Source organism: Pleomorphomonas carboxyditropha (assembly GCF_002770725.1).
Lineage (GTDB): Bacteria > Pseudomonadota > Alphaproteobacteria > Rhizobiales > Pleomorphomonadaceae > Pleomorphomonas > Pleomorphomonas carboxyditropha.
Map to the genome: position 1 here is coordinate 1 of NZ_NQVN01000026.1, position 57,671 is coordinate 57,671.

General features: G+C 66.9%; 43 protein-coding genes, 1 tRNA gene and 2 riboswitches (1 of these 46 running past the window's edge). Of the genes, 27 read left to right on the forward strand and 17 right to left on the reverse strand.

Going from position 1 to position 57,671, the window contains the following annotated elements:
• The 4 genes from CJ014_RS23670 to CJ014_RS23685 all read left to right on the forward strand — a co-directional run.
• A partial coding sequence (locus CJ014_RS23670; protein ID WP_100082977.1) for a transketolase family protein occupies positions 1–916 on the forward strand: 916 nt, incomplete at its 5' end.
• Positions 917–1,042: 126 nt separating this feature from the next.
• Positions 1,043–2,008 (forward strand): substrate-binding domain-containing protein, encoded by a 966-nt coding sequence (locus tag CJ014_RS23675; RefSeq protein WP_100082978.1) that lies wholly within the window; start codon positions 1,043–1,045, stop codon positions 2,006–2,008.
• A gap of 94 nt (positions 2,009–2,102) precedes the next feature.
• Complete coding sequence (locus CJ014_RS23680; RefSeq protein ID WP_100082979.1) at positions 2,103–3,626, forward strand: sugar ABC transporter ATP-binding protein; 1,524 nt, start codon at positions 2,103–2,105, stop codon at positions 3,624–3,626.
• A gap of 26 nt (positions 3,627–3,652) precedes the next feature.
• Complete coding sequence (locus CJ014_RS23685) at positions 3,653–4,672, forward strand: ABC transporter permease (RefSeq protein WP_100082980.1); 1,020 nt, start codon at positions 3,653–3,655, stop codon at positions 4,670–4,672.
• A gap of 78 nt (positions 4,673–4,750) precedes the next feature.
• On the opposite strand, the gene pyk is transcribed toward CJ014_RS23685, so the two are convergent.
• The 3 genes from pyk to CJ014_RS23700 form a co-directional block, all read right to left on the reverse strand.
• Positions 4,751–6,187, reverse strand: coding sequence for a pyruvate kinase (pyk, locus tag CJ014_RS23690; protein WP_100082981.1), 1,437 nt, complete (start codon positions 6,185–6,187; stop codon positions 4,751–4,753).
• Positions 6,184–6,645 (reverse strand): DUF1036 domain-containing protein, encoded by a 462-nt coding sequence (locus tag CJ014_RS23695; protein WP_100082982.1) that lies wholly within the window; start codon positions 6,643–6,645, stop codon positions 6,184–6,186. The genes pyk and CJ014_RS23695 overlap by 4 nt, the downstream gene beginning before the upstream one ends.
• 184 nt (positions 6,646–6,829) lie before the next feature.
• On the reverse strand, positions 6,830–7,723 hold the full coding sequence (locus tag CJ014_RS23700; protein ID WP_100082983.1) for a DMT family transporter: 894 nt from the start codon (positions 7,721–7,723) through the stop codon (positions 6,830–6,832).
• A 126-nt stretch (positions 7,724–7,849) separates the two neighbouring features.
• Between CJ014_RS23700 and CJ014_RS23705 the strand changes: the two genes are divergently transcribed.
• The 11 genes from CJ014_RS23705 to CJ014_RS23755 all read left to right on the forward strand — a co-directional run bounded on the left by CJ014_RS23705 (position 7,850) and on the right by CJ014_RS23755 (position 22,899).
• The gene (locus tag CJ014_RS23705; RefSeq protein ID WP_100082984.1) at positions 7,850–8,650 is read left to right on the forward strand and encodes an N-formylglutamate amidohydrolase; all 801 of its coding nucleotides are present in this window, start codon (positions 7,850–7,852) and stop codon (positions 8,648–8,650) included.
• Positions 8,651–8,766: 116 nt separating this feature from the next.
• On the forward strand, positions 8,767–9,021 hold the full coding sequence (locus CJ014_RS23710) for a DUF2312 domain-containing protein (RefSeq protein ID WP_051228978.1): 255 nt from the start codon (positions 8,767–8,769) through the stop codon (positions 9,019–9,021).
• A gap of 847 nt (positions 9,022–9,868) precedes the next feature.
• A riboswitch (cobalamin riboswitch) is annotated at positions 9,869–10,084 on the forward strand.
• Between the two features lie 102 nt (positions 10,085–10,186).
• Entirely contained in the window at positions 10,187–12,508 is a 2,322-nt protein-coding gene (gene metE, locus CJ014_RS23715) for a 5-methyltetrahydropteroyltriglutamate--homocysteine S-methyltransferase (RefSeq protein WP_100082985.1), read from the forward strand.
• Positions 12,509–12,821: 313 nt separating this feature from the next.
• The gene (locus CJ014_RS23720) at positions 12,822–13,700 is read left to right on the forward strand and encodes a metal ABC transporter substrate-binding protein (protein WP_100083020.1); all 879 of its coding nucleotides are present in this window, start codon (positions 12,822–12,824) and stop codon (positions 13,698–13,700) included.
• A gap of 75 nt (positions 13,701–13,775) precedes the next feature.
• Entirely contained in the window at positions 13,776–14,675 is a 900-nt protein-coding gene (locus CJ014_RS23725; protein WP_100082986.1) for a manganese/iron ABC transporter ATP-binding protein, read from the forward strand.
• Positions 14,675–15,532: a metal ABC transporter permease gene (locus CJ014_RS23730; protein WP_133121926.1), complete on the forward strand. Its 858-nt coding sequence runs from the start codon at positions 14,675–14,677 to the stop codon at positions 15,530–15,532. Before CJ014_RS23725 ends, CJ014_RS23730 begins: the two co-directional genes overlap by 1 nt.
• The gene (locus CJ014_RS23735) at positions 15,529–16,359 is read left to right on the forward strand and encodes a metal ABC transporter permease (protein ID WP_100082987.1); all 831 of its coding nucleotides are present in this window, start codon (positions 15,529–15,531) and stop codon (positions 16,357–16,359) included. The genes CJ014_RS23730 and CJ014_RS23735 overlap by 4 nt, the downstream gene beginning before the upstream one ends.
• 47 nt (positions 16,360–16,406) lie before the next feature.
• Positions 16,407–16,847 (forward strand): hypothetical protein, encoded by a 441-nt coding sequence (locus tag CJ014_RS23740; protein ID WP_133121927.1) that lies wholly within the window; start codon positions 16,407–16,409, stop codon positions 16,845–16,847.
• Positions 16,848–16,899: 52 nt separating this feature from the next.
• Positions 16,900–17,119, forward strand: a riboswitch (cobalamin riboswitch).
• Positions 17,120–17,230: 111 nt separating this feature from the next.
• Positions 17,231–20,041, forward strand: coding sequence for a ribonucleoside-diphosphate reductase subunit alpha (locus CJ014_RS23745; RefSeq protein ID WP_100082989.1), 2,811 nt, complete (start codon positions 17,231–17,233; stop codon positions 20,039–20,041).
• A gap of 17 nt (positions 20,042–20,058) precedes the next feature.
• Positions 20,059–21,162, forward strand: coding sequence for a ribonucleotide-diphosphate reductase subunit beta (locus tag CJ014_RS23750; RefSeq protein WP_100082990.1), 1,104 nt, complete (start codon positions 20,059–20,061; stop codon positions 21,160–21,162).
• A gap of 549 nt (positions 21,163–21,711) precedes the next feature.
• The gene (locus CJ014_RS23755) at positions 21,712–22,899 is read left to right on the forward strand and encodes an MFS transporter (protein ID WP_133121928.1); all 1,188 of its coding nucleotides are present in this window, start codon (positions 21,712–21,714) and stop codon (positions 22,897–22,899) included.
• A gap of 1 nt (position 22,900) precedes the next feature.
• Here CJ014_RS23755 and CJ014_RS23760 read toward each other — a convergent pair whose 3' ends face one another.
• Positions 22,901–24,166 carry a cellulase family glycosylhydrolase gene (locus CJ014_RS23760; RefSeq protein ID WP_165790968.1) on the reverse strand — a complete coding sequence of 422 codons (1,266 nt, stop codon included), beginning with the start codon at positions 24,164–24,166 and terminating at the stop codon, positions 22,901–22,903.
• A 184-nt stretch (positions 24,167–24,350) separates the two neighbouring features.
• Here CJ014_RS23760 and CJ014_RS23765 point away from each other — a divergent pair, with 184 nt between their 5' ends.
• Positions 24,351–24,959, forward strand: a complete 609-nt coding sequence (locus CJ014_RS23765; RefSeq protein ID WP_100082993.1) for a trimeric intracellular cation channel family protein — start codon at positions 24,351–24,353, stop codon at positions 24,957–24,959.
• Positions 24,960–24,990: 31 nt separating this feature from the next.
• On the opposite strand, the gene CJ014_RS23770 is transcribed toward CJ014_RS23765, so the two are convergent.
• The 3 genes from CJ014_RS23770 to cpdR all read right to left on the reverse strand — a co-directional run bounded on the left by CJ014_RS23770 (position 24,991) and on the right by cpdR (position 28,221).
• Entirely contained in the window at positions 24,991–27,015 is a 2,025-nt protein-coding gene (locus CJ014_RS23770; protein WP_165790969.1) for a HAMP domain-containing methyl-accepting chemotaxis protein, read from the reverse strand.
• 615 nt (positions 27,016–27,630) lie between these two features.
• Positions 27,631–27,705 (reverse strand) — tRNA-Val (locus CJ014_RS23775).
• A gap of 153 nt (positions 27,706–27,858) precedes the next feature.
• Positions 27,859–28,221 (reverse strand): cell cycle two-component system response regulator CpdR, encoded by a 363-nt coding sequence (gene cpdR / locus CJ014_RS23780; protein WP_026783912.1) that lies wholly within the window; start codon positions 28,219–28,221, stop codon positions 27,859–27,861.
• A gap of 365 nt (positions 28,222–28,586) precedes the next feature.
• Between cpdR and CJ014_RS23785 the strand changes: the two genes are divergently transcribed.
• Together CJ014_RS23785 and hisN are read left to right on the forward strand one after the other, a co-directional pair.
• Positions 28,587–29,483: an N-formylglutamate amidohydrolase gene (locus tag CJ014_RS23785; RefSeq protein WP_100082995.1), complete on the forward strand. Its 897-nt coding sequence runs from the start codon at positions 28,587–28,589 to the stop codon at positions 29,481–29,483.
• Positions 29,484–29,890: 407 nt separating this feature from the next.
• Positions 29,891–30,715: a histidinol-phosphatase gene (hisN, locus tag CJ014_RS23790; RefSeq protein WP_100082996.1), complete on the forward strand. Its 825-nt coding sequence runs from the start codon at positions 29,891–29,893 to the stop codon at positions 30,713–30,715.
• Here the strand turns inward: hisN and CJ014_RS23795 are convergent.
• On the reverse strand, positions 30,693–31,640 hold the full coding sequence (locus CJ014_RS23795; protein WP_100082997.1) for an alpha/beta fold hydrolase: 948 nt from the start codon (positions 31,638–31,640) through the stop codon (positions 30,693–30,695). The genes hisN and CJ014_RS23795 overlap by 23 nt on opposite strands.
• 482 nt (positions 31,641–32,122) lie before the next feature.
• Here CJ014_RS23795 and CJ014_RS23800 point away from each other — a divergent pair, with 482 nt between their 5' ends.
• Positions 32,123–32,587, forward strand: a complete 465-nt coding sequence (locus CJ014_RS23800; RefSeq protein WP_100082998.1) for an Hsp20 family protein — start codon at positions 32,123–32,125, stop codon at positions 32,585–32,587.
• A 104-nt stretch (positions 32,588–32,691) separates the two neighbouring features.
• Here the strand turns inward: CJ014_RS23800 and CJ014_RS23805 are convergent, their stop codons facing one another.
• On the reverse strand, positions 32,692–33,744 hold the full coding sequence (locus tag CJ014_RS23805) for a threonine aldolase family protein (protein ID WP_100082999.1): 1,053 nt from the start codon (positions 33,742–33,744) through the stop codon (positions 32,692–32,694).
• 583 nt (positions 33,745–34,327) lie between these two features.
• Between CJ014_RS23805 and gltB the strand changes: the two genes are divergently transcribed.
• Both gltB and CJ014_RS23815 read left to right on the forward strand, forming a co-directional pair.
• Positions 34,328–39,049 (forward strand): glutamate synthase large subunit, encoded by a 4,722-nt coding sequence (gene gltB, locus CJ014_RS23810; protein WP_245427601.1) that lies wholly within the window; start codon positions 34,328–34,330, stop codon positions 39,047–39,049.
• 133 nt (positions 39,050–39,182) lie between these two features.
• On the forward strand, positions 39,183–40,601 hold the full coding sequence (locus tag CJ014_RS23815) for a glutamate synthase subunit beta (protein WP_100083000.1): 1,419 nt from the start codon (positions 39,183–39,185) through the stop codon (positions 40,599–40,601).
• Between the two features lie 188 nt (positions 40,602–40,789).
• Here CJ014_RS23815 and fucU read toward each other — a convergent pair whose 3' ends face one another.
• Positions 40,790–41,227, reverse strand: coding sequence for an L-fucose mutarotase (gene fucU, locus CJ014_RS23820; RefSeq protein WP_100083001.1), 438 nt, complete (start codon positions 41,225–41,227; stop codon positions 40,790–40,792).
• Between the two features lie 313 nt (positions 41,228–41,540).
• Here fucU and CJ014_RS23825 point away from each other — a divergent pair, with 313 nt between their 5' ends.
• The 5 genes from CJ014_RS23825 to CJ014_RS23845 all read left to right on the forward strand — a co-directional run bounded on the left by CJ014_RS23825 (position 41,541) and on the right by CJ014_RS23845 (position 47,440).
• Positions 41,541–43,040: a sugar ABC transporter ATP-binding protein gene (locus CJ014_RS23825; RefSeq protein WP_100083002.1), complete on the forward strand. Its 1,500-nt coding sequence runs from the start codon at positions 41,541–41,543 to the stop codon at positions 43,038–43,040.
• Positions 43,041–43,151: 111 nt separating this feature from the next.
• Positions 43,152–44,126, forward strand: coding sequence for an ABC transporter permease (locus CJ014_RS23830; RefSeq protein WP_100083003.1), 975 nt, complete (start codon positions 43,152–43,154; stop codon positions 44,124–44,126).
• Between the two features lie 53 nt (positions 44,127–44,179).
• Positions 44,180–45,091: an ABC transporter substrate binding protein gene (locus CJ014_RS23835; protein ID WP_100083004.1), complete on the forward strand. Its 912-nt coding sequence runs from the start codon at positions 44,180–44,182 to the stop codon at positions 45,089–45,091.
• Positions 45,092–45,172: 81 nt separating this feature from the next.
• The gene (locus CJ014_RS23840; protein WP_100083005.1) at positions 45,173–46,165 is read left to right on the forward strand and encodes a LacI family DNA-binding transcriptional regulator; all 993 of its coding nucleotides are present in this window, start codon (positions 45,173–45,175) and stop codon (positions 46,163–46,165) included.
• 75 nt (positions 46,166–46,240) lie between these two features.
• A complete protein-coding gene (locus CJ014_RS23845) occupies positions 46,241–47,440 on the forward strand; it encodes a cupin domain-containing protein (protein ID WP_207765850.1) in 1,200 nt (399 codons plus the stop codon).
• A gap of 78 nt (positions 47,441–47,518) precedes the next feature.
• Here the strand turns inward: CJ014_RS23845 and CJ014_RS23850 are convergent, their stop codons facing one another.
• Together CJ014_RS23850 and CJ014_RS23855 are read right to left on the reverse strand one after the other, a co-directional pair.
• Entirely contained in the window at positions 47,519–48,637 is a 1,119-nt protein-coding gene (locus tag CJ014_RS23850) for an SGNH/GDSL hydrolase family protein (RefSeq protein WP_100083007.1), read from the reverse strand.
• A 27-nt stretch (positions 48,638–48,664) separates the two neighbouring features.
• Complete coding sequence (locus CJ014_RS23855; RefSeq protein WP_100083008.1) at positions 48,665–49,936, reverse strand: lytic murein transglycosylase; 1,272 nt, start codon at positions 49,934–49,936, stop codon at positions 48,665–48,667.
• A gap of 241 nt (positions 49,937–50,177) precedes the next feature.
• On the opposite strand from CJ014_RS23855, the gene galU reads away from it, so the two are divergent.
• Entirely contained in the window at positions 50,178–51,053 is an 876-nt protein-coding gene (gene galU / locus CJ014_RS23860; protein WP_100083009.1) for a UTP--glucose-1-phosphate uridylyltransferase GalU, read from the forward strand.
• 229 nt (positions 51,054–51,282) lie between these two features.
• Here galU and serA read toward each other — a convergent pair whose 3' ends face one another.
• The 5 genes from serA to CJ014_RS23885 all read right to left on the reverse strand — a co-directional run.
• Complete coding sequence (gene serA, locus CJ014_RS23865; RefSeq protein WP_100083010.1) at positions 51,283–52,869, reverse strand: phosphoglycerate dehydrogenase; 1,587 nt, start codon at positions 52,867–52,869, stop codon at positions 51,283–51,285.
• 175 nt (positions 52,870–53,044) lie between these two features.
• On the reverse strand, positions 53,045–54,220 hold the full coding sequence (locus CJ014_RS23870; RefSeq protein WP_100083011.1) for a phosphoserine transaminase: 1,176 nt from the start codon (positions 54,218–54,220) through the stop codon (positions 53,045–53,047).
• Between the two features lie 182 nt (positions 54,221–54,402).
• The gene (locus CJ014_RS23875; protein ID WP_165790970.1) at positions 54,403–55,206 is read right to left on the reverse strand and encodes an outer membrane protein; all 804 of its coding nucleotides are present in this window, start codon (positions 55,204–55,206) and stop codon (positions 54,403–54,405) included.
• A gap of 218 nt (positions 55,207–55,424) precedes the next feature.
• Positions 55,425–56,771, reverse strand: a complete 1,347-nt coding sequence (gene glmM, locus CJ014_RS23880; protein ID WP_100083013.1) for a phosphoglucosamine mutase — start codon at positions 56,769–56,771, stop codon at positions 55,425–55,427.
• Positions 56,772–56,912: 141 nt separating this feature from the next.
• Positions 56,913–57,671, reverse strand: partial view of a peptidoglycan -binding protein gene (locus tag CJ014_RS23885; protein WP_100083014.1) — the 3' portion only. It continues 270 nt past the right edge of the window; 759 of the gene's 1,029 nt are visible here — the last part of the coding sequence; its start codon lies beyond the right edge, outside the window; the stop codon is at positions 56,913–56,915.

The window sequence follows — 57,671 nt, forward strand, 5'->3', positions numbered from 1 at the left end:
CCGCGACGCCTTCTCCCGGACGCTCGAGGCGCTGGCCGAGGCCGACGAGCGGGTGGTCGCCGTCGTCAACGACAGCGTCGGCTCGTCCAAGCTCGGCGGCTTCAAGACGCGCTGGCCGGAGCGGCTCATCAACGTCGGCATCGCCGAGCAGAACATGGTCGGCGTCGGCGCCGGCCTTGCCAACGGCGGCCGCATCCCCTTCGTCTCCTGCGCCTCCTGCTTCCTGACCGGACGGGCGCTGGAACAGGTGAAGGCCGACGTCGCCTATTCCAACACCAACGTCAAGCTGTGCGGCCAGTCGCCCGGCATCGGCTATGGTGAGCTCGGGCCGACGCACCACTCGATCGAGGACCTGGCCTGGCTGCGGCCGCTCGCCAACCTGATCACCATCGTGCCGTCCGACCCCTGGGAGACCGCCGAGGCCATGCGCTTCGCCGCCGCCCACGAGGGGCCGGTGTTCATCCGCGTCAGCCGCTATCCGGTGCCGGCGCTCGACCACCGGATCGACCGCATCGCACCGGGCAAGGCGGAGGTGATGCGCGAGGGCGACGACGTCGCCCTCCTCGCCAACGGCGTGATGCTGCACCGGGCGATCGCCGCCGCCGACAGGCTGGCCGCCGAGGGCGTGGCGGCGCGGGTCGTCAACATGGCCTGGATGAACCCGCTCGACAGCGAAGCGATCATCGAGGCGGCGGCGACCGGCGCCGTCGTCACCGTCGAGGAGGCGAGCGTGCGCGGCGGCCTCGGCGGCGCCGTCGCCGAGACGCTGGCCCTTAACCGGCCGGTACCGATGGAGATGCTCGGCTTCCCCGGCTTCGCCCCCACCGGCACCGTCGACTTCCTGTTCGAACATTTCAACCTCACGGCAGACGGAATCGCCAACGCCGCACGCAAGGCGATCAGACGCAAATCATAGGCGACCGTCCGCTTTGGCCGGGCAACGATCCCGTCATGCATATGAAAAGGAGGTGACGCTAACCAAGAAGAAAGCTGATCCGGGAGAATTCATCTTTCTATAAAAGTACGTAAAACGGAGGAAACAATGTACGGTAAACTTCTTCTTCAGGCTGCCCTTGGCGCTTCTCTCTGTGTACTTGCATCTGCCGCCTATGCCGAAGGTGACTACGATCAGGGCAATCTGATCAAGCCGATCGACAAGACGCTGGAGATCGTGTTCATCCCCAAGGTCATTCATCCCTGGTACGACGTCGTCGAGCAGGGCGCCAAGGCTTCGGTCGCCGAATTCGAAAAGCTCGGCGTCAAGGTCAACGTTCGCTTCGATGCGCCGCCGACCGCCGACATCAACGAGCACATCAAGAAGATCGAGAACAACAGCGCCGTGCATCCGGACGGTCTCGCCGTCGCCTGTCTCGATCCGGCCACCGACACCCAGGCCATCAACGATGCCATCAATGCCGGCATCAAGGTCGCGACCTTCGATACCGATTGTCCCGACAGCAAGCGCATCATGTACGTCGGCCATAACAGGGACGAGCAGGACGGCTACGACCTCGGCAAGTTCCTGGCCGAGCGCGTCGGCGGCAAGGGCAAGGTCGGCATCCTCTCCGGATCGCTGTCGGCCCCGAACCACAAGGCGCGCGTCGAAGGCTTCAAGAAGGCCATCGCCGAATATCCCGACATGAGCGTCGCCTTCGACCGGCCGGACAACGACAACCTGCAGGCGGCCATCGATCTCACCGAGAATGCCTTGCAGAGCAATCCCGACCTCGTCGGCATGTTCGGCTCCAACGCCTCGGCTCCGGTCGGCGCGGCCCGCGCCGTCGAGACCGCCGGCCTGGTCGGCAAGGTCCACATCGTCGGCATGGACGACCTGCCGGAAGCCATCGACTTCGTGAAGAAGGGCGTCATCGACGGCCAGAAGGCGCAGCGTCAGTGGGAAATCGGCTACTGGACTGTCAAGTACTTCGTGGCGATGGCCGAGGGCCATACCTTCCCAAAAGAGCACGCCACCGGTTCGCAGCTGATCACCGCGGACTCGCTCAAGTAAGGCCCGCCGCCGTCCGGTAGGCATCCGGACGCCGGTATGGACAGCGCGCCGGTCCAGGCGCGCTGTCCGGTTGCCCTGCAGCCGAGGTATTGTCATGTCCGATCCCACATCCCAGACATCCGAAGCGCGGCGCCCCATCCTCGAACTCCGCGGAATCCGCAAGGCGTTCCCAGGCGTTCTGGCGCTGGACGATGTCGATCTCAAGGTTTTTCCCGGGGCGGTTCACAGTCTCGTCGGCGAAAACGGCGCCGGCAAAAGCACGCTGATCAACGTCATGGTCAGCCTGTTCCAGCCGGACATCGGCGAGATCCGGATCGACGGCAAGTCCGTCAGATTCAGCCGGCCGGCCGATGCGCGCGCCCTCGGCATCGGTCTCGTGCCGCAGGAGCTCAACCTCGTCCCCCACCTCACGGTGATGGAGAACATCCTGCTGGGCACGACGCCGCTGCGCTTCGGCAATACCGCCGTCGACTGGCGCGCCATGCGGGCGCGCGCGGCGGAGGTTCTCGACCTGATCGGCGAAAAGATCGATCTCGACGCCGAGGCCTCGATCCTGTCGGTTGCCCACCAGCAGTTGGTACAGATCGCCCGCGCGCTCGCCCAGGACGCCCGCATCCTGATCCTCGACGAGCCGACGGCCAGCCTGTCGATCCCCGAGGCCGACCGGCTGCTGGCCCTCGTCGAGCAACTGCGCGACAAGGGCTGCGCCATCATCTACGTCTCCCACCGCCTGCCGGAAGTGTTGCGCCTGTCGGACCAGATCACCGTCATGCGCAACGGCCGCAAGGTGGCCCTGCTCGACCGGGCGGAGGCCAACGAGGCTATCCTGGTGCGCCACATGATCGGCCGCGACGCCCAGCAGCGAGACCGCAAGCCGACCGCCGTCCTGCCGACCGGCCAGCCCATCCTCGAAGTATCCGGGCTGTCGCGGGTGGGCGAGTTCGAGGACGTCAGCTTTTCGCTGCATCGCGGCGAGATCCTCGGCATCGCCGGACTGATCGGCGCCGGCCGCACCGAGCTTGCCCGCTGCATCTTCGGCGACACCCGCCGCTCGTCCGGTCGCGTCGTGCTGGACGGCCGGCCGATCGAATTCCAGCACCCGAGCGAAGCAATCCGGCAGGGCATCGCCTATGTCCCCGAGGAGCGCAAGCGTCTCGGCATCTTCCCCGCTCTTGGCGTCGCCGAGAACATGACGCTGCCGATCCTGTCGCGCCTGTCGCGGCTTTTCCAGATCCGCTGGGGCCGGCAGCGCGGCGTCACCGACGAGTTCGTGCGCAAGTTCGCGATCAAAATCTCCAGTCAGGACCAGCTGATCCGCAATCTCTCCGGCGGCAACCAGCAGAAGGTCATCCTCGGGCGGTGGCTCGCCACCGGCTGCCGGGTGCTGCTGCTGGACGAGCCGACGCGCGGCATCGACGTCAACGCCAAGTTCGAGATCCATCGGATCCTGCGGGAACTTGCCGAGGCCGGGCTGGCAATCCTGGTCATTTCCTCCGAGTTCGAGGAAGTCATTGGTCTCGCCGACCAGATCATCGTCATGCACGAAGGCAGGCTCAAGGGCCGCATCCCGGCGTCGGAAGCGACTCAGGAGAAGCTGCTCACCATGGCCGTCGCCTAAATCAGTCATTACCGTTCGAGGATACCATGGCAACCAACAACGACAGGCCGCCGGAGAAGTCGGTCTTGGCGCGCATCACCGGGATCAAGGAAAGCGGCATCATTCTGGCGATTATCCTGATGGGCGTGGTCATCACGATCGCCAATCCCAACTTCCTGACGCCCTACAATTTTCAGATCGTCGCGCGGCAGGTGTCGTTCATCGCCATCGTGGCGGCCGGACAGACGCTGGTGCTGCTGCTTGGCGGCATCGATCTGTCGGTCGGGGCCATCGCCGGCCTGTCGGCCATTCTCGGCGCCATGATGATGACCAGCGGCGGCGTCGATCCGTTCCTGTCGACGGGGCTCGCCGTGCTGTTCGGCCTGTTCTGCGGCGCGATCAACGGCACGCTGATCGCCAAGCTGAAGCTCAACGCCTTCATCGTCACGCTGGCGACAGGCGAGGTGTTCGCCGGCGCCATCCTGGTGCTGACCAAGGGTTACGCCATCAACGGCATTCCGGAAATCTTTCAGGTGCTCGGCCAGGGCACCATCGGCCCGGTTCCGGTGCCGGTCGCCATCATGCTGGTGATCTTCGCGATCTTGGCCTGGGTCACCACCAACACGCCGTTCGGCCGCAGCGTGTTCGCCGTGGGCGGCAACCGCGAAGCCTCGCGCTTCGCCGGTCTTCATTCGGAGCGGATCGAGATCATCGTCTACGCCATATCCGGCGGCGCGGCGGCGCTGGCCGGCATGATGTTCGTGAGCCGCATGAACGCCGGTCAGCCGACCATTGGCGCCTCCTGGCTGATGCCGTCGATCACCGCGGCGATCATCGGCGGCACGTCGTTGAGCGGCGGCGTCGGCACCATGTTCGGCACGCTGCTCGGCGCCCTCTTCATGGCGCTGCTCGGCAACGGCATCGTGCTGATGAACGTGTCGTCCTACTGGGAACGCGTCATCATCGGCCTGTTCGTCCTGATCGCCGTCATCGTCGACCTGATCCGCCGGCGCAGCAGCGGCCTGTCGCTGCTGCCGCGGTGGATGAGTTTTCGACCGCGAAGCTGAAGAGGCGATCGCCGGCAATCATCGGCCGGCGAGAGGCACGCAACGGGGCGCCGGCTAGCGCCCCGTCCGCTTGGATCGTCAGATGCCCGACTTGCCGTCGGCGCCGATGGTGGCGATGCGCAGCAGGTTGGTGACGCCCGCCGTGCCGAAGGGCACGCCGGCGGTGATGATGATGCGGTCGCCGGGCTTGGCGAAGCCTTCCTCGGCCGAGATGCGGCTGGCGCGCTGCACCAGATCCATCAGCGAGCGGGCGTCGTCGGTCACCACCGAGTGGATGCCCCAGACGAGCGCCAGGCGGCGGGCCATCGAGCGGTTGGGCGACAGCGCCAGGATCGGCGTCGACGGCCGCTCGCGGGCGGCCCTGAGGCCGGTGGCGCCGGAGGCGGTGAAGCAGACGAGGGCGGCGATGCCCAGCGTCTCGGCGATCTGGCGGGCCGAGGCGGAGATGGCGTCGGCGGGCGTCGCATCCGGTTCGCCGCGCTGACCGGCCAGGATCGAGTGGAAGTGCTCGGAGCTCTCCACTTCCTCGGCGACGTGGCTCATGGTCTGAACCGCTTCGACCGGATAGGCGCCGGCGGCCGATTCGGCGGACAGCATGACTGCGTCGGCGCCCTCGAAGACGGCGTTGGCGATGTCGGACACTTCGGCGCGGGTCGGCACCGGCGACTGGATCATCGATTCCAGCATCTGGGTGGCGACGACCACCGGCTTGCCGGCCTTGCGCGTGGTGCGGGTGATGCTCTTCTGCACGCTCGGCACCTGCTCGAGCGGCAGTTCGACGCCGAGGTCGCCGCGCGCCACCATGATGGCGTCCGACAGCTCGAGGATCTCGTTGAAGCGCTCTACGGCCTGCGGCTTCTCGATCTTGGCCATGACGCCGCACTTGCCGTCGACGATCTCGTGCACTTCCTGGAGGTCTTCCGGCCGCTGCACGAAGGATAGGGCGATCCAGTCGACGTCGGCGTCGAGGGCGGCGGTCAGGTCGGCGCGGTCCTTCTCGGTGAGGGCGCCGGAGGTCAGGATGGTGTCGGGCAGGCTGACGCCCTTGCGGTCGGAAATCTTGCCGCCCACCTCGACCTCGGCGATCGCCTTCTTGCGGTCGTTCTTGACGATGCGCAGCCTGAGGCGGCCGTCGTCGATCAGCAGGCGGTGGCCCGGCTCGAGGGCATCGATGATTTCCGGATGCGGCAGCGTGACGCCGGTGACGTCGCCGTCGAACTTCTCGCGGTGAAAGGCGAACTTGGCGCCGATCTCCAGGAACACCGGACCGTTGGCGAAGGTGCCGACCCTGAGCTTGGGGCCCTGCAGGTCGGCGAGGATGCCGATCGGGCGGCCGGCCTCGGCCTCGACCTCGCGGATGGTCGACACGTAGTAGCGCAGCTTCTCGTGGTTGGTGTGGCTCATGTTGATGCGGAAGCAGTCCGCACCCGCCTGGTGCAGCCGGGCGATCATGTCCTTGTCGGAGGAAGAGGGGCCCAATGTTGCAAGAATCTTGACCTTGCGGTTTCGTCTCATTTCGCCCCGTTTCCTTTTTGGGTCGGCTGGTAAAGATGTACGGTCCAGCTGCGTTGTTCGGCGGTGTCGACCTCGAAGAAGCCCGTCCGCTCATAGCCGCGGGCGACACAGTTCTCGACGCCGCCGATGGTAAACATCTTGCGTCTCGTGCACATGAACGCCTTGCCGCCCCACTCGCCGCCATGCTGGCTGTCGACGGCGTAGAGGTAGTAGTAGCGCGAGGCGAGAGCGCCGGTCAGCAGCGTTCCGCATTTCGATCCGCCGATGTTCCACCAGCCTTCGGAGCGCCAGCCGTCGGCGGCCTTGTAGCCGATCGCCACGGAGATGGTGCCGTCGGTCTTGTTGCAGAGCCTGAGGTCGGCCTTGGCGGGTGTGGCGGCGGCGAGGGCGAGGAACGACAACGCCGCGGCGGCAAGCGCCGGCCGCATCCGTCGTACCGGTCCCCTGATTGCCGCCATCGGTATTCCGCCCGCCAACGATCCTTGTCCGGTGCTCATCGGAGAATGCCCCGCCTTATCGCGTGACCTACGGCAAAATGTCAACGTATAATTACGCAAGCTGCCGCGCCGTTCCGCGGTGTCCGGCCTCCGTCGAACATTAGCACGCATCCTCAAGGGCTTACGCTCCAGTCTTTGGTCGCGTTCACGATCGCGGCCGGGCGATCCAGATGCCGCCGAGGATCATCAGTCCGCCGGCCGCCTGGCTCCAGCCGATCGCTTCGCCGAATACCAGGAAGGCGAGGGCGGCGGCGGCGATCACTTCCATGAAGATGACCAGCGACGAGAAGGCGGCGGAAAGATAGCCGAGGGCGAAGGCGAGCAGCCCCTGTCCACCGATATGGCTGACGTAGGCGAGGGCGGCGAGCGTCGCCGCGCCGGCCAGCGAGGAGGGCAGCAGCTTCGGCTCGAAGGCGAAGGCGACGATGCCGAGGCAGAGCGCCGTCACCGTGGTGGCGCCGAAGGTGACGGTGCCGGTCTTGTGCTCGCGGCGGGCGGCGCGCACGGCGAGGAAATAGGTGCCGAAGCCGAAGGAGGTGCCGACGCCGTAGATGTCGCCGATCAGCTTGGTGGAATCGAGCGTGTAGGAGCCGCCGAGCAGCACGGCGCCGCCGAGGATGCAGACGATGACGCCGCCCGCCTCGCGGCGGCCGACTTTTTCGCCGATGAACAGGCCGGAGAACAGCAGCACCCAGATCGGCGCCATCGACGACAGGAAGGTGGCGTTGGCGATCGACGTGTGCAGGATGGCAAGATGCCAGAAGAACAGGTCGATCGAGAAGAAGAAGCCGGCGAGCCAGATGGCCCTGGAGCGGAAGGCCGAGACCAGCGCGCGGCTTCCGCCCTCGCTCGCCGCCCAGATGGCCAGCACCGGGATGGCGAGGGCGACGCGCCAGAAGGCGCTGGCGAAGGGACCGACGTCGGCGATGCGGACGAAGACCGGCGACACGCCCATGGCGACGGCGCCGAGGCAGAGGGCGAGGAAGGCCACGACCTCGCCCGGGCGGGCGGACAGCGGCAGCGATCTGGCAGTGGACATGAACGGACCTGGAGGCGGCGGCCATCGGGCGGACCGCGGCGAATGTGCAACGGTCGCTCCCCCGGTGGTGCCAGTGGATGGATCACGACTTTATCCGACCGATAGCAGCATTTAGGATCGTCCGCCATGCAGGACCCCACCGACGACGACGCCCCGTTCACCTTTCTTCCCGGCGACGAGGCCGGCGGCCTTCTGGTCATCGCCGATCACGCCTCCAACCGGGTGCCGCCGCCTTACGGCGACCTCGGCCTGCCGCCGGCCGAGTTCGAGCGGCATATCGCCTACGACATCGGCACGGAGTGGCTGGTCCACCGCCTCGCCGCCTTCACCGGCGCGCCGACGCTGCTGACCCGCTTCTCGCGCCTTCTGATCGACGCCAACCGCGGCGAGGACGACCCGACGCTGGTGATGCGGCTGTCCGACGGGGCGATCGTGCCGGGCAATGCCGGCGTCGACACCGCCGAGCGCCAGCGGCGCATCGAGCGCTTCCACCGCCCCTACCACCGGGCGATCGCCGGGCAGATCGACCGGATGACCGCCACCGGCGTCCCGCCGGTGATCCTGTCGATCCATTCCTTCACGCCGGCCTGGAAGGGCGTTCCCCGCCCCTGGGACATGGCGATCCTCTGGGATCGCGACGACCGCATGGTGGCGCCGGCGCTCGACGCCTTCCGCTCGCGCGGCCTCGTGGTCGGCGACAACCAGCCCTATGACGGGGCGCTCAGGAACGACACGCTCTATCACCACGGCACGGCGCGCGGCCTCGCCCATCTCCTGATCGAGGTGCGGCAGGATCATATCGCCGACGAGGCCGGCGCAAACCACTGGGCGAAGACGATTTTCGAGGTGGTGGCGCCGCTGGCGGCGCGGCCGGCGATGCGCGAGATCGTCTTCTTCGGATCGCGGGCCGGCGGGCCGGGCATGTGAACGGACGCGCGAAAACGGTTGACGGCCCCATGAAGTTCGGACTTCATGCCGGCCTCACGGGCGGCGGCCCCGCCCGGACCTTATGATCAGATCGGCAGGACAGATATCCCATGAGCATGGAATCGGCAGAATCGCAGGGCGGCGTCGCGGCGGGTGAACTCCGGCAGTTCATCGAGCGCGTCGAGCGGCTCGAGGAAGAAAAGGCCGCGCTCCAGGACGACATCAAGGACGTGATGGCCGAGCTCAAGGGCCGCGGCTACGACGTCAAGGCGGTCAGGGCCATCCTGAAGCTCAGGAAGCAGGACCCGGACGAGCGGCAGGAGGCGGAAGCCATCCTCGAGCTCTACATGAACGCCTTGGGCATGGTGTAACGGATGCCGGCACGGCCGCCCCGAAGCGGGCGGCCGGTCCCCCGGGCCTGATCGTTCCGAAGCGGAGCCCTATATCGGCCGCACCGCTCTATCCGGCCTGAGGTCCTCCGCCTTCGCGGAGGATGACAGAATTATATAAATAAAAACAATCATATAGGTTGGCATCCCCGCGCCGGGGCAAATTCCCGGACATGCGGGTGCAATATTTCTGATCTCGCATGTGCGAGATCATGCCATTTCAATGACTTGATGAACGTTGCCGCCGCTTCCAAGCGGCGTTTCTCAAGCTGGTCCGGGAATTTGCTCCGGGTACGCGAACGTTCCTGTCACGTCGCCGCCGCCGCGCGCATCGCTTCCCATAGATTGTCATCCTCGCGAAGGCGAGGACCTCGGGACGAGAAGGTGATGAGGGACGTATCAGGCGCCCCGGAGTTGCTGGAGCGCTATATCGGCGTTGAGCTTTATTCTGCCTGAGGTCCTCGCCTTCGCGAGGATGACAGATTTATATGAGGATGACAGCTTTATATATGGGGAACAAAGAGATAGGCCGGCACACTGGTAGTCGGCCCACTGGCGCCCCGGGGGCAAATTCCCAGGTACCCAGGTCAATATTTCTGGTCTCGTATGTGCGAGATCACGCCATTTCAATGACTTGATGACCATTGCCGCCGCTTTCCAGGCGGCGTTTCTCAAGCTTGCCCGGGAATTTGCTCCGGGTACGTCATCCTCCGCGAAAGCGGGGGTATCGGGCGGGGGGCGCCGTGGCGGATATCCTCGCGGCATTCATCCTGGCTTGCTACATATAAAGACATCCTTATATCGTTATTGACAGCCTGCGCCGCCGCTCTATGATCGGCGACGTCGTGGTTCTTCGTCCTTTCATCGCAGGGGACGAAGCCAAGAGGGAATCCGGAACGGCGCGAGCCGAGGCCGGAGCTGCCCCCGCAACTGTGAGCGGCGAGCGGCCGATCCACCGAAGTCACTGATGCCGCAGGGTATCGGGAAGACGGATCGGACGCGTTGACCCGCGAGCCAGGAGACCTGCCACGGCCACATTGTCGTCATCGGGCGGGGTGTCCCGGTGGATCGCTTGGTCCCGGCCCTCGTTCGAGCGGCCGGCGATGGCGTGTCCGCTCGCCTTTGCCCCCTTTTATGGGGTTCCGTCATGTCACTTGCCATCGCAACGCTCGGCACGCCGCGCATCGGTCCGCGCCGCGAGCTGAAATTCGCACTCGAAGCCTACTGGTCCGGCCGCATCGGCCGTGCCGAACTCCTGGAAACGGCAGCCGCCTTGCGCGCCGCCAACTGGGCCGACCAGGCGGCCCGCGGCGTCGCCGTCATTCCGTCCAACGACTTCTCGTTCTACGACCAGATGCTCGACACCGCCGTCATGGTCGGCGCCGTGCCGGCGGGCTATGGCTGGACGGACGGCATGGTGTCGCTCGACAGCTATTTCGCCATGGCGCGCGGCGTCGGCGGCGAGGACTGCGCCTGCGGCCATCCCGGGCATGGCGGCGGCGTTCCGGCGCTCGAAATGACCAAGTGGTTCGACACCAACTACCACTATCTCGTGCCCGAACTCGGTCCCGGCCAGCGCTTCGTGCTGGCCTCGACCAAGCCGGTCGACGAGTTCCGCGAGGCGAAGGCGTTCGGCATCCACACCCGTCCCGTGCTGGTCGGGCCGGTCACCTTCCTGAGGCTCGCCAAGGGCGCCGCCGGCTTCGATCGCCTGACGCTGATCGACCGCCTGCTGCCTGTTTATGTCGACGTCCTGAAGCTTCTCGCCGCCAACGGCGCCGACTGGGTGCAGATGGACGAACCCGTTCTCGCCACCGATATCGACGCGGCGGCCCGCGCCGCCCTCATCCGGGCCTACGGCCTGATCGCCTCCGCGGTGCCCAACCTGAAGGTCATGCTGACGAGCTATTTCGGCCCGCTCGGCGACAACCTCGATCTCGCCGTATCCCTGCCCACCGCCGGCCTGCATCTCGACCTCATGCGCGGCCGGGACGACCTCGCGGAAATCGGCGGCCGAATTCCCGACGGCAAGGTGCTGTCGCTGGGCGTCATCGACGGCCGCAACGTCTGGCGGGCCGATCTCGATGCCTGCCTCGATCTGCTGCGGCCGATCGTCGCCCGTCGCGGCTTCGACCATATCCAGTTGGCGCCGTCCTGCTCGCTGCTGCACGTGCCGCATGACGTCGAGGCCGAGACCGGGCTCGATCCCGACATCAGGTCGTGGCTGGCCTTCGCCCGCCAGAAGATGGACGAACTGGCCGTGCTGGGGCGGGCGCTGGAATCCGGATCGGACGCCGTCGCCGATGCCCTGGCCGCCACCCGGGCCGCGCGGGCGTCGCGCCTGAGTTCGCGCCGCGTCGTGCGCTCCGACGTGCGCGCCCGCCTCGCCGCCGTCACGCTGGCCCTGGCCGAGCGGCCGGCGCCGTTTGCCGAGCGCGCGGCTCTCCAGAGGCAGCGCTTCGGCCTGCCGCCGTTCCCGACCACCACCATCGGCTCCTTCCCGCAGACGCAGGACGTGCGGCGGGCCCGCCAGGCGCTGGCCAAGGGCGCGATTTCCGAGGCCGACTATCGCGACTTCCTGAAAACCGAGACGGCCGCCTGCGTCCGCTGGCAGGAGGAGATCGGCCTCGACGTGCTGGTGCACGGCGAATTCGAGCGCAACGACATGGTGCAGTATTTCGGCGAGAAGCTCGACGGCTTCGCCTTCACCCAACACGGCTGGGTGCAGTCCTACGGCTCGCGTTGCGTGCGGCCGCCGATCCTCTACGGCGACGTCGCCCGGCCCGAGCCGATGACCGTCGACTGGTGGCGCCATGCGCAATCGCTGACCGACAAGCCGATGAAGGCCATGCTGACCGGTCCGGTCACCATCCTCAACTGGTCGTTCGTGCGCGACGACATCGGCCGCGACGCGGCCTGCCGGCAGATCGCCCTGGCGCTGCGCGACGAGGTCGCCGACCTCGAGGACGCCGGCGCCGCCATGATCCAGATCGACGAGGCGGCGCTGCGCGAGGGCCTGCCGATCCGCAAGGCCGACCGGGCGCGCTATCTCGACTGGGCGGTCGAGAGCTTCCGCCTGACCTCGTCGGGCGTCGGCAACGCGACGCAGATCCACACCCACATGTGCTACTCGGAATTCAACGACATCATCGCCTCGATCGCCGCCATGGACGCCGACGTCATCTCCATCGAATGCTCGCGCTCGAAGATGGAGCTGCTGACCGCCTTCGCCGATTTCCATTACCCCAACGACATCGGGCCGGGCGTCTACGACATCCATTCGCCGCGCGTGCCGTCCGTCGAGGAAATGGCCGGCCTGATCCGGACGGCGCTCGGCCATCTGCCGGCCGAGCGCATCTGGATCAACCCCGACTGCGGCCTCAAGACGCGCGGCTGGCCGGAAGTGCAGGCGGCGCTCGCCAACATGGTGGCGGCGGCGCGGGACCTGCGGCAGGCAACGACGCGATAGCGCCGGGAAAGCCGGATTCGCGCGGCATTGCCGTGAGCGCCATGCCGCGCGATCCACGACCGGCTCGCAGCCCGGTCGACCTGCCGCCAGCGTCGGGCGGGCGCCGAACCATGCCTTCTTGCCAAGCCATGCTCCTTATCGGAGCGATGCCGGATTCGCCGCCGCGCGGCTTCCCAGCCAGGACGCAATTCTCTATTTGCAAATGCCTCGCAATTGCATATGATGCCTAGGCTTCATTTTTTAGGTGCAACTACAGAGAGGCGGACCCATGCGAAGATCGAGGGCAAAGACCACGCGCAACCGGCTCGGCCTGATGCTGGCCGTCGCGTTCGCCCACATGCTGCTTTCCGGACCGGCTCTCGCCGCCGACAAATTCAAGGCGGTGACGACGTTCACCGTCATCGCCGACATCGCCCGCAACGTCGCCGGCGATGCCGCCGTCGTCGAATCGATCACCAAGCCCGGGGCGGAAATCCACGACTACCAGCCGACGCCCGGCGACATCCGGCGGGCGCAGGGCGCCCAGTTGATTTTCTGGAACGGCCTCAATCTCGAACGCTGGTTCGAAAAGTTCTTCACCCATCTCGACGGCGTGCCGGGCGTGGTGGTCTCCGACGGCGTCGAGCCGATCGGCATCGCCGAAGGGCCGTATACCGGCAAGCCGAACCCGCATGCCTGGATGTCGCCGACCTCGGCGCTGATCTATGTCGACAACATCCGCGATGCCTTCGTCAAATACGACCCCGGCAACGCCGAGACCTACAAGGCCAACGCCGACGCCTACAAGGCCAGGATCGAGGCGGCCATCGGCCCGATCCAGGCCGAACTCGACGCCGTGCCGGAGAACAGGCGCTGGCTGGTCACCAGCGAGGGCGCTTTCTCCTACCTGGCGCGCGATTTCGGGCTGAAGGAGCTCTATCTCTGGCCGATCAACGCCGACCAGCAGGGTACGCCGCAGCAGGTGCGCAAGGTGATCGACGCGGTTCGCGACAACGGCATCGGCGTGGTATTCTCCGAGAGCACCGTATCCTCCAAGCCGGCCGAGCAGGTGGCGCGGGAAACCGGGGCCAGATACGGCGGCGTCCTCTACGTCGACTCGCTGAGCGAGGCGGATGGTCCGGTGCCGACCTATCTCGACCTCCTCAAGGTTACCTCGGGCACGATCGCCGAGGGACTGGCGACGTCGCCCTGACCCACCCCGTCCGACGGGCGGCCTTTCCTCCGGGCGGGCCGCCTTCGGCAGGCTTCACAACGGACAATGCCATCGATGAATGCCCGACCAGACAGCAACAGCCCCGCCGCCGGCTCCGATGGATCCGGCATCGTCGTGAACGCGGCGACCGTCACCTACCGCAACGGTCACACCGCCATGCGCGACGCCAGTTTCGACGTGCCGGCGGGATCGATCACCGCCCTGGTCGGCGTCAACGGCTCGGGCAAGTCGACGCTGTTCAAGGCCATCATGGGCTTCGTCCGCCTCGCCCGGGGGTCGATCAGCGTGCTCGGCATGCCGGTCCAGGAGGCCCTCAGGAACAACGTCATCGCCTATGTGCCGCAGAGCGAGGAAGTGGACTGGAACTTTCCGGTGCTGGTCGAGGACGTGGTGATGATGGGCCGCTACGGCCACATGGGCTTCCTGCGCCGGCCGCGCGCCGCCGACCATGACGCGGTCGCCACGGCGCTCGCCCGCGTCGGCATGAGCGATTTCCGCAAGCGGCAGATCGGCGAATTGTCCGGCGGACAGAGAAAGCGCGTGTTCCTTGCCCGCGCCCTGGCCCAGAACGGCCGCGCCATCCTGCTCGACGAGCCGTTCACCGGCGTCGACGTCAAGACCGAGGACGCCATCATCACCCTGCTGAGGGAGCTGCGCGACGAGGGCCGGGTGATGCTGGTCTCCACCCACGACCTCGGCAGCGTGCCGGAGTTTTGCGACCGGACGATTCTGGTCAAGGGCACCGTCCTCGCCCATGGCCCGACCGACGAGATCTTCACCCAGAAGAACCTCGAGATCGCCTTCGGCGGCGCGCTGCGCCATTTCGTGCTGAACGGGCAGGAGGAGGGCGGGCTGCGGCCGATCGGCGTCATCACCGACGACGAGCGGGCGCTGGTGCTGCGCGACGGCCGGACGGCGCGCCCGGCCGAACGGGCGATGGACGGGAGGAGCTGATGGCGTTGCTGGCCGAGCCCTTTGCCTACGATTACATGATCAACGCCATGTGGGTGTCGGCGCTGGTCGGCGGCGTCTGCGCCTTCCTGTCCTGCTATCTGATGCTCAAGGGCTGGTCGCTGATCGGCGACGCGCTGTCGCATGCCATCGTGCCCGGCGTGGCCGGCGCCTACATGCTCGGGCTGCCGTTTGCCATCGGCGCCTTCTTCTCCGGCGGGCTGGCCGCCGCCGCCATGCTGTTCCTCAACCAGCGCACCAGGCTGCGCGAGGACGCCATCATCGGCCTGATCTTCTCCTCGTTCTTCGGGCTCGGCCTGTTCATGGTGTCGCTCAGGCCGACCGCGGTGAGCATCCAGACCATCGTGCTCGGCAACATCCTCGCCATCACGCCGGAGGATACGCTGCAGCTCGCCCTCATCGGCTTCGTCTCGCTGGCTATCCTCCTCGCCAAGTGGAAGGACCTGATGGTGACCTTCTTCGACGAGAGCCATGCCCGCTCGATCGGCCTCAATCCGACGCTCCTTAAGATCGTCTTCTTCACGCTGCTCTCGGCCTCGACGGTGGCGGCCCTCCAGACGGTCGGCGCCTTCCTGGTCATCTGCATGGTGGTGACGCCGGGCGCCACGGCCTATCTTCTCACCGACCGTTTTCCGCGCCTCATCGCCATCGCCGTGGCGATCGGCACGATCACCAGCTTTGTCGGCGCCTATGCGAGCTATTTCCTCGACGGCGCCACCGGCGGCATCATCGTGGTGCTGCAGACGGCGATCTTCCTCCTGAGTTTCTTCCTCGCGCCCAAGCACGGCCTGCTGGCGGCCCGCCGCCGCGCCGCCAGGGCACTGGAGGCCAGCCGATGAGCACGCTGCTCGCGCCGTTTCAGTTCGACTTCATGGTCAACGCCTTCGTCATCTCGCTGCTGGTGGCGGTGCCGATGGCGCTGTTGTCCTGCTTTCTCGTCCTCAAGGGCTGGTCGCTGATGGGCGACGCCATCTCGCACGCCGTCTTCCCAGGCGTCGTCATCGCCTATCTCGTCGGCCTGCCCTATGCGGTCGGCGCCTTCGTCGCCGGCATGACGTGCGCGCTTGCCACCGGCTTTCTCAAGGAGAACAGCCGCATCAAGCAGGACACCGTCATGGGCGTGGTGTTCTCCGGCATGTTCGGGCTCGGCCTTGTGCTCTACGTCAAGATCCAGACGACCGTGCACCTCAACCACATCCTGTTCGGCGACATGCTCGGCGTGTCCTGGGGCGACATCGGCGTGACCGCGGCCATCGCCGCCCTCACCACCGGCGTCATCGGCCTGAAATGGAAGGACTTCCTGCTGCACGCCTTCGACCCGGCCCAGGCGCGGGCGTCTGGGCTGCGGGTCGGCCTGCTGCACTACGGCCTGCTGGCGCTGATCTCGCTCGCCATCGTCGGGGCGTTGCAGGCGGTCGGCATCATCCTCGCCATCGCCATGCTGATCGCTCCGGGCGCCATCGCCTTCCTGTTGACCCGGCGCTTCTCGACCATGCTGCTGGTCTCGACCCTGGTTGCCATTTCGGCATCCTTCCTCGGGGTCTATCTGTCGTTCTTCATCGACAGCGCGCCCGCGCCCACCATTGTCCTCCTGATGGCGATGGTGTTCATTCTGGCTTTCGTCTTCTCGGTGGCGAGAGCGGCGAGGGCGGAACGAACGGCCTGATCGCCGCCGATCCCGCCGAGGGCGGTCGGCCGATCCGGAGAGGTCCTGTGCGTCCACGTGATATCGCGCTGGTGACGGCGCTGCTGCTGGCCGCGGCCGGCCCATCGACGGCCCGGGCCGACGACGCCCGCACCCGGCAGATCGTGGCCGCGCTCGATCCGTTGCGGCGCGCATTGACCGTCTGCACCGTCGACCGGATCGCCCAATCGAGGGATAGCGGCCAGACCGCCGAAGCGAGAGCCGATCGGGCCCTCGCCGACTGCGGCGACAAGGCGACCGACCTGCGGGCGAAGGCGACGGACCTCCTCGGCCCGGAAGCCGCCGCGCGGCTGATGGATCGTCTCGACGCGGAAACGCGCGCTGCCCTCGTCGAATCGGCCCGCCTGCTGGGGAGCGATGCCGTTCGAAGCGGCGGGGCGGCCGGATGGCCGCGCGTCCTGACCGACCGGGACGGCCCGTCGCCGGCTCCGGGGGAGCGCCAGCCGTGAAGCGCCCTCTTTATAAGCTCATCCGTATCTTGACGTAGCATGGCCTGATCGGTCTATATGTAGGCGTCACGGTCCTGCGATTCACAAGATCAAGGGCCAAGAGGGAATCCGGTGCGGCCGGCCCGTCAAGGGTTGGCCCATGCCGGAGCTGCCCCCGCAACTGTAAGCGGCGAGCCCCGTCCACGCGGTGTCACTGAAGCCTTGGCTTCGGGAAGACCGGACGAAGGCGACGACCCGCGAGCCAGGAGACCTGCCGTGACGGCTGATTTTACGTCCTCGGGCGGGGTGCCCCGGTGGATCGTGACCGAGACGCGCCGGCATCGACGGCGGCGTCCATCGCTGTCGCGTCCGCTCGGCCTTTGCCCCCATGATTGGGGTTGCCGATGTCTCTTCTTTCCGAATTCGAGTTTTCCGCCGCGCCGGGCCAGCCGCAGGCCGACCGGCACCGGGTGATCCGCCGCAACGGCGCGGTGACGCCGTTCGACGCCGACAAGATCCGCGCCGCGCTCACCAAGGCCTTCCTGGCCGTCGAAGGCAACGACGCCGCCGCCTCGCGCCGCGTCCACGACATCGTCGGCGCGCTGACGGCCGAGATCGTCGCCGCGCTGTTCCGCCGCGACGACGGCCGCGCCTTCCAGATCGAGGACATCCAGGACCAGGCGGAACTGGCGCTGATGCGCGGCGGCCATCACAAGGTCGCCCGCGCCTACGTGCTCTATCGCGAGGAGCGGGCCAGGGAGCGCGCCGCCGCGGCGGCCGCGCCCACGCCGCCGCTTCTCAACGTCCGCGCCGGCGACGGCCGGCTGAAGCCGCTCGACGAGGCGCGCCTCGTCCGTCTCGTCGAGGAATCGGTCGCCGGGCTGGAGGGCGTTGCCGCCGAGGCCATCCTCTCGGAGACCCGCCGCAACCTCTACGACGGCATTTCCGCCGACGAACTGGCGCAGGCGCCGATCCTCGCCGCCCGGGCGCTGGTGGAGCGCGAGCCGAACTACGCCAGGGCAACGGCGCGGCTTCTGGGCGACAAGCTGCGCCGCGAGGCGCTGTCCTTCCTCGCCGGCCACGCCGACGAGGCGACGCAAGGCGAGATGGCCGCCCGCTACCCGGAGTATTTTCGGGCCTATCTTGCGGCCGGCATCGCCGCCGAGCGGATCGACCCCGAACTCGGCCGCTTCGACCTCGGCCGCATCGCCGCCGCGCTGAAGCCGGAGCGCGATCTCCAGTTCGACTATCTCGGCCTGCAGACGCTCTACGACCGCTATTTCCTGCATGTCGGCGGCGTGCGCTTCGAGCTGCCGCAGGCCTTCTTCATGCGCATCGCCATGGGGCTCGCCTTGCGCGAGGTCGACCGCGAGGTACGGGCGATCGAGTTCTACGATCTTTTGTCGTCGTTCGACTTCATGGCCTCGACGCCGACGCTGTTCAACGCCGGCACGCCGCGGCCGCAGCTGTCGTCCTGTTTCCTCACCACCGTCTCCGACGATCTCGACGGCATCTTCAAGGCGATCCGCGACAACGCGCTGCTCGCCAAATATTCCGGCGGCCTCGGCAACGACTGGACGCCGGTGCGCGGCCTCGGCGCGCATATCAAGGGCACCAACGGCGAGAGCCAGGGCATCGTGCCGTTCCTGAAGGTGGCCAACGACACGGCGATCGCCGTCAACCAGGGGGGAAAACGCAAGGGCGCCGTCTGCGCCTATCTCGAAACCTGGCATGTCGACATCGAGGAATTCCTCGATCTCCGGAAGAACACCGGCGACGACCGCCGCCGCACCCACGACATGAACATCGCCAACTGGATTCCCGACCTGTTCATGCAGCGGGTCGAGGCCGACGGCCCATGGACGCTGTTGTCGCCGGACGAGACGCCCGACCTGCACGACCTCTACGGCCCGGCGTTCAAGACTGCCTATGAGGCCTACGAGGCGAGGGCGGCGCGCGGCGAGATGAAGGTTTTCCGCACCGTGCGGGCCGTCGACCTGTGGCGGCGCATGCTGACCATGCTGTTCGAGACCGGCCACCCCTGGGTCGCCTTCAAGGACCCCTGCAACATCCGCTCGCCGCAGCGGCACGCCGGCGTCGTCCATTCGTCCAACCTCTGCACCGAGATCACGCTCAACACGTCGGCCGACGAGGTCGCCGTCTGCAATCTCGGCTCGATCAACCTCGCCGCCCATGTCGGCGCGAACGGTCTCGACCGGCAGAGGCTCGCCCGCACCGTCCGCACGGCGATGCGCATGCTCGACAACGTCATCGACATCAATTTCTACACCATTCCCGAGGCGCGCCGCACCAACCTGCGTCATCGGCCGGTTGGCCTGGGGCTGATGGGCTTCCAGGACGCGCTGCACGTCCTGCGCCTGCCCTATGCCTCGGAGGAAGCGATGCGCTTCGCCGACGGGAGCATGGAGGCGATCGCCTACGAGGCCATCTCGGCGTCGTGTGATCTCGCCGCCGAGCGCGGCCGCTATCCGTCCTTTGCGGGCTCGCTGTGGTCCGAGGGCATCCTGCCGATCGACAGCCTGGAACTGCTGGCCGAGGCGCGGGGCGGCCTCGACCTCGACCGCTCCTCGACGCTCGACTGGGACGGCCTCAGGCAAAAGGTGAAAGCGGCGGGCCTGCGCAACTCCAACTGCCTCGCCATCGCGCCGACCGCCACCATCTCCAACATCTGCGGCGTGTCGCAATCGATCGAGCCGGCCTACCAGACGCTCTACGTCAAGTCGAACATGTCGGGCGACTTCACGGTGGTGAACCCGCATCTGGTCGCCGACCTCAAGGCGCGCGGCCTGTGGGACGAGGTGATGATCTCCGACCTCAAGTATTACGACGGCAGCCTCGGGGCGATCGACCGGGTGCCGGCCGATCTCAAGGCGCTCTACGCCACCGCCTTCGAGATCGATGCCGCCTGGCTGATCGAGGCGGCGGCGCGGCGGCAGAAATGGATCGACCAGGCGCAGTCGCTCAACCTCTATATCGCCAACCCCTCGGGCAAGAAGCTCGACGCCCTCTACCGGCTCGCCTGGAAGAAGGGCCTCAAGACCACCTATTACCTGCGCTCGCGCTCGGCCACCCACGTCGAGAAATCGACGCTGAAGGGGGTGGACGGCAAGCTCAACGCGGTGAGCGTCGCCGCCGTCGAGGCCGCGCCCAAGGCCTGCGCCATCGACGATCCCACCTGCGAAGCCTGCCAGTAAATCCAGGATAATCCGAAATGCTCGACTTTTCCGAAAAGACCATTGCCGGCACCGCCGGCCTCGCCAGCGATGCCACCGGCCTCGGCTCGATCGAGCGCGGCGCCGCCCGCGTCCACGTCGACGACAAGGCGATGATCAACGCCCGTGCCGACGTCAACCAGTTGCTGCCGATGAAATACGGCTGGGCCTGGGAGAAATATCTGGCCGCCTGCAACAATCACTGGATGCCGACCGAGGTGTCGATGCAGGCCGACATCGCGCTCTGGAAATCGAAGGACGGGCTGACCGACAACGAGCGGCGGATGATCAAGCGCAACCTCGGCTTCTTCGCCGCCTCGGAAAGCCTCGTCGCCAACAACATCGTGCTGGCCATCTACCGCCAGCTCACCAACCCCGAGTGCCGGCAGTATCTGCTGCGGCAGGCGTTCGAGGAGGCGGTGCATACTCACACCTTCCAGTACATCGTCGAAAGCCTCGGCCTCGACGAGGGCGAGCTGTTCAACATGTACCGCGAGGTGCCGTCGATCACCGACAAGGCGGCCTGGGCGCTCGCCCACACCCAGAGCCTCGACGATCCGGCCTTCCGCACCGGCACGCCGGCGACCGACCGGGCGTTCCTCAAGGATCTCGTCGCCTTCTACGTCGTCTTCGAGGGCATGTGGTTCTACACCGGCTTCGCGCAGATCCTGTCGCTCGGCCGGCGCAACAAGATGGTCGGCGTCGCCGAGCAGTACCAGTACATCCTGCGCGACGAGAGCATCCACCTCAACTTCGGCATCGACGTCATCAACCAGATAAGGGCCGAGAACCCCCACCTCTGGACGGCGGACTTCGTCGAGGAGGTCAGGGCGATGCTGCGCGAGGCGGCCGAGCTCGAGGTCGCCTACGGCCGCGACACCATGCCGGGCGGCTTCCTCGGCCTCAACGCCGCGCTGTGCGAAAGCTACATGCACTTCATCGCCAACCGGCGCTGCGCCCAGCTCGGCATCGCGCCGGTCTTCCCGGAGACCGACAATCCGTTCCCCTGGATGAGCGAAACCATGGACCTCAAGAAGGAAAAGAACTTCTTCGAGACGCGCGTCATCGAATACCAGAACGGCGGCGCGCTGAGCTGGGACTGAGAGCCTGGAAACTCTACCGGGGTGGCCATCCGGCTTGGAGCGCTGCGCCGGCAGGCGTTGTGGGTATGGGAGACCTATGTCGGCGTTGCGCTCCATTCTGCCCGAGGTCCTGCGCCTGCGCGCAGGATGACAGATTTATATAAAGAAAACATGTAGATAGCGTACATATCGAGTGTCATCCTACGCGAAGGCGTAGGACCTCAGGACGAAAGAGGCGCAGGGGTAAATATCATGCGCCGCATATCCTCGGAGCGCCATATCGGCCGGGCGTTTCATTCTGCCCGAGGTCCTGAGACTTCGCGGAGCAGGACAGGATTATATATAGGAAACATATAGATAGCCTATCCATAAGTTGTCATCCTGCGCGAAGGCTCAGGGCCGCAGGCCGAAAGAGGCACGGGGTGGCCATAAGGCTCCCGACGCGATGGCCGGGCTTCTCCGCGCTTGACAGCAACACGGCGCGGGCCTAGCTTTCTGTATCGTTTCAAAGGAGGCGTCGCCGACCGCCGGCAACCGGTGGACGGAAGGCGCCTTCTTCGCGTGGATTCCATGACCGCTCCATCCAGCACCCTGTCCGCTCCGGCACCCATTCGGCGCGATCGGCTGACCTGGGCCGCCTATCTGGCGCTCGCCCAGTTCACCTTCTTCCTGAACATCCAGGGCAACATCATCCCGTTCCTGAAGGACGAGTTCGACCTCAGCTACCGCGTGGTGACGCTGCATCCGGCGGCGGTGGCGGCCGGGCTGATCGTCTCGGGCCTGATCGGCGAGCGGCTGACGCGCAAGCACGGCCGGCTGTGGTCGGTGGTGGTCGGCCTCGCCGGCATGGCCATCGGGGCGCTCGCCATCATCGTCGCGCCGCATCCGGTGGTCAGCATTCTCGGCTGCTTCCTGATGGGCGCCGTCGGCTGCCTGGTGCTGATCATCGTGCCGAATCTGCTCGCCGACTGGCACGGCGCCAACAGCTCGGTGGCGATCGGCGAGGCCAACGGCATCTCCTACGTCGCCTCGCTTACGGCGGCCATGGCGGTGGGCCTGTTCGTCGCCATCGGCTTCGGCTGGCGGGCGGCGCTGCTGCTCGGCGTCGTGCTGGCCGGCCTGCTGCTCGTCTTCCTGCGCGGCGTGCCGATGCCGGCGGCCGCAACGCCGGCCGTGACGGCCGGGGAGGGCGGGCGCGGCGGCCGCCTGCCCATGGCCTACTGGTTCTATTGGCTGGCGATCATCGCCTTCGTCGGCGTCGAGCAGTCGGTGCTGGTGTGGGCGACGGAATTCCTCGCCCGCGTCAAGGGCGTGCCGGTGGCCTCGGCGGCGATCACCGCCGGCGCCTTCTCCTTCGGCATGCTGGTCGGCCGCCTGTCGTCGGCCTTCGTGCTGACGCGGATGACGGCGGCGCGGGCGCTCTACCTGTCGGCGATCGTCACGCTGCCGGCGTTTTTCCTGTTCTGGGGCGCGCCGAGCCTGACGCTGGCGGTGATCGGCCTGTTCGCCGTCGGCCTCGGCTGCGCGCTGCAATATCCGCTGACGCTGACCAAGGCGATCGTCACCGCCGGCCCGTTCGGCGAGCTGGCGACGGCGCGCGGCTCGCTGGCGAGCGGCCTTTCCATCCTGATCATCCCCTGGGCGATCGGCGCGCTGGCCGACCGTATCGGGCTTTCGGCCGCCATATCGATGCTGCCGCTGTTCACCGTCGCTGCCGTGGTCTTCCTGTTCGCCGGCGAAAGGGCCGTCCGCCGCTGACCTACTTCGCGAGGCCGAGCGCCGCCTTCACCTGCGGTTCGAGGGCGAGCGTGCGGTTGTCGCCGACCACCGAGAAGCCCTCGCCGGCCGCCGTCAGGCCGGCGTCGTAGACCGCCCAGGCGAATCCCTGCCGTTCGGCGGCGGCGCGCGTCGCCGCGATGAGGGCGATGCGCGCCGCCGGATCGGCGCCGTTCTGGTAGATGCCGAACTCGCCGAGCAGGACGCGCCCGGCCGGGATGCCGTTCCCGGCCGCCCAGTCGCTCACCCGCTGGAAATCGGCGGCGATGGTCGCCGGGCCGGCGTCCGTCGCGCGATAGTCGTCGAGCGCTTCGCCGACCGCCGCGTCGAGCTCCTTCCGGCGCTTCGGATCGGCGACGCCTTTGGCAATCCGCGCCCGGGCCTCGCGGACCAGGCGCTTGCCGGCGGCATCGTCGACGAGGGCGGCCGGATAAGGCAAATGGGTGAGATAACGGCCGGGATCGTCGAGCCACGGCCGGCCGGCGTGGCTGACGGCCATCGGCTCGTAGTAGTGGAAGGTCCAGACGATGTTGGCGTCGCCGGCAAACGGCGTCGGGTCGAGGCGCTCGAGCCCGTCGATGCCGCCGGACTTTCCGCCGGTCAGCACCAGCGTCAGCGTCGGCGCGGCGGCGCGGGCGGCGGCGGCCAGCGCGGCGAGCTGGTCCGGCCAACGGTCGGTCATGCGGAAATGCGAGCTCCAGTCCTGGTTGGGCTCGTTGATCGGCTCGAGGAGCGTCAGGTCCGGCGGCAGGGCGGCGAGGCGGGCGGCGACGCGGGCGACGAGGCCGAGATAACGGTCCCACAGCAGCGGCGCATGATCGTCGGTGCCGAGCACGTCTTCGAGGCCGTCGGGCCGCTCCTCGTCGGCGGGCAGCAGGTGCAGGTCGACGATGACCGTGAAACCCAGCGCCTGCAGCCGCTCGGTCGCCGCGACGATGCGGTCGATCAGCGGGCCGGCGCCGTCGTCGCCCGCCCAGAGGAGGGCGGCGGCGTCGATGCCGAGGCGGACGAAATCGAAGCCCTCGGCCTTGAGGCGGGCAAGCTGGCGGTCGTCGACGCGCCCCATCCAGTCGGGGAAATTGTTCCGGTCGAACTCGGGGGCGAGGAAGGCGTCACGGCCGGTCCAGGTCTGCCAGATCTCGAAGTTGACGCCGCGCTTGAGGAGAGGCGCCGCCGTGGCGGCCGATGCCCCGGCGACGACGGTAAGGCAGGCCAGCGCCAGCGACAGGACGCGATGAAGGCGGGGCATGACGATCTCCTCCGGCGCCTCTGACGGGCCGGCGGCGATCATGCCGGGACCGCGCCGCCCTTGCAACGGATCGGTGTAAAAGCCGATGGTCTTCCGTCGGAGGCGCCGACGTGAGAGAAGGCGGCCAGATCATTTCGAATCCGGCGCGGACGCCCGTCCGCCCGGCAGGACCGGTAGACCCATCATGTTCCTCACCCTGGTCGATTTCGTCGGCTGCTTCGCCTTCGCCCTCAGCGGCGGCACCCGCGCCGTGGAGCGGCGGCTCGATCCGTTCGGCATCGTCTTCCTGGCCTTCGTCGCCGCCACCTTCGGCGGCATCATCCGCGACGTGGTGATCGGCGCCGTGCCGCCGGTGGCTTTCGCCACCTGGCACTATTTCGCCATCTCCTGCGTCGCGGGATTCTGCTGCATTTTCGCCTACCGGCTGATCGCCCGCCTCGCGGCGCCGGTGGCGGTGTTCGACGCGCTGGGGCTCGGGCTCTACGTGGTGGTCGGCACGCGCAAGGCGATGGACGCCGGCCTGTCGCCGCTGATGGCGGCGGTGCTCGGCATGATCACCGCCATCGGCGGCGGCATCGGCCGCGACATCCTGGCGGCCCAGACGCCGATGGTGCTGCACAAGGAAATCTACGCGCTGGCGGCGCTGATCGGCGCCCTGGTGGTGTCGATCGGCGACTTCTACCACCTGCCGGGGGTGCCGGTGGCCATCGTCGGCGGCGGCCTGTCCATCCTGCTGCGGCTCGCCGCCATGCGCTGGGACTGGAACCTGCGGCCGCCGACCGGCCGCTCGTGAGCGACCGGCCGGATCGGGCAGCCGTGCCTTCTCAGCCGGCCCGAATGCCGGCCAGGAAGGTGCCGAGCTCGCGCCGCAGCGTGTCGGACTGCCGCGCCAAGTCGTTGGCGGCCGACAGCACCTGCGTCGCCGCGCCGGACGATTCCGTCGCCGCCTGGGTGATGCCCACCACGTTCTCCGACACCTGATGGGTGCCGATCGACGCCTGGCTGACGTTCTGGGCGATCTCGCCGGTCGCCGCGCCCTGCTGGTCGACGGCGATGGCGATCGACGTGGCGATGCGATTGAGGTGCTCGATCACGCCGGTGATGACGACGATCGCCTCGGCCGACGACTGGGTCGAGGCCTGGATCTCGCCGATCTGGCTGGAGATCTGCGACGTCGCCCGCGACGTCTGGTCGGCGAGCTGCTTGACCTCGGCGGCGACCACGGCAAAGCCCTTGCCGGCCTCGCCGGCCCGCGCCGCCTCGATGGTAGCGTTGAGGGCCAGGAGGTTGGTCTGCGAGGCGATGCTGTCGATGAGGTTGACCACCTCGCCGATGCGGTTGGCGCTGTCGGCCATCTCGCGCACCCGCGCCGCCGTCGACTGGGCGTCCTTGCTGGCCTTGGAGGCCACCTCGGTGCTCTCGTCGGCCTGCCGCTTGATCTCGGCGATCGAGGCGGCGAGCTCCTCGGCCGCCGCCGCGACGGTCTCGACGTTGGTGGAGGCCTCCTCGGCGGCGCTCGCCACGGTGACCGACTGGTTGGAGACTTCCTCGGTGGCCGCCGACATCGACTGCGCCGCCGCCTGCAACTGCGTCGAGGCGCCGACCACCGTCTCGACCACGCCGCCGACCGCCGTTTCGAAGGCGTCGGCCATCTCCTGCATCTCGGCGCGCCGGCGCGCCTCGGCTTCCGCCTTGGCGCGCTCCTGGTCGGCGCGCATGCGGTGGTTCTCCTCGAGGCCCTGCTTGAACACGTTGAGCGTCGCCGCCATGGTACCGACCTCGTCGCCGCGCCCGAGGCCGGGGACGTCGACGGAAAGGTCGCCCTCGGAAATGCGCTGCATGGCCCGGGTGATCGACACGATGGGGCGCGACAGGCTGCGGCCGATCAGCACGGCGAGCACCAGGCAGAGCAGCAGGCCGCCGGCGGCGAAGCTCCAGAGGGTGATGGTCGTCGAGGCCTGGGTCGCCTCGGTGTCGGCCTTCAGCTTGTTCTGATCGTCGCGGACGGCCGACTGGAAGCCGGCGAACTCGTCGGTCAGCTTGGCGACGAAGGTCCGCATCTCGGTCGCCTGATCCTCGATGCCGCCGGTGAGGGCGAAGATCCTGGCGAAGGTGTCGGCATATTGCTTGCTGCGCTCGCGCACGGCTGCGAGCCGGGTCGCCTCGGCCGGCGTCGCGGCCGCCATGGCGGCCTCGAGCGCCGCGTCGCCATCCCGGAAGGCGTCGAGCGCCTTCCTGTCGGCATCGACGCCGGCGCCGGACATCGCCCGCGTGACGAAGATGCGGCCGGTGAGAATGAAGCGCAGGGCCTTTTCGGCGTTCGCCGCCGTGGCCGATGCCTGGTCCGCCCCGTCGATCACCGCCTCGAGATCGGCGCCTACCGACGTGCCGAGCGGGTCGAGCTGCTCGTCGGTCAGCCGCTTGGCCTCGGCGCGGGTCTTGATGAGTTCGCCGAGCATGCCGTCGTAGGTCTCGAAGCTCGCCTGCATCGCCTTGAGGTGATCGAGCTGCTCGGCGTCGTCGGTTGCCTTCAGGCTGTCGTCGAGCGCCGCCCGCATGGCGGCGGCCTTCTGGGCGGCCGTCGCCTCGGTGTCGGGCAGGGTGGTGTAGATGACTTCGCGCGCCGCCCGGCGGTATTCGAGGAAGCTGGCCTGGACCGTGTTGGCCTTGTCGGTGACTTCGATTTCCGAAAACAGCGTTCCGATGCTGCCCCCGATGCCGGAAAGGCTCTTGAGCGACATGCCGGCGGTGAAGGCAAGGATCACCAGGATGGCGGCGAAGCCGAGTCCGATGCGGGTGGAAATATTCACGGACCGCCTGACACCGGCGGTCTGGGATTGCGTCTGCATGTTCGTCGCTTCCTTCTGTCGGCCAAACCCAAGCCCAACCTCAGGCAGAAAACGCGCGTTTTTTCTCGATTCTCTATCGTCGGGTCGCATACAACTTCTATTGATGCGGTTAATAACGTTCTAATGTAGAATAATACCTCTCGATTGCAACGATTTAAACTCAACACTTAAAAGTGTTTTTCACCGAAATGACTAAGATCATTTGGCGCCATTTCGGGATTAATACTTTTAGTTAGGGGAATAGACATACATGTATTTCATGGAACATTAAAATTTCAGCCAGAAATTTCCATAGTTAAATATTGCCCGGCCGACCGATCCGGTGGGGCTGCTACTTTGTTGGGCACCTTTGACACTGTAATAATTGTAGGGTTTCCCGCCATTTTTGTATTGGAACCGGCGGCACGCCCATCGGGATGACGGCCCCCGCCGCGGGCCGGCACACCCAGCGGCTGTCGAGGCGCGGCGAGCTCAACATCGCCGAGCGGCGGACGAGCGGACAGGGCCGGAGCGGCGGCCTGTCCGGGGCGTCCCGCAGAGCGGCGCCAATCCCGGAACACGAGGGCCGGACAAACAAAAAGGCTTGGCCGATGTCAGCCAAGCCCTTCAAAGGAATGGTGGGCGTGACAGGGATCGAACCTGTGACCCCTACGATGTCAACGTAGTGCTCTCCCGCTGAGCTACACGCCCGTTTCCGTTTTGCGGGGCCGCCTCACCGGCGGCGTGGGCGGGGATATAGCGTCCTTTCCCTCCCCACGCAAGGGGCTAGAGACGCTTTTCCGAATTCCCCTTCAAGCCCTTGATCCGGAACCGACTTCCCCTCGGAAAACCTGCGCCGTGCCGTCAGGCGGCCGCCAGCATCTTCTCCACCTCGCGCACGAGGTCCTTGAGATGGAACGGCTTGGACAGCACCTTGGCGTCCTTGGGCGCCTGGCTGTCGGGATTGAGGGCGACGGCGGCGAAGCCGGTGATGAACATGATCTTGAGGTCGGGGTCGAGCTCGGTCGCCCGGCGGGCCAGCTCGATGCCGTCCATCTCGGGCATGACGATGTCGGTGAGCAGCAGCGTGAAGGGCTCTTCGCGCAGCCGCTCGTAGGCGCTCCGGCCGTTGTCGTAGGAGACGACGTCGTAGCCGGCATTGGCGAGCGCCTTGGCCAGGAAACGGCGCATGTCGTTGTCGTCTTCGGCCAGGAGAATACGATTCATTTGCGATTCCGGTCAGATGAAAAGCGGCGGCAGGCCGCAAGATGATCCAACTATCTCACAAGAGCACCGGCACGGTAAACTTGTGGTTAGCGGCCCGCGTTCCGGGCTGTTCCCCCCTTGTGTAGAACTTTTCAGGAGGGCGTTCAAACCCCGTAGTGGAGCGAATTTGACTTTTGGATTCCGCCCGGGGGCCGGGCCGCCCTCGGGCGGCCAGGGGGAAAAGGCGGGGATGCGGCGGGCGCCGATCAGCCACCTTAGCAATGGACACGTCCGGCAAAACAGGGCAGATTTCAGAATCAGGAGTGCAGAAGCCCTATTTTCGGCCGCCAACGGGTTGGGAGAGCGGCTCTACGGACTGGAGAAGGATGCGCGTCGTCACCGATTTCCGCTCGGAACCGCCCTTCGAGATTCTGTCCCCCGTGGAGCAGATTCATCCTTTCGTCTTCAACTCGCCGCATTCCGGCACCGCCTATCCGGAAGACTTCCTCGCCGCGAGCCGGCTCGACAGCCGCCGCATCCGCCTGTCGGAAGACGCGCATGTGGACAAGCTGTTCATGCATGCCGTCACCGCCGGCGTGCCGCTGCTCCGGGCGCATTTCCCGCGCGCCTATCTCGACGTCAACCGCGAGCCCTACGAGCTCGATCCGCGCATGTTCGACGGGCGGCTGCCGGCCTTCGCCAACGTCCGCTCCATCCGGGTGGCCGGCGGGCTCGGCACGGTGCCGCGGGTCATTTCCGACAGCGAGGAGATCTACGCCGGGCCGCTGCCGATCGAGACGGCGCTCGACCGCATCGAGACGCTCTACAAGCCCTATCACGCCGCGCTCACCCGCCTTCTGGCCCAGACGCACGTGCGCTTCGGCCGGGCCGTGCTGATCGACTGCCACTCGATGCCATCGTCGGTCAGGGGGCAGGACGCCAGGGGCCGGTCCGATTTCGTGCTCGGCGACCGTCACGGCACGTCGGCGTCGCGGGCGCTGATCGATCACGCCGCCGGGGCGCTGACGGCGCTCGGCTACAAGGTGGCGATCAACCGGCCCTATGCCGGCGGCTTCATCACCGAGCATTACGGCCGGCCTGCCAAGGGGCTGCACGCCCTGCAGATCGAGATCAACCGGTCGCTCTACATGGACGAGCGGACGCTCGATCCGCATTCCGGCTTCGTCCGCCTCAGCGCGGAGCTGGCCGACTTCATCGATGGCCTGATGCGGCTGCCGCTCGAGGTGGTCTGCCCTTCGCCCGGCCGCTTCGCCGCCGAGTGACCGGCGCCGGCCGCCGCGCCGCCGCGTCAATCTCTGAAACGTTTCGGAGAAAGCGCCTCTGGCGCCGTCCCATCCTTGCGGATAGGCTGGAAAGAAAAGGGGCCGTCGCAAAAGCGGCGGCCCAAGTCTTAGGGAGGAAACGCCCAAGGAGGGCGGACAGCGCAGAAGCCTGCGCTGCACCCTACTAAAATGCCTACTTTCGTCTTATTGGTCAACCCCTCGCGGTAGAAGGTAGGGGTCTGGTTCGCGTTTTAGTGGGCCAAGGAGGCGCCGGCAATCGCCACGGCCGGGGAATGAAAAATTGCATTTCTTTGAATCCAAAAATAAAAACAACGGGATGAAGCGGTAGTCAAGGTACGGTTGCAACGTTGCGCCTCGTTGTTTCGTCATGCGGGAACATATCAGACATGCAGATCACACCCATCTCCAAAGCCTTCTTCGACCGGTTGGCCGACGCGGCTGCGGCGGCGATCATGCCGCATTTCCGCACCGCGCTCGCCGTCGAGAACAAGCTCGAAGGCGCCTTCGACCCGGTGACGGTCGCCGACAAGGCCGGCGAAGTGGCGATGCGCGAGCTGATCACGGCGACCTATCCCGACCATGGCATCCTCGGCGAGGAGTTCGGCAATGCCGGGCTCGACCGCGAGCAGGTCTGGGTGCTCGACCCGGTCGACGGCACGCGCTCGTTCATCGCCGGCATCCCGCTGTGGGGCACGCTGATCGGCCTTAGGGCCGGCGGCCGGGCGACACAGGGCATGATGGCGCAGCCGTTCACCGGCGAGCGCTTCTACGGCGACGGCGCCACGGCGCTCTACAGCGGGCCGGGCGGCGAGCGGCGGCTCCGGACGCGGCCCTGCGGCGACATTTCCGAGGCGACGCTGTTCACCACCTCGCTCCGGCCGTTCGGCGATGCCGATCGCGCCGCCTATCTGTCGGTCGAGCGGCAGGCGAAGCTCGTCCGCTACAGCGCCGACTGCTACGCCTATTGCATGGTGGCGGCCGGGCAGGTCGACCTGGTCATCGAGGCGGGCCTGCAGCCCTACGACATCACGGCGCTGATCCCGGTGATCGAGGGCGCCGGCGGCGTCGTCACCTCCTGGACCGGCGGCAGCGCCGTCGACGGCGGCCGCGTGGTGGCGAGCGGCGACCGGCGCCTGCACGAGCAGGTGCTGAAGCTGCTGGCCCTGGGGGCGTCGGAGACGTCCGGCTTCATTCCGACGAGCCGGGGATGAAGGCGTCGAAGGCGGCCCAGAACTGGGCGGCGTAGACCTCGCGTTCCATCATGATCTCGTGGCGGGCGCCGTGGATCAGCACGTAGGCCGGGTTGCGCAGGGCGCGCGCCATGGTCTCGATGGCGAGGCGGCTCACCACCGTGTCGGCGCCGGAATTGACCAGCATCACCGGCGCCGGCATGGCGTCGGCAAGGTCGGGCGCCGCCAGCAGGTCGAACATGCGCGTCGCCGCCGACACCCAGCCGAGCGTCGGCGCGGCGAGCCGGTAGAGCGGCCGGGCGGCCAGGATCGCCTCGTTGACGCGGTAGCGGTCGGGATCGGAGGTCAGCGGGTTGCGCTCGAAGCTGCGCGCCGTGCCCGCCCGGCGGCGCTGGCCGGGAATGTAGCGGGGACCGGCGCCGCAGCGGACGCAAAAGCGCAGCAGCAGCCGGCGGAAGCCCGGCATGGTCGTCCGTTGCGGCAGGCCGAGCATCGGCGCCGTCAGCACCAGCCGGTCGAAGGTGGGGGCGAGGAAGCGGCCGGCCGACAGAAGGATGCCGCCGCCCATCGAATGGCCCAGCGCGAAATAGGGCGGCGGGCAGTCGGGCAGCACGACGCGGCGGCGGAAGGCCTCGATGTCGCGCAGGTAATGGCGGAAGGAACGGACATGGCCCTTGCCGGGATCGTCGGTGAGCCGGGTCGATCCGCCCTGGCCGCGCCACTCGACGATCGCCACCGCGAAGCCGCGCTGCCGCAGCCGCTCGACGACGTGGAAATACTTCTCGATGGTCTCCGACCAGCCGGGAAACAGGCAGACGGTGCCCTTTGTTCCGCCCGGCAAGGCCGGCCAGCGGGCGGTGCGCAGGCGGACGCCGTCGGAGGTGGAGATCATCTCCAGCCGGCAGCCGGCCGGGATCGGATTGTCGGCGAGGTCGAGAAGATCCATGAGCATTCCCCGGCGGCCATCCGCGGCCACCGCCGCGCCGTTTCTAGCACGGAGGCGGCGGCCGGCGCCATCGCCGGAAGGCGGTGGGCATTTCCAGGAGACCTATATCGGCCGATTATTCCATTCTGCCCGAGGTCCTCCGCCTTCGCGGAGGATGACAATCTATGTATATGTTTTTTATATATAAATCTGTCATCCTCCGCGAAGGCGGAGGACCTCGGGCCGGATAAGGCGGTGAGGCTCATATAGCTGCCCTGTGTCCGCCCGAACCGCTCGAGAAACAGGCCTGCCGATGAACGCAAGGCTCGCCCCGGAGCAGCCGGAGGCGATCGTCGCGCCTCTTGAAATGCGATTTGGCTACCCCAAATCAATGAACGCGGACGCCCCGGACGGGGGTCCGCGGCGACCGGACGTTCCGCCTTCGAAAGGGGAACAGAAAGCCGGCCGGCCAACCCGAGACTGTCGCTCAACCGGAGGACATCATGCGTAATTACGACCTTTCCCCGCTTTACCGCTCGACCATCGGCTTCGATCGCCTGTTCTCGCTGCTCGACCAGGTGTCCAGCAGCGATGCGTCGGCCCAGTCCTATCCGCCCTACAACATCGAGCGCACCGGCGAGAATGCATACCGCATCACCATCGCCGTCGCCGGCTTTGCCGAGGACGAGCTGACGATCGAGGCCCGCGAGGCCACGCTGACGGTCAAGGGCGAGAAGAAGCCCGAGGCCGAGGACAGCGGCCGCGAGGTGCTGTATCGCGGCATCGCCGCCCGCGCCTTCGAACGGCGCTTCCAGCTCGCCGATCATGTCGAGGTGAAGGGCGCCTCGCTGGATCACGGCCTGCTGCACGTCGATCTCGTGCGCGACATTCCCGAGAGCAAGCGGCCGCGCACCATTCCGATCGGCAAGGGCGAGGCCGCCCCGCAGATCGAAGCGACCCTCAACTAAGCTGGTCGGCAATGGCGGGCGGAGACCGCTCCGTTCGCTGTCGGAAAATGACAAAGGGCGCCCCGCAAGGGACGCCCTTCTTGCATGTGCGCTTTTGTCGAAAGCTACTTGCCGAGCGCCTTCAGGAAGTGGTCGACCTCGTGGGCGGCGGTGGCGAACGACGTGACGAGGCGGACGAGATCTTCATCCCCGCTCGGCTTTTCGCTGTCGTCGAGGCCGTCCGGCGCCCACTCGTAGAACTGGGCTCCGGCCGCCTTGAGGCGGGCGCTGACCGGCTTCGGCCAGATGGCGAACACTTCGTTGGCCTCCGGCTCCCACAGGATGCGGGCGGTGGAAAGCTGGCCGATGCCGGTGGCCAGGCGCTTGGCCATGGTGTTGGCGTGGTAGGCGTTGTCGAGCCAGTGGCCGCGGTCGAAATAGCCCTGGAACTGGGCGGCGACGAAGCGGCTCTTGCAGAACAGCTGGCCGGCGCGCTTGCGGATGTAGCCGAAATCCTCGGCCTTCTTGGTGTTGAAGAACACGACCGCCTCGGCGCACCAGCAGCCGTTCTTGGTGCCGCCGAACGACAGCACGTCGACGCCGGCCTTCCAGGTGATGTCGGCCGGCTGGCAGCCGAGCGAGGCGAGCGCGTTGGCGAGGCGGGCGCCGTCCATGTGCACCTTGAGGCCGTAGGCGTGGGCGACGGCGGCGAGCGCGGTGATTTCCTCCACCGTATAGACGGTGCCCCATTCGGTCGACTGGCTGAGCGACACGGCGACCGGCCGGCCGTGATGGACGGCGGCCGGGAAATAGCGGCCGATCGCCGCTTCCAGCGCGTCGGGCGTCAGCTTGCCGCGGGGGCCGGGGATGGTGACGAGACGGCCACCCGACAGAAACTCCGGCGCGCCGGCCTCGTCGCAGGCGATGTGCGCGATGTCGTGGCAGAGGACGAGGCCGGCCGGCTTCATCACCGAGGCGAGCGACAGCGAATTGGCGGCCGTGCCGGTGGCGACGAAGAAGACGGAGACGTCGTGCTCGAAAACCTCGGAGAACCAGTCGACGGCGACGCGCGTCTGGTCGTCGGCGCCATAGGCGGGAACCGAGCCGTTTCCGGCGTTCAGGAGGGCATTGGCCACTTGCGCCGAGGCGCCGGCCCAGTTGTCGCTGGCAAAGTACATGGAGCCGAGTTTAGCCTTGTCGATCTCGGGCGACAGCCGCCGAGTTTGCGCACCACCCATGCAGACCGTTCATGCCGCCGTCAATCCGGATTTCGCCCGAAAATAATGGGTCAGGATGGTTGACGGGACCACAAGGTTATGCAAATAACGCATCGCGCATTCGGGACCGCGATAGTTTGGTTCCGGATGGGCGGATCCGGGGGCTCGGGTCGGCTTTTCGGAGGAAAAGGCGGCCAGCGTATTTTCCCGAATTCCACCGCTCGCGATTTTCGCTTGCCTCGCCGGAGCGACGGGTGCAAAGCGCGCAGCGGAGGGTTCCGGGGGAGGAGCGGGCTTCGGGATCATCTGGCGAAACGGCTATCGAGCTGTCTCCTTGTTCCGGTTTTCACGGGATGAGGACGACGGCTGTCGCTGTCGCGCCGTCCGGCGAAAGCCGGCGCGGCGTCGCCTGAAAGGACGGATGGGTCCACAGCGGGGTTATAAGCGGGTATAAGGAACATCCCGCTCCTCACGCGGAGGCGTCCGGAAAGAGACACCCTTCGGCGGGCCGCAGGTCCGCCGGCACATTGATGAGGACTTCGCCATGAAGACGCTCGACCAACCGATGCCGCACCTCGTGCCTCACGCGCCGAATGCCGCAACGAGCGCCACGCGCACGACCGACGCGATCGCCGATCTCCGCGCAAAAGCCGGGGCGGAGGGCCTCTACAGCGCCGGGCACGAGCACGACGCCTGCGGCGTCGGCTTCGTCGCCGACATCAAGGGCCGCAAGAGCCACCAGACCGTCGAGGACGCCCTCTACGTGCTCGAAAACCTCGAGCATCGCGGCGCCGTCGGCGCCGACCCGCTGATGGGCGACGGCGCCGGCATCCTGGTGCAGATCCCGCATCCGTTCTTCGCCGAGGAGTGTCGGACGCTCGGCTTCGAGCTGCCCGAGGCCGGCAGGTACGGCGTCGGCCAGTTCTTCCTGCCGCAGGACGAGGCCGAGCGCAGCCGCGCCGTCGGCATCGTCGAGCGGTCGGTGAAGGGCGAGGGCCTTGAGATCCTCGGCTGGCGCGAGGTGCCGGTCGACAACTCGGCGCTGTCCGACGGCGTCAGGGCCACCGAGCCGGTGCACCGCCAGTTGTTCGTCGCCCTGCCGGGCGTCTCCGACCAGGAGCTCCTGGAGCGCAAGCTCTACATCGCCCGCAAGGTGCTCTCCGGCGACGTCTACGAGGCCGACTGGAACGGCGCCACCAAGCGCGACCAGGATTCCTTCTACGTGGTGTCCTTCTCCTCGCGCACCGTCGTCTACAAGGGCATGTTCCTCTCCTATCAGGTCAAGCGCTACTACCCCGACCTCTCGGATCCGCGGTTCGAGTCGGCGCTGGCGCTCGTCCACCAGCGCTTTTCCACCAACACCTTCCCGTCGTGGAAGCTGGCCCATCCCTACCGGATGGTCGCCCACAACGGCGAGATCAACACGCTGCGCGGCAACGTCAACTGGATGTACGCCCGCCAGGCGACCACCACCTCCACGGCGTTCGGCGAGGACATCGAGAAGATCTGGCCGATCTCCTACGAGGGCCAGTCGGACACCGCCTGCTTCGACAACGCGCTGGAGTTCCTGCTGCGCGGCGGCTACTCGCTGCCGCACGCGGTGATGACGCTGATCCCCGAGGCCTGGGCCGGCAACGAGAGCATGGATGCCGAGCGCAAGGCCTTCTACGAGTATCACGCCGCCATCATGGAGCCGTGGGACGGCCCGGCGGCCGTCGCCTTCACCGACGGCCGGCAGATCGGCGCGACGCTCGACCGCAATGGCCTGAGGCCGGCCCGCTACGTCGTCACCGACGACGACCGGGTGATCCTCGCCTCCGAGAGCGGCACGCTGCCGATCCCCGAGGAGAAGATCGTCCAGAAGTGGCGCCTGCAGCCGGGCAAGATGCTGCTGATCGACCTCGTCGAGGGCCGCATCATCTCCGACGACGAGATCAAGAAGACGATCTCGACGGCGCAGCCCTATGCCCAGTGGATCGACGACACCCAGCTCGTGCTGGAAGACCTGCCGGCGGTGCGCGCCCGCGCGCCCAAGTCGGGCGAGAACCTGCTCGACCTGCAGCAGGCCTTCGGCTACAGCCAGGAAGACCTCAAGGTGCTGATGGCGCCGATGGCCGTCACCGGCCAGGAGGCGATCGGCTCGATGGGCACCGACACGCCGATCTCGGTGCTGTCGTCGAAGTCCAAGCTGCTCTACACCTACTTCAAGCAGAACTTCGCCCAGGTGACCAACCCGCCGATCGACCCGATCCGCGAGGAGCTGGTGATGAGCCTGGTGTCGTTCATCGGCCCGCGCCCGAACCTGTTCGACCGCGGCGGCGACGACGCGCACAAGCGGCTGGAGGTGCGGCAGCCGATCCTGACCAACGAGGATCTCGAGAAGATCCGGTCGATCGAGACCATCGACGGGTCCGGCTTCAAGACCATCACCATCGACATCACCTATCCGGCGGCCAACGGCCCGGCCGGCATGCGGCCGGCGCTCGAAGCCATCTGCATCCAGGCCGAGGCGGCGGTGCGCATGTCGGCGGCCGGGCAGGTCTACAACATCATCGTCCTCAGCGACCGCATGGTCGGCCGCGAGCGCATCGGCATTCCGGCGCTGCTCGCCACGGCGGCGGTGCACCATCACCTGATCCGCAAGGGGCTCCGCACCCAGGCCGGCCTCGTCGTGGAATCGGGCGAGCCGCGCGAGGTGCATCACTTCGCCTGCCTCGCCGGCTACGGCGCCGAGGCGATCAACCCGTATCTCGCCTTCGATACGCTGATCGCCATGAAGGACAAGCTGCCCAAGGGGCTCGACGAGCACAAGGTCGTCTACAGCTACATCAAGTCGATCGGCAAGGGTCTGCTGAAGATCATGTCGAAGATGGGCATCTCGACCTATCAGTCCTACTGCGGCGCCCAGATCTTCGACGCCGTCGGCCTGTCGTCGCGCTTCGTGCAGAAGTATTTCTTCGGCACGGCCACCCGTATCGAGGGCGTCGGCCTCGACCAGATCGCCAAGGAGACGGTGGCCCGTCACGCCCGCGCCTTCGGCGCCGACCCGACGCTGGCCACCATGCTGGAGGTGGGCGGCGAATATGCCCAGCGAATGCGCGGCGAGGCGCACGTCTGGACGGCGGGCGTCATCGCCGGCCTGCAGCATTCGGTGCGCGCCAACTCCTTCGAGCAGTTCCAGAAGGAATTCTCCGAGGCGATCAACGCCCAGAGCGAGCAGGCGATGACCATCCGCGGCCTGTTCCGCATCAGGTCCGCCGAGGAGATCGGCCGGACGCCGGTGCCGCTCGACGAGGTGGAGCCGGCCAAGGACATCGTCCGGCGGTTCGCCACCGGCGCCATGAGCTACGGCTCGATCAGCCGCGAGGCGCATACCAACCTCGCCATCGCCATGAACCGCATCGGCGGACGCTCGAACACCGGCGAGGGCGGCGAGGAGGCCGATCGCTTCAAGCCGCTGCCGTCGGGCGACAGCCTCAGGTCGGCGATCAAGCAGGTCGCCTCGGGCCGGTTCGGCGTCACCACCGAATATCTGGTCAACGCCGACCAGATGCAGATCAAGATGGCGCAGGGCGCCAAGCCCGGCGAGGGCGGCCAGCTGCCCGGCCACAAGGTCGACGCGGTGATCGGCAAGGTGCGCCACGCCACCCCCGGCGTGCAGCTCATCTCGCCGCCGCCGCACCATGACATCTACTCGATCGAGGATCTGGCGCAGCTCATCTTCGACCTGAAGAACGTCAACCCGACCGGCGAGGTGTCGGTGAAGCTGGTCTCGGAAGTCGGCGTCGGCACGGTCGCCGCCGGCGTCGCCAAGGCGCGCGCCGACCACATCACCATCTCCGGCTTCGAGGGCGGCACCGGCGCTTCGCCGCTGACCTCCATCAAGCACGCGGGATCGCCGTGGGAGATCGGCCTGGCCGAGACGCAGCAGACGCTGGTGATCAACGGCCTGCGCTCGCGCGTCGAGCTGCAGGTCGACGGCGGCGTCCGCACCGGCCGCGACGTGCTGGTCGGCGCGCTGCTCGGCGCCGACGGCTTCGGCTTCGCCACGGCGCCGCTGATCGCCTCGGGCTGCCTGATGATGCGCAAGTGCCATCTCAACACCTGCCCGGTCGGCATCGCCACCCAGGACCCGGTGCTGAGGAAGCGCTTCGTCGGCCAGCCGGAGCACGTCATCAACTACTTCTTCTTCGTCGCCGAGGAAGTGCGCCGCTATCTCGCCGCGCTCGGCTTCCGCAAGCTCGAGGAGATCACCGGCCGCACCGACATCCTCGACAAGCAGGCGGGCATCGAGCACTGGAAGGCGAGGGGCCTCGATTTTACGCGCCTGTTCCACCTGCCGAAGGCGGAGCCGGCCGAGATGCGCCACACCACGCTGCAGAAGCATCCGATCGACGACATCCTCGACCGCAAGCTGATCGCCGAGGCGATGCCGGCGCTCGAACGCGGCGAGGCGGTGAAGATCGAGGCGCCGGTGATCAACGTCAACCGGTCGGTGGGCGCCATGCTCTCCGGCGAGATCGCCAAGCGCTACGGCCACGTCGGCCTGCCGGACGACACCATCCGCGTGACGCTGACCGGCACCGCCGGCCAGTCGTTCGGCGCCTGGGGCGCCCACGGCCTGACGCTCGACCTCGTCGGCGACGGCAACGACTACGTCGGCAAGGGCCTCTCCGGCGCCCGCCTGGTGGTGCGGCCGAACCCGAACTCGAGGATCGTGCCGGAGAAGTCGATCATCGTCGGCAACACCGTGCTCTACGGCGCCATCGCCGGCGAGTGCTACTTCCGCGGCGTGGCCGGCGAGCGCTTCGCGGTGCGCAACTCCGGCGCCATCGCCGTCGTCGAGGGCGTCGGCGACCACGGCTGCGAATACATGACCGGCGGCATCGTCGTGGTGCTCGGCAGCACCGGGCGCAACTTCGCGGCCGGCATGTCCGGCGGCATCGCCTACGTGCTCGACGAGGACGGCAGCTTCAACAAGCGCTGCAACATGTCGATGGTCGAGTTCGAGGAGATGATCGAGGACGAGCTGGCGCTGCCGGTCGGCGTCGACGGCAAGGTCGACATCCGCGGCGACATGACGCGCCACGACTGCCAGCGCCTGAAGGCGCTGATCGAGCGGCACCACACATGGACCGGCTCGCCGCGCGCCAAGGCGATCCTCGACGATTGGGCGGCTTACCGTGGCAAGTTCATCAAGGTGATGCCGACCGAATATCGCAAGGCGCTGGAAGCCATGACGGCGAGCCGCATCGCCGCCGAGTAACCGAGAGGGACGGCCTTCCGGCCGTCCCGCCCCACCGAGACAGGAAAGGTCCCCGAAGGCTCATCCCGCGCGCGGCGCCAGCAAGGCGCGCCCGGCCGATGAAAGGGACCCATAAGGCTAGACGGAGTGAAAGATGGGCAAGGCTACCGGCTTCCTCGAGTTCGAGCGTCAGGAGCTCAAGTACCAGAAGGTGGACGATCGCGTCCGCCACTACAACGAGTTCACCATTCCGCCCAAGGAAAGCGACATGCAGACCCAGGGCGCCCGCTGCATGGAATGCGGCGTGCCCTACTGCCATCGCGGCTGCCCGGTGAACAACCAGATCCCCGACTGGAACGACCTCGTCTACAACGGCGACTGGGAGTCGGCCGCGCGCAACCTCCACTCGACCAACAACTTCCCGGAGTTCACCGGCCGCGTCTGCCCCGCCCCCTGCGAGGCCGCCTGCACGCTGAACCTGTTCGAGGCGCCGGTGACGATCAAGCAGATCGAGTACACCATCGCCGAGCGGGCCTGGAAGGACGGCCGGGTGCAGCCGGAGATCGCCAAGGTCAAGACCGGCAAGAAGGTGGCGGTGATCGGCTCGGGTCCGGCCGGCCTCGCCGCCGCCCAGCAGCTCGTCCGCGTCGGCCATGACGTGCACGTCTACGAGAAGAACGCCCGGGCCGGCGGCCTGCTGCGCTACGGTATTCCCGACTTCAAGCTCGACAAGCACGTTGTCGAGCGGCGCGTGCAGCAGATGGTGGCCGAAGGCGTCGTCTTTCACTTCAACGTCCATGTCGGCGTCGACGTGAAGGTCGAGGACCTCAGGGCGGAGTATGACGCGGTGCTCTTGGCCGGCGGCTCGGAAAAGTCGCGCGACCTGCCAGTGCCCGGCCGCGAGCTGCGCGGCGTCCACTTCGCCATGGAGTTCCTGCCGCAGCAGAACCGCCGCGTCGGCGGCGAGCCGCTCGGCGCCGTCGCGCCGATCACCGCCGAGGGCAAGCGCGTCGTCGTCATCGGCGGCGGCGACACCGGCTCGGACTGCATCGGCACCTCGAACCGCCAGGGCGCCACCGGCGTCGTCCAGCTCGAGATCATGCCGAAGCCGCCGGAGAAGGAAGACAAGCTGACCACCTGGCCGAACTGGCCGCTGAAGCTCAGGACCTCGTCGAGCCACGAGGAGGGCGCCGAGCGGCTGTTCGGCGTCACCGCCACCTCCTTCGAGGGCCAGAACGGCGTCGTCAGCAAGGTCCACTGCGCCAAGGTCGACGCCAGGTTCCAGCCGATCCCCGGCACGGAATTCACCCTCGACGCCGACCTGGTGCTGTTCGCCATGGGCTTCGTGCATCCGGTGCACGAGGGCATGATTGACGAGCTCGGCGTCGACAAGGACGGCCGCGGCAACGTCAAGGCCACCGAGACGGACTACCGCACCTCGATCGACAAGGTGTTCGCGGCCGGCGACATGCGGCGCGGCCAGAGCCTGGTGGTCTGGGCGATCCGCGAGGGCCGGCAGGCGGCCCGCGCCATCGACGAGTTCCTGATGGGCGCCTCCGTGCTGCCGCGCTGACCGGAGCATCTGCCCGAAAAGTTGCAGACTTTTCGGATCAAGCGGATGGGCAAAAACCAATCAAGCGAACGGCCGGGTTCCGCGAGGGAGCCCGGCCGTTTTCGTTTCGGCCGGTTGAAAGCGCCGCCTCGAGCGTCGAATCCCGCCGACCGCATGCGGTCTTCCATGAAGCGGCGGTCATGCCGCCGTCATTCGGAAACCGGCACGACGCCCTTTTTCAAGATGATGTTTCCGTATTTGACGCGCTGGCCGGTCACCACCACGGCATAGGCCTGGCGGGCGCGCTCATAAAAGGCATAGCGCTCGATGCGGCGGATCGGCGGCGTCGCCGGCCAGCGCCGGTCGATCTCGGCGCGGTAGGTCTTCTCGACCTCGGGATCGAGGCTGTCGCCCGGCACGGCTTCCATCATGATCACCGGATCGTCGACGAAGTCGTCGATGTTGATCAACCGCAGGATGCCGTTCAGCAAGTCCGGTATGCCGATGCCATCGGCGCGTATAACCCGCTGCGAAAACGTGTCTCCCGGGTAGAAGGCATCCGAAAGAACGATTTCATCGCCATGGCCCATTCGATGGAGGGCGGTGAGCAACTCTGGGGATATATAGGGTGAAATACCGATCAGCATGATGGGACTCCTGGGGACGTTTGCGCGGAATTGTCGCGGAATGGTCGTCTCTCTATCGGCTCGCCGTTGGCGGCTTGTCAAGCTGATGGAAAACGTTTGCCTGATTGGAATTGCTTGAGATTCATGCGCTAAGTATCAGCCAACTCTTTGCTTAATCGATTTGAATAGGCATATTCTGGCCTGCTAATCCCTTGGTATAATCGGATGGAAGCGGATTGACAGGCCTTGGAGCTGGGATCATAACCCCGCTCATGTCGATTGTTGGTCCGTTTAGGACAACGATTGCACGACGAGTCGACGGGAGGAAGGAAACATGGCTTCGGACTGGCTTCTCGAGATGGTCGGAATCTCAAAAAGCTTTCCCGGTGTCCGTGCCTTGGACGACGTTTGCCTGCGCGTTCGCGCCGGCAGCGTCCACGCCCTGATCGGCGAGAACGGCGCCGGCAAGTCGACGCTGATGAAAGTGCTCAACGGCATGTACCGCCCGGATGCCGGCGAGATCCGGCTGCGCGGCGAGCCGGTGCAGATCAACGGCCTGAAGGGCGCGCTCGATCTCGGCATCTCGATGATCTACCAGGAGCTCAATCCCATTCCGGCCATGACGGTGGCCGAGAACATCTTCATCGGCCGCGAGCCGGTCTACGGCCGGTCCGGCGTCGTCAACCGCCGCCGGATGAACGCCGACGCCCGGCGGCTGTTTCAGACGCTCGGGCTGGAGATGAACCCGTCGGCCCGGCTGTCGAGCCTGTCGGTGGCCGAGATGCAGATGGTGGAGATCGCCAAGGCCATCTCCTTCGATTCCGAGATCATCGTCATGGACGAGCCGACGTCGGCGATCACCGACCGCGAGGTGGAGAAGCTGTTCGAGATCATCCACACGCTCAAGGCCGCCAACAAGGCGGTGATCTACATCTCCCACAAGATGAATGAGCTGTTCCGGATCGCCGACGAGATGACGGTGATGCGCGACGGCCGCTACATCGACACCCAGCCGACCGACAAGCTGACGCCGCAGAGCCTGATCGCGATGATGGTCGGTCGCCGCATCGACGAGATGTTCCCCAAGGAGGACGTGCCGCTCGGCGAGGTGGTGCTGTCGGTTGACGGCCTGTCGCAGGACAGCCGCGTCCGCAACGTCTCCTTCGAGCTCCGGCGCGGGGAGATCCTGGGCATTGCCGGGCTGATGGGCGCCGGGCGGACCGAGCTGGTCGAGACCATCTTCGGCATCCGCAAGCCGTCGGCCGGGCGGATCCGCATCGGCGGGCGGCCGGTGGCGATCGCCAGCCCGCGCGACGCCATTCGCCACCGCATCGCGCTGGTATCCGAGGACCGCAAGCTGATGGGCCTCAACCTCCGCGCCTCGGTGAAGGACAACGTCTCCTTGGTCAATCTCGCCCGCTACTGCAATCTCGGCGGCGTCATCCGCGCCCGCCAGGAGGTCGATGTCGTCCGCCGACAGATCGACCGCTTCAAGATCAAGGTGTCGTCCTACCGGCAGATCGTCGACACGCTGTCGGGCGGCAACCAGCAGAAGGTGGTGATCGCCAAGTGGATCCTCGCCGATCCCGAGATCATCATCCTCGACGAGCCGACGCGCGGCATCGACGTCGGCGCCAAGTCGGAAATCCACAAGATCATGGTGGCGCTCGCCAGAGAGGGGAAGGCGATCATCATGATCTCGTCGGAGCTGCCCGAAGTTCTCGGAATGAGCGACCGCATCCTCGTCATGCACGGCGGCGAGGTGACGGGCGAATACGCGCGGGCGGATTTCAGCCAGGAAGCCGTCATGGCTTCGGCCACCGGCAGTCACTAGGGCGTTTCCGGCAAGGGCGCGTCGCGGCCTTGCGTTGGAAATCACATAAAAACAAAGAGTTAGAACATTGCCGGTGATCCGTTTCACCGGAGATGCTTCAGGAGGAGAACAATGAGCATGGCATCTCTGGCCGGCGCCGACGGCTATGGAACCAAGGTCAAGCAAATCGCCGCCCGCTACGGCATCTACATCGCCTTCGCGGTGATGTTCGTCTTCCTGTCGCTGTGGTCGCCCTGGTTCCTGACCTTCGACAACATCCTCAACATCCTGCGCCAGTGCTCGATCAACGGCATTATCGCCGTCGGCGCCACGCTGGTGATCATCACCGGCGGCATCGACCTGTCGGTGGGCGCCATCGTGGCGCTGGCGGCGGTGTCGGCCTCGTCGGTGGCCCATCCCGACAGCTATCCGGTGATCGTGCCCATCCTGGTCGGCCTGGCGGTCGGCGCGCTGTGCGGCGGCGTCAACGGCTTCATCATCGCCAAGGGCCGCATCGCGCCGTTCATCGTCACGCTCGGCATGATGACCATCGTGCGCGGCGCCTCCCTGGTCATGTCGGACGGCCGGCCGGTGATCAATCTCAGCGACGAATACAACACCATCGGCGGCGGCTACCTCTGGGGCGTTCCCCTGCCGGTGTTCCTGTTCATAGCCGTGGTGCTGATCGGCGCCTTCCTGCTGCATTTCTGCAAGTTCGGCCGGCACGTCTACGCGGTCGGCGGCAACGAGCTGGCGGCCACCGTGTCCGGCCTCAACGTCGGCCGCGTCAAGCTGGGCGTCTACACGCTGGCCGGCCTGTTCGCCGGGTTCGCCGGCATCATCCTGTCGTCCCGCGTCATGACCGGCTCGCCGGCCGCCGGCGCCGGCTATGAGCTCGACGCCATCGCCGCGGTGGTCATCGGCGGCACCAGCCTGGCCGGCGGCACCGGCGCCATCCTCGGCACAGTGATCGGCACGCTGATCATCGGCACCATGAACAACGGCCTGGATCTGCTGAACGTCTCTTCGTACTTCCAGCAGATCGTCAAGGGAATCATCATCATATCCGCGGTTCTTCTCGATCAATACACGAAGAACTCGCGCTGAGAATTTGAAGATCGGTCAACCAACAAACAGACCGAGCAAAGGAGGAGACGAAAATGAAGAAGGCACTCATGTTCTGCGCGGCGTTCGCCATGGCCGGCGGCCTGATGTCGCCGGCGTCGGCCGGCTACCGGATCGGCGTCAGCTACCAGAACCTTCAGAACGAATTCATCGTCAACATCGCCAAGGCGGTCGAGGAGAAGGCCAAGGAACTCGACGTGACGCTGATCGAGAGCGACGGCCAGGGCAAGGCGGAAGTGCAGATCTCCCAGGTGGAGAACTTCATCGCCCAGCACGTCGACGCCATCATGCTGATTCCCTTCGACAAGGAGGGTTGCGTGCCGGCCGTGCAGAAGGCGGTTGCCGCCAAGATTCCGCTGGTGGTGTTCAACGCGCAGGTGGCCAACGTCGAGCTCGCCAACACCTACGTCGGCTCCGACGACATCGAGGCCGGCCGGATCGAGATGCAGTACATCGCCGATCTCCTGGGGGGCAAAGGCAACATCGCCATCATCCACGGACCCAACGGCCATTCGGCGGAAGTGCAGCGCACCGAGGGCAACAAGGAAGTCCTCGAGAAATACCCGGACATCCAGGTGCTGTTCGAGCAGACCGCCAACTGGGATCGCGCCCAGGCGCTCAGCCTCACCGAGAACTGGCTGCAGACCGGACGGCCGCTCAACGCCATCGTCGCCCAGAACGACGAGATGGCCCTCGGCGCCTACAAGGCGGTCGAGGCGGCCGGCAAGGCCAAGGACATCCCGGTGATCGGCATCGACGCCATCGCCGACGCCCTGAAGTCGGTCAAGGACGGCAAGATGGCCGCCACCGTCTTCCAGGACGCGCATGGCCAGGGGGCGACGGCCGTCGAGATGGCCGTCAAGATCCTCAAGGGCGAGGACGTGCCCAAGGTTGTGAACATCCCCTTCAAGCTGATCACCAAGGAAAACGTCGACAGCTTGCAGTAAGGTAGAACCGGCGGCGATCCGGCGGCCTGGCTGCCGGGTCGCCCTGCGGGGGACGGCCTCGCGCAACGGGAGATTTGAAGGTTGGCTTCACTCAAGGATGTTTCCAAGGCTGCGGGCGTCTCGCCGTCGACGGTATCGCGGGTCATCACCGGCAGTCGTCCGGTCGACGAGGAGACGCGGGAGCGGGTGCTGGAGGCGATCCGGACGCTCGACTACCGTCCCAACCTTCTGGCGCGCGGCCTCCGCAACAAGTCGCGCAAGAGCATCGGCCTGATAGTGCCGAGCATCCTGCACGAGACCTTCGCCAACTTCATCTACTTCGTCGAGGAAGCCTGCGTCAGCCACGGCTTCACCATGCTGCTCGGCAACACCCAGGCCGATGCCGAGGCCGAGGAGCGGGTGCTGAAGAACTTCATCGGCATGAGCGTCGACGGCGTCATCGTCTCGCAGGTGTCCGACGAGAGCGCCGTGGTCAAGAGCCTCAACCGGCTCGGCATTCCGGTGGTGGGCATCGACCGGGCGCCCGATGACGAGGAGGCCGACCGGGTCGTGGTGTTCAACCGCGAGGCCGGCGAGATCGCCGCCCGCTATCTCTACTCGATGGGGCACCGGCAGGTCGCCTGCATCGGCGGCCCGGAGACGGTCAGCCTGTCGCGCGAGCGGCTCGACGGCTTCCGCAGCTTCCTGACCGAAAAGGGCATCGAAGTGCATCACGTCTCGGGCCCGGATTTTGAGTTCGAGACCGGCATCGCCATGGTGCGCAAGTTGCTCGGGCAGGGCTGCGAATTCTCGGCGATCTGGGCCCACAGCGACCTCCTGGCCATCGGCGCCATGCAGGAGCTGGCGCGGCTCGGCATGCGCATCCCGGAGGACGTGTCGATCATGGGTATGGACGGCATCCAGCTCGGCGAGATGGTGCGGCCGACGCTGACCACCATCCGCCAGCCGTTCCGCGAGATCTGCCAGCACGCCGTGCGCCTGCTGCTCGAGCGCATCGAGCACGGACACGCCAAGCCGACCCGCATCGTCGTGCGGCCCGAACTCGTCGTGCGCGACTCGGTTTGCCACAGATGACGACAGACTGACGCCCCGCGCGGGGTCACCCAATCCAAAATCGATCAGATTGAAAAACGATCCAAGGAGGTCGACGTGACTGCTTTGTCCAAAATCAGGGACGCTTTCGAAAAAGGCGAGGGGGTGCTGCGTCTCGCGCCCGTGTTCGTTCCCCGCCGCTTCTCGTCGGCCGGCCAGCGCCTGCGCCTGCATCCCGACGATTACTATGCGCTCGGCACGGCGCGCGGCTCGATCAAGGAGCGCTGGTTCTCCTCGGTGATCGCCGCCATGAACGGTCCGCTGGCGCCGGCCGACGAGGGCATGAGCTATGTCGACCCGACCGGGCGGATCGAGGACAGGTTCCTGTTCCGGGACGCCGTCGCCGAATTAGGCGCCGACATCATCGGGCCGGAACTCAAGGCCAAATACGGCACCTGGCCGATGTATTCGAAGTTCTTCGACTTCAACGCGCCGCTGTTCCTGCACCTGCATCTGCGCGAGGAGGACGCCCGCCGCGTCGGCCGCAAGGGCAAGCCGGAGGCCTATTACTTCCCGCCGCAGCTCAACAACCATCCGGGGCTCTTCCCACACACCTATTTCGGCTTCGACCCGGACATGACCAGGGACGAGGTGCGCGCCCGCCTCGCCCTCTACCGGCAGACCGACAACCGCGTCACCGAGCTTTCCCGCGCCTATCGCATCCAGCTCGGCACCGGCTGGTACACGCCGCCGGGCGTCGTCCACGCGCCGGGCTCCTATCTCACCTACGAGCCGCAGTGGAACAGCGACGTCAACTCCGTCTACGAGAACATCGTCAACCACGAGGTCTACCCCTACGAGTTCCTGGTCGAGAATTGCCCCGAGGAGAGCAAGGAGGACCTCGACTACGTCATGAGCCTGATGGACTGGGAGGCCAACGTCGACCCGTCCTACCGCAAGACCTATTTCCGGCCGCCGCTCGTTGCCTCGGAGAGCGAGCAGCACGTCGAGAAATGGGTCGTCTATGCCACCGGCTACATCGCCGCCAAGGAGCTGACGGTCCATCCGGGCGCCAGCGTCACCATCCGCGACGCGGCGGCCTACGGCTGCGTGCTCACCCAGGGTCACGGCAAGGTCGGCGTGTTCGACGCCGAGACCGCGACCATGCTGCGCTACGGCCAGTTGTCGGCCGACGAGTATTTCGTCAGCGAAAAGGCGGCCAGGGCCGGCCTGACCATCGTCAACCTCAGCAAGGTCGAGCCGCTGGTCATGCTCAAGCACTTCGGCCCCAACGCCGGCGATCCCTCGATCGGCTGAGCTTTTATCTACCCGAGAAACGCACCGGCTGGGTTCCGTGAGGGAATCCGGCCGCAGTCATTCGGCTCCGCGGAAGGATTACCTCAGCGCGGTGGCGTCGTAGCGGCCGGGCACCGGCTCAAGCGGCAGGCCCTCGACGACGAGGCGGTGGAGGGGCGTGCCGGGCTTGGGCTGCGTGAGGTCGGCGGCGGTGATCAGCTTGTCCTCGCCGGCGGCGCCGGGATCGTTCAGGAGCATGACGAGACCGCCGCCCGACACCTGCTGCATCAGGTTGGCGGTGGGGGCGGCGACGTTCAGGGCGGCGCCGAGGCTCTGCTGGACGTAGAAGGCGAGCTTGCGGGCGCCGGAGCGGGTGAAGCCGATGCCGTCCTTGAGGCGCAGTTGCCGCACCTGGCCGTCGAGGTCGGGGCCGCTCGCCACGAAGGCGCCGTTCTGCGAGAACGGCTCCCAGACGTCGATGTAGGTCGCTCCCTTTTCGCTCGCCTCGTCGCGGATGACGCCGTCGATATAGGTGACGTCGTTGGTCGCCTGCGGACTGGCGACCGGCACCAGGCCGACCCACTGGAAGGGCACGACATGCTCGCGCGTCACGCGCATCAATTCGTTGAGCCGGGCCTTGTAGATGGTCTCCCAGTCGGCCGAGGGAAAGTCGACGACGCGATCGGGCAATTCGATCGGCCGTCCGTCGGCGCGGCCGATCATGGCGACCACCGCGGCCGGCCGCGGCTTGTCGGCCAGGCGCTTTTCGAGGAAGGCCTTCCAGTCGATGTCCTCGGTGGAGGCGAGGCCGGCGTCGTCGATGGTCTTGGTCTCGACGCGGACGTCCGGCCGGTCGGCGAAGGCGACGTCGAGGCCGCGCCCGAGGTCGGCGGCCAGCCGGTCGCCGATCACCAGCACGACGCGGGCGTCGTCCTGCTTGGGGTTCTGCGGCTTGACGACGGCGGCCGGCGCCGGCGCCGCCTTGCGCTGCTGGCCGGCCGGCGGCACCTTGATGATGCGGGGGCCGACGGACGGCGGCGCGACCTGCTGCTCCTGGCGGCCGAGGCCGAACAGGCGCATCAGGAACGGCCGGTTGTCGGTTTGCTGCTGCTGCGGCGGCTGGGGCTGCGTCTTGAAGAACTGCGCCGACGCCGGCGTCGCCAGCCAGACGGCGGCGAGGATGACGACGGTCGACAGGCTTGCGCAGCGACGGAACACGGGAGACGGGCCTCCAGGCCGAAAGCTTCAGCCGTTTCGCAGCAGCGTCAGCAGTTCGAGCGACGCGTTGCCGGTGACGGCCAGGCCGCGCTGCGCCTCGAAGGCGCGGATGGCGGCGACGGTTTGCGGGCCGACCTTACCATCGATCTTCTCGAGAGGAAATCCGATGGCGTTGAGGCGGGACTGCAGCTCGGCGCGGCCGGCCTCGTCGAGCGGCGTGTAGCCGCGCGGCCAGGGCTTGACGAACGGGCCGCCGCCGGCCAGGCGATCGGCGAGATGGCCGACGCCGAGCGCGTAGGCGTTGGCGTTGTTGTAGCGCTTGATCGCCTGGAAGTTCCGGAGCGTCAGGAAGGCCGGGCCGCCGGGGCCGGCCGGCAGCAGCAGGGTGGCCTGATCGCCGGGGCGCGGGAAGGCACTGCCGGCGGCGCGGGTGAGCCCACGCGCCGTCCAGTCGGCGAGCGAGGCCGAGCGCCCTTCGAGCGAGCTGTCGAAGCCCGGCGGCAGCACCACCTCGTAGCCCCAGGTGGCGCCGGCCTGCCAGCCGGATTTCCTCAGATAGTTGGCGGTGGAGGCGAGCGCATCCGGCACCGAGGTCCAGATGTCGCGGCGGCCGTCGCCGTCGAAGTCGACGGCATAGGCGAGATAGGTGGTGGGAATGAACTGCGTCTGGCCCATGGCGCCGGCCCACGAGCCGGTCATGTGGCGGGCGTCGACGTCGTGATGCTCTAGGATGCGCAAGACGGCGTTGAGCTGCTGCCGGCCGTAGGCGGCGCGCGAGCCGCCGCGCCAGCCGAGCGTCGCCAGCGCCCGCACCACGTTCTTCACCTTGGTGGGGTCGCGCAGGATGGCGCCGTAGCTGCTCTCCATGCCCCAGATGGCGACGACGACATGGCGATCGACGCCATAGGTCGCCTCGATGCGGTCGAGCAATGCGCGGTGGCGCACCAGCATGTCGCGGCCGGTGGCGATGCGGCTTTCCGCCGCCATGTCGTCGAGATAGTCCCAGATGGCGCGCGAGAATTCCGGCTGGCTGGTCGCCTTGGCGAGCACGTCGTCGTCGGGGCCGACGCCGCGGAAGGCGGCGGCGAAGGTGGCGCGCGTGACGCCGCGCGCCTCGGCGGCCGGCCACTGGCTTTCGACGAAGGCGGTGAAGGCCGGCGGTATCGGACCGTCGGCGAGCGGCGGCAGGCCGGGCGCGCCCGAGGAAGCGAAGTCGTTGCCGAGGATGGCGCAGCCGGCGATGAGGGCGGCGAGCGACAGGGCGGCACCGCCTCGGGCGATCCGTGACATGTTCAGCATGACGCGCTCCTTTTTCCGGCCTGCATTGTCTTTTCAGAGACGAGACTTATGGTAAACGATCGGTTAAATTCCCTGGCGCTTCGGTGCCGACCGTCCGACTTTCGGACCTTTCGCAAAGGAATTTATTCGACCAGCCCCACATTTCCAAAATTAAACATTTTTCCGCTATTGATGGTCCCGCCCACGCGGCAGACGTCCAAACGTCCGGATCGTCACCCAAATTGCCGCTCAGGAGTGCTTCATGTCCAAACGCATTCGTAAAGCCGTCTTTCCCGTCGCCGGCCTCGGCACCCGTTTCCTGCCGGCCACCAAGGCCGTGCCGAAGGAGATGATGACCGTCGTCGACCGGCCGGCGCTCCAGTATGTCGTCGACGAGGCCAAGGCGGCCGGCATCGAGCATTTCGTCTTCGTCACCGGCCGCGGCAAGGAAGTGATCGAGAACCACTTCGACCTCGCCTACGAGCTGGAGGCGACGCTGATCGCCCGCAACAAGACGGCGGCGCTCGAAGAGCTGCGCGCCGAGCGCCCGGCCGCCGGCACCACCTCGTTCACCCGCCAGCAGGAGCCGCTCGGCCTCGGCCACGCCGTCTGGTGCGCCCGCGACATCGTCGGCGACGAACCTTTCGCCGTGCTGTTGCCCGACATGCTGATGAAGCACACGGTGCCCTGCCTGAAGAGCATGGTCGACGCCTACGAGGCGAGCGGCGGCAACGTCGTCAGCCTGGAGGAATGCGATCCGGCCCAGACCTCGTCCTACGGCATCGTCGCCCTCGGCAAGACGCTCGCCCCCGACGTGTTCGAGGTGACCGACATGGTCGAGAAGCCGAAGCCGGCCGACGCGCCGTCCAACTTCTACATTTCCGGCCGCTACATCCTGCAGCCGCGCATCTTCGAGCTGCTCGGCAACCAGGAGACGGGCGCCGGCGGCGAGATCCAGCTCACCGATTCCATGCTGCGGCTCGCCAGGGAGCAGGCCTTCTGCGGCGTGCGCTTTCGCGGCACCACCTTCGACACCGGCACCAAGCTCGGCTTCCTCAAGGCCAACATCGCCTACGGCAGCGAGCGCACCGATATCCATCCCGACATTGCGGGTGAGCTCAGGGCCGCTCTAGGTTAGCCTCAGTCGCCGGCGGCGGCTTCGGTTTGATGGCACATAGACAAAATAAAAGGGGGCGCTCCGGTTGGAGCGCCCCTTTCATCAAGGCTATGTAGCTGTTTCATATATATAATTTATTGTCATCCTCCGCGAAGGCGGAGGACCTCGGGCCGGAAAGGGCGCCCGGCCGATATCGGGCGCCCCTTCCGAATGACGTGTATGTCCAAGCCGGAACTGCCGGAGCAACCGGTCAGAACTTCAGCGCCTTGACCTGGCGCACCACCGGGATGGCCTTCACCTTGTCGAGCACTTCGGCCGGCACGTCGCCATCCACCTCGACGAGGCAGATGGCGTCGGCGCCCTGTTCGAGGCGGCCGAGGGCGAAGGTGGCGATGTTGATGCCGGCGTCGCCCAAGAGGCCGGCGAACTTGCCGATGAAGCCCGGCTTGTCCTCGTTGGTGACGTAGATCATCGACGGCGCGAACTCGGCGTCCATCTTGATGCCCTTGATCTCGACGATGCGCGGATGGCCGTCGGCGAACACCGTGCCGGCGATCGACCGCTCCTGGCGATCGGTGGTCAGCGTCAGGCGGATCAGGCTCTCGAAGTTGGCCGAGGCGTTGTTGCGCACCTCGGCGACGGCGATGCCGCGCTCCTTGGCCATCACCGGCGCCGACACCATGTTGACCGACTGCAACAGTGGCTTCAGCACGCCGGTGATCGCGGCGGCGCTGAGGGCGCGGATGTTCATGCCGGCGACTTCGCCCTCGTACTCGATGCGGATCGCCTTGAGGCCGGTCTCGGTGAGCTGGCCGGCGAACGAGCCCAGGAGCTCGGCGAGCTTGACGAACGGCGTCAGGCGCGGCGCCTCCTCGGCGGTGATCGAGGGCATGTTGAGGGCGTTGGAGACGGCGCCCTTCATCAGGTAGTCCGACATCTGCTCGGCGACCTGCAAGGCGACGTTCTCCTGCGCTTCCGTGGTGGAGGCGCCGAGATGCGGCGTGCAGACCACCTTCGGGTGGCCGAACAGCGGATGGGCGGTGGCCGGCTCGGTCTCGAACACGTCGAGGGCGGCGCCGGCGACGTGGCCGGAATCGAGCGCCGCCTTCAGGTCGGCCTCGACGATCAGGCCGCCGCGGGCGCAGTTGATGATGCGCACGCCCTTCTTCATCTTCAGGATGGCCGAGATGTCGATGATGTTGCGGGTCTTCTCGATCAGCGGCACGTGCAGCGTGATGAAGTCGGCGCGGCGGAACAGCTCGTCGAGCTCCACCTTCTCGACGCCGAGCTCGACGGCGCGCTCGTTCGACAGGAACGGATCATAGGCGATGACGCGCATCTTCAGGCCGACGGCGCGGTCGGCGACGATCGAGCCGATGTTGCCGCAGCCGATGACGCCGAGCGTCTTGTTGGTCAGCTCGACGCCCATGAAGCGGTTCTTCTCCCACTTGCCGGCATGCGTCGAGGCATTGGCCTCGGGAAGCTCGCGGGCCAGGGCGAACATCAGGGCGATGGCGTGCTCGGCGGTGGTGATCGAGTTGCCGAACGGCGTGTTCATGACGATGACGCCGCGCGCCGTGGCGGCGGGCACGTCGACGTTGTCGACGCCGATGCCGGCGCGGCCGATCACCTTGAGGTTCTTGGCGTTGGCCAAGAGCTTCTCGGTGACCTTGGTGGTCGAGCGGATGGCGAGGCCGTCGTAGTTGCCGATGATCTCGGCCAGCTTTTCCTTGTCCTTGCCGAGATCGGGCTGGTAGTCGACCTCGACGCCATGGTCCTTGAAGATCTGGACGGCGGTGGCGGACAGCTTGTCGGAAATGAGAACGCGAGGAGCCATGGGAGTCATCCTGGGTTGGATGGCGCCTATACCTTGTCCTTTCCCGCTCGTCGGAACGGAAAAACGAGACCGGTAGCGCCGGATGGAATGTCACTGCGGCTAAAGGATTTTCCCGCCCGATTGAGGGGAGGGTAGGAGGAGGCAAGCAATGGCTCGCCTCTCCGAGAAGTATAGATCAGGCGGCCTTGGCGAGCCCGGCCAGCGCCTTGTCGAAGGCCCAGTCGATCCAGGGCGTCAGGGCGGCGACGTCGGCGGTCTCGACGGTGGCGCCGCACCAGATCCTGAGGCCCGGAGGGGCGTCGCGGTAGGAGGCGATGTCGAAGGCGACGCCTTCCTTTTCGAGAAGGCCGGTCAGCGTCTTGACGAAGGCCTGCTGGCCCGCGATGTCGAGCGCGGCGACTTGCGGGTGGACGAAGCTCAGGCACACCGAGGTGTTGGAGCGGATCGCCTCGGTTTTCGCCAGGAAGGCGACCGACGGCGTCTTGGCGACCCAGTCGGCGATGGCCCTGGTGTTGGCGTCGGCGCGGGCGATCAGCGCCTCGAGGCCGCCGATGGCCTCGGCCCACTTCAGCGCGTCGATATAATCCTCGACGCAGATCATCGACGGCGTGTTGATGGTGTCGCCCTTGAAGATGCCCTCGATCAGCTTGCCGCCGGAGGTCAGGCGGAAGATCTTCGGCAGCGGCCAGGCCGGCTTGTAGGTTTCGAGCCGCTCGACGGCGCGCGGGGAGAGGATCAGGATGCCGTGGCCGCCCTCGCCGCCCAGCACCTTCTGCCAGGAGAAGGTGACGACGTCGAGCTTGTCGAAGGGCAGGGCCTGCGCGAAGGCGGCGGAGGTGGCGTCGCAGATGGTGAGGCCCTGGCGGTCGGCCGGGATCAGGTCGCCGTTCGGCACGCGCACGCCGGAGGTGGTGCCGTTCCAGGTGAACACCACGTCGCGGTCGAAATCGACCTTGGCGAAGTCGACGATGTCGCCGTAGGGCGCCTCGAAGACGCGGGCGTCGAGCTTCAACTGCTTGACGACGTCGGTCACCCAGCCGGCGCCGAAGGATTCCCAGGCCAGCATGTCGACAGGGCGGGCGCCCAAGAGCGACCACAGCGCCATCTCGACGGCACCGGTATCGGAAGCCGGCACGATGCCGATGCGATAATCGGCGGGAACGCGCAAAACCTGGCGCGTCAGGTCGATCGCCTCGGCGAGCTTGGTCTTGCCGATCTTGGCGCGGTGGGAGCGGCCGACCGGCGCCCCCGCGAGAGCCTCGACGGTCCATCCCGGGCGCTTGGCGCAGGGGCCGGAGGAAAAACGGGCATTAGCCGGCTTGAGAGCCGGCGCGGCGGTCGCGTCAGTCATGTAACTATCCTTTCAGATAGGCGCTCCTCGGTGGGGAGGAGTGTCCCGCCGCCTGAGCTATCGGAAAGGCCGTGCGCCGTCAAGCCGGCTCGACGCGGCTCGATTGGGAGTGTTGCCAAAAGACAAGCGGCGGGGAGACCTATGTCTTCCCGCCGCTGTCGCATGTTGAATTAGCCGGCTCGTCAGTTGAGATAATAGCGCAGGCCGAGGCGCACCTCGTGGGCGGCGATATCCTTGTAATCGGTGCGCGTCACGTTGCCGGAGCCATCGGTGACGGTGCCCGTCTTGGCATCGCCCAGGTTGAGGTAGCGGTAGCCGAGATCGAGGCTGAGGCGATCGCTGATCGGATATTCGACGCCGGCCATCACCGCCCAGGCGAAGTTCCACTTGCCCTCGCCCTTCGGGCCGTTGCCGGTGTTGGCATCGAGACCGCCGGACTTGACGTCGCTGGTCTTGAGGTAGGAGGCGCCGGCGCCGGCGCCGATATAGGGCTTCAGGCCATGGAAATCGCCGAGGTCGGCGTAGAGGTTGGCAAGCGCGCTGTAGGCGGTGATCTTGGCGCTTTCGCTGGCGTTCCAGGTGCCGCCGCCGCAGGGGGTGCTCACGCAGAACACCGAGCCCTTGAACTTGGCGGGCGTCTCGTAGTCGAGCGTCAGATCGGTGCGGAGATAATCGTTGAACTTGTAGCCGACACCGGCGCCGAAATCGGCCGCGCCGAGCATCTTCTCGTCGCGCATGTTGCCGTTGTTGCCGATGCTGCCCCAGCTCGGGTCGCTGAACGAGGCCTTGGGCGCCTGGTAGAATTTGTAGCCGATATCGCCACGCAGATACCAGCCGCCGACGGCCGGCAGCGGCATCGGCTCGGGCGCTTCGATGATCGGCGGGTATTCCGTCGGCATGTCGGCGGCGCTGGCCATGCCGGAGAAGGCCACGAGGCCGAATGTCGCAGCCATGGCCAGGGAGAGGTTCATTGTGAGACTGCGCATAAGTCGATCCTTCCGGAGAAGCATGATCGCGAGGCGGTGGGCCGCCGTTCATCATCGCTTTCGGATCGAGTATTAGGGCAAGTCGGTTAATCCGGACTTAACTACGTTGCTTAACCTTGATGATCCGTAAAATTGCGGAACTCTCTGGGATTGCTGACGAAAATGCCCCGGTAGCATTGCGCCGCCGGGGCAGGTCCGGAAACAAACCGACAAAAACGTCAAATGGCGGCGTTGCCGATGGCATCGACGATGTCGCCGACCGCCGCGGCGACGAGATCGGCGTTGTCGCCTTCGCCCATGACGCGGATCAGCGGTTCGGTGCCGGAGGCGCGGACGAGGATGCGGCCGCCGGCGCCGAGCCGGCCCTCGGCGGCGACGATCGCCGCCTTGACGCCGTCGTCCTCGAGCGGCTTGCCGCCCTTGAAGCGGACGTTCTTCAGAAGCTGCGGCACCGGGTCGAAGCGGTGGCAGACCTCGCTGACCGGCTTGCCGGAGCGCTTGACGACCGCCAGCACCTGCAGCGCGGCGACCAGGCCGTCGCCGGTGGTGGCGTAGTCGGACAGCACGATATGGCCGGACTGCTCGCCGCCGACGTTGTAGCCGCCCGCCCGCATCGCCTCGACGACGTAGCGGTCGCCGACCTTGGTGCGGACCAGCTCGAGGCCGATGCCCTGGAGGTAGCGTTCGAGGCCGAGGTTGGACATGACGGTGGCGACGAGGCCGGGCCGGGCGAGGCGGCCGTCCTCCTTGAAGGAAGCGGCGACCACGGCCATCAACTGATCGCCGTCGACCACCTGGCCCTTCTCGTCGATGATGATGACGCGGTCGGCGTCGCCGTCGAGGGCGATGCCGATGTCGGCCCTGACCTCGCGCACCTTCTCGGTGATGGCGGCGAGGCTGGTCGAGCCGCAGTCGCGGTTGATGTTGAGGCCGTTCGGCTCGACGCCGAGCGCCACCACCTCGGCGCCGAGCTCCCACAGCACCTCCGGGGCGACCTTGTAGGCGGCGCCGTTGGCGCAGTCGACCACCACGCGCAGGCCCTCGAAGGAGATGTGGCGGGAAAGGGTGCGCTTGGCCGATTCCACGTAGCGGGCGCGCTCGCCGTCGACGCGCTTGGCGCGGCCGAGATCGGCGGGGGCGGCGAGGCGGCCGGTGAAGTCGCCGTCCAGCATGTCCTCGATGGCCAGCTCCACCTCGTCGGACAGCTTGTAGCCGTCGGGGCCGAACAGCTTGATGCCGTTGTCGGCGAAGGGATTGTGCGAGGCGGAGATCATCACGCCGAGGTCGGCCCTGAGCGAGCGGGTCAGCATGGCGACGGCCGGCGTCGGCACCGGACCGGTCAGGAACACGTCGACGCCGACGGCTGTGAAGCCGGCGGTCAGCGCCGGCTCGATCATGTAGCCGGACAGGCGGGTGTCCTTGCCGATGACGACGCGGTGGCGGTGGTCGCCGCGATGGAAGGCGAGGCCGGCGGCCATGCCGACCTTGAGGGCGATTTCCGGCGTGATGGGCCAGCTGTTCGCCGTGCCGCGGATGCCGTCGGTCCCGAAAAATCTGCGTGCCATGTCGTTCGTCCGCGCTTTCCCTAAAAGGGGCGCCCCGGGCGCCTCGTTCTTTTTGCGGCCCGGATGATAAACGGCCGGTGAACGGCAGCGGGTCAAAAATTGTGAACGACTGTTACGGCTTGGCGGGTTCGATGCGAGAACTCAGCGTTCGGTCAGCTTCAGCTCGATGCGGCGGTTCTTGGCGTTGGCCTCGTCGCTGTCGCCCTCTTCGAGCGGCTGGAATTCGCCGAAGCCGGCGGCCACCAGGTGGTTGGGCGAGATGCCCTTGCCGATCAGGTACTTGACCACCGAGATGGCGCGCGCGGCGGAGAGCTCCCAGTTGTCGCGGAAGCGGCCGGTGCCGGAGAGCGGCCGGGCGTCGGTATGGCCGTCGACGCGCAGCACCCAGGCGATCTCCGGCGGGATCTGCCCTTCGAGCTGCAACACCGCCTCGGCCAGCTTGTCGAGCTCGCCCCGGCCGGCCGGGTTGACGTCGTCGTTGCCGGAATCGAACAGCACTTCCGACTGGAAGACGAAGCGGTCGCCGACCACGCGGATGTCGGAGCGCTGCGACAGGATCTCCCTGAGGCGCCCGAAGAAGTCGGAGCGGTAGCGGGCCAGTTCCTGCACGCGCTGGGCCAGCGCCACGTTGAGGCGGCGGCCGAGGTCGGCGATCTTGGCCGAGCTCTCGCGGTCGCGGGATTCGGAGGCGTTGAGGGCGTCCTCCAGGGCGGCGATCTGCCGCCTCAGCGCGGCGATCTGCTGGTTGAGCAGCTCGACCTGGGCGAGCGCCCGCTGGCTGACGCGCTTCTCGTCGGAGAGCTGCGAGCTCAGCGCCTCGGCCTTGCTGTCGGCGGCGTCGGCGGCGCCCGACTGGCTGGCGATCAGGCCCTGGAGGTTGTCGCGGGTGGCCAGCGCGTC

Excerpts from the sequence above, each read along its gene's own strand:
- CJ014_RS23795 (WP_100082997.1), bottom strand. The coding sequence starts at position 31,640 with ATGGATCTTCTCGACCTCGCCGACAATCCGATCCCGGCCGGCTGCCGG.
- serA (WP_100083010.1), bottom strand. The coding sequence starts at position 52,869 with ATGGCTCCTCGCGTTCTCATTTCCGACAAGCTGTCCGCCACCGCCGTC.
- glmM (WP_100083013.1), bottom strand. The coding sequence starts at position 56,771 with ATGGCACGCAGATTTTTCGGGACCGACGGCATCCGCGGCACGGCGAAC.
- CJ014_RS23760 (WP_165790968.1), bottom strand. The coding sequence starts at position 24,166 with ATGCCCCGCCTTCATCGCGTCCTGTCGCTGGCGCTGGCCTGCCTTACC.
- pyk (WP_100082981.1), bottom strand. The coding sequence starts at position 6,187 with ATGAGACGAAACCGCAAGGTCAAGATTCTTGCAACATTGGGCCCCTCT.
- CJ014_RS23805 (WP_100082999.1), bottom strand. The coding sequence starts at position 33,744 with ATGTACTTTGCCAGCGACAACTGGGCCGGCGCCTCGGCGCAAGTGGCC.
- metE (WP_100082985.1), top strand. The coding sequence starts at position 10,187 with ATGTCACTTGCCATCGCAACGCTCGGCACGCCGCGCATCGGTCCGCGC.
- CJ014_RS23825 (WP_100083002.1), top strand. The coding sequence starts at position 41,541 with ATGGCTTCGGACTGGCTTCTCGAGATGGTCGGAATCTCAAAAAGCTTT.
- CJ014_RS23675 (WP_100082978.1), top strand. The coding sequence starts at position 1,043 with ATGTACGGTAAACTTCTTCTTCAGGCTGCCCTTGGCGCTTCTCTCTGT.
- CJ014_RS23735 (WP_100082987.1), top strand. The coding sequence starts at position 15,529 with ATGAGCACGCTGCTCGCGCCGTTTCAGTTCGACTTCATGGTCAACGCC.
- hisN (WP_100082996.1), top strand. The coding sequence starts at position 29,891 with ATGCAGATCACACCCATCTCCAAAGCCTTCTTCGACCGGTTGGCCGAC.
- CJ014_RS23765 (WP_100082993.1), top strand. The coding sequence starts at position 24,351 with ATGTTCCTCACCCTGGTCGATTTCGTCGGCTGCTTCGCCTTCGCCCTC.
- CJ014_RS23725 (WP_100082986.1), top strand. The coding sequence starts at position 13,776 with ATGAATGCCCGACCAGACAGCAACAGCCCCGCCGCCGGCTCCGATGGA.
- CJ014_RS23875 (WP_165790970.1), bottom strand. The coding sequence starts at position 55,206 with ATGCGCAGTCTCACAATGAACCTCTCCCTGGCCATGGCTGCGACATTC.
- CJ014_RS23835 (WP_100083004.1), top strand. The coding sequence starts at position 44,180 with ATGAAGAAGGCACTCATGTTCTGCGCGGCGTTCGCCATGGCCGGCGGC.
- galU (WP_100083009.1), top strand. The coding sequence starts at position 50,178 with ATGTCCAAACGCATTCGTAAAGCCGTCTTTCCCGTCGCCGGCCTCGGC.
- CJ014_RS23770 (WP_165790969.1), bottom strand. The coding sequence starts at position 27,015 with ATGCAGACGCAATCCCAGACCGCCGGTGTCAGGCGGTCCGTGAATATT.
- CJ014_RS23700 (WP_100082983.1), bottom strand. The coding sequence starts at position 7,723 with ATGTCCACTGCCAGATCGCTGCCGCTGTCCGCCCGCCCGGGCGAGGTC.
- CJ014_RS23745 (WP_100082989.1), top strand. The coding sequence starts at position 17,231 with ATGTCTCTTCTTTCCGAATTCGAGTTTTCCGCCGCGCCGGGCCAGCCG.
- CJ014_RS23730 (WP_133121926.1), top strand. The coding sequence starts at position 14,675 with ATGGCGTTGCTGGCCGAGCCCTTTGCCTACGATTACATGATCAACGCC.
- CJ014_RS23695 (WP_100082982.1), bottom strand. The coding sequence starts at position 6,645 with ATGGCGGCAATCAGGGGACCGGTACGACGGATGCGGCCGGCGCTTGCC.
- CJ014_RS23720 (WP_100083020.1), top strand. The coding sequence starts at position 12,822 with ATGCTGGCCGTCGCGTTCGCCCACATGCTGCTTTCCGGACCGGCTCTC.
- CJ014_RS23855 (WP_100083008.1), bottom strand. The coding sequence starts at position 49,936 with ATGCTGAACATGTCACGGATCGCCCGAGGCGGTGCCGCCCTGTCGCTC.
- fucU (WP_100083001.1), bottom strand. The coding sequence starts at position 41,227 with ATGCTGATCGGTATTTCACCCTATATATCCCCAGAGTTGCTCACCGCC.
- CJ014_RS23755 (WP_133121928.1), top strand. The coding sequence starts at position 21,712 with ATGACCGCTCCATCCAGCACCCTGTCCGCTCCGGCACCCATTCGGCGC.
- CJ014_RS23680 (WP_100082979.1), top strand. The coding sequence starts at position 2,103 with ATGTCCGATCCCACATCCCAGACATCCGAAGCGCGGCGCCCCATCCTC.
- CJ014_RS23750 (WP_100082990.1), top strand. The coding sequence starts at position 20,059 with ATGCTCGACTTTTCCGAAAAGACCATTGCCGGCACCGCCGGCCTCGCC.
- CJ014_RS23800 (WP_100082998.1), top strand. The coding sequence starts at position 32,123 with ATGCGTAATTACGACCTTTCCCCGCTTTACCGCTCGACCATCGGCTTC.
- cpdR (WP_026783912.1), bottom strand. The coding sequence starts at position 28,221 with ATGAATCGTATTCTCCTGGCCGAAGACGACAACGACATGCGCCGTTTC.
- CJ014_RS23815 (WP_100083000.1), top strand. The coding sequence starts at position 39,183 with ATGGGCAAGGCTACCGGCTTCCTCGAGTTCGAGCGTCAGGAGCTCAAG.
- CJ014_RS23870 (WP_100083011.1), bottom strand. The coding sequence starts at position 54,220 with ATGACTGACGCGACCGCCGCGCCGGCTCTCAAGCCGGCTAATGCCCGT.
- CJ014_RS23705 (WP_100082984.1), top strand. The coding sequence starts at position 7,850 with ATGCAGGACCCCACCGACGACGACGCCCCGTTCACCTTTCTTCCCGGC.
- CJ014_RS23685 (WP_100082980.1), top strand. The coding sequence starts at position 3,653 with ATGGCAACCAACAACGACAGGCCGCCGGAGAAGTCGGTCTTGGCGCGC.
- CJ014_RS23785 (WP_100082995.1), top strand. The coding sequence starts at position 28,587 with ATGCGCGTCGTCACCGATTTCCGCTCGGAACCGCCCTTCGAGATTCTG.
- CJ014_RS23830 (WP_100083003.1), top strand. The coding sequence starts at position 43,152 with ATGAGCATGGCATCTCTGGCCGGCGCCGACGGCTATGGAACCAAGGTC.
- CJ014_RS23710 (WP_051228978.1), top strand. The coding sequence starts at position 8,767 with ATGGAATCGGCAGAATCGCAGGGCGGCGTCGCGGCGGGTGAACTCCGG.
- gltB (WP_245427601.1), top strand. The coding sequence starts at position 34,328 with ATGAAGACGCTCGACCAACCGATGCCGCACCTCGTGCCTCACGCGCCG.